The sequence below is a fragment of the Sphingobacterium sp. FBM7-1 genome, assembly GCF_020687765.1.
Taxonomy (GTDB): Bacteria; Bacteroidota; Bacteroidia; order Sphingobacteriales; family Sphingobacteriaceae; genus Sphingobacterium.
On sequence record NZ_JAJEWJ010000002.1, the window covers coordinates 1 to 57,671 of the forward strand.

At 47.3% G+C, this 57,671-nt stretch carries 45 protein-coding genes and 1 pseudogene (1 of these 46 running past the window's edge); 29 read left to right on the forward strand and 17 right to left on the reverse strand.

Annotated elements, in window-relative coordinates:
* The 6 genes from LKO28_RS04690 to LKO28_RS04715 form a co-directional block, all read left to right on the forward strand.
* Positions 1–189 (forward strand): fibronectin type III domain-containing protein (locus LKO28_RS04690; RefSeq protein WP_227693547.1); only part of this gene is annotated, 189 nt, incomplete at its 5' end.
* Between the two features lie 4 nt (positions 190–193).
* Positions 194–703 (forward strand): DUF5675 family protein, encoded by a 510-nt coding sequence (locus tag LKO28_RS04695; protein WP_227693548.1) that lies wholly within the window; start codon positions 194–196, stop codon positions 701–703.
* Positions 687–890, forward strand: coding sequence for a hypothetical protein (locus LKO28_RS04700; RefSeq protein WP_227693549.1), 204 nt, complete (start codon positions 687–689; stop codon positions 888–890). Before LKO28_RS04695 ends, LKO28_RS04700 begins: the two co-directional genes overlap by 17 nt.
* Positions 874–1,047, forward strand: a complete 174-nt coding sequence (locus LKO28_RS04705; protein ID WP_227693550.1) for a hypothetical protein — start codon at positions 874–876, stop codon at positions 1,045–1,047. Before LKO28_RS04700 ends, LKO28_RS04705 begins: the two co-directional genes overlap by 17 nt.
* A 214-nt stretch (positions 1,048–1,261) precedes the next feature.
* Complete coding sequence (locus tag LKO28_RS04710; protein ID WP_227693551.1) at positions 1,262–1,855, forward strand: thermonuclease family protein; 594 nt, start codon at positions 1,262–1,264, stop codon at positions 1,853–1,855.
* A gap of 56 nt (positions 1,856–1,911) precedes the next feature.
* Positions 1,912–2,817 (forward strand): helix-turn-helix transcriptional regulator, encoded by a 906-nt coding sequence (locus tag LKO28_RS04715; protein ID WP_227693552.1) that lies wholly within the window; start codon positions 1,912–1,914, stop codon positions 2,815–2,817.
* On the opposite strand, the pseudogene LKO28_RS04720 reads toward LKO28_RS04715, so the two are convergent.
* Positions 2,783–3,868, reverse strand: a pseudogene (locus LKO28_RS04720) (PIG-L family deacetylase); the annotation flags it as partial. The gene LKO28_RS04715 and the pseudogene LKO28_RS04720 overlap by 35 nt on opposite strands.
* Before the next feature lie 265 nt (positions 3,869–4,133).
* On the opposite strand from LKO28_RS04720, the gene LKO28_RS04725 reads away from it, so the two are divergent.
* The 6 genes from LKO28_RS04725 (at position 4,134) to LKO28_RS04750 (ending at position 13,231) form a co-directional block, all read left to right on the forward strand.
* Positions 4,134–6,605 carry a TonB-dependent receptor gene (locus LKO28_RS04725; RefSeq protein ID WP_227693553.1) on the forward strand — a complete coding sequence of 824 codons (2,472 nt, stop codon included), beginning with the start codon at positions 4,134–4,136 and terminating at the stop codon, positions 6,603–6,605.
* 5 nt (positions 6,606–6,610) lie between these two features.
* Positions 6,611–7,972, forward strand: a complete 1,362-nt coding sequence (locus LKO28_RS04730) for a hypothetical protein (RefSeq protein WP_227693554.1) — start codon at positions 6,611–6,613, stop codon at positions 7,970–7,972.
* A 113-nt stretch (positions 7,973–8,085) separates the two neighbouring features.
* Entirely contained in the window at positions 8,086–9,588 is a 1,503-nt protein-coding gene (locus LKO28_RS04735) for an ankyrin repeat domain-containing protein (protein WP_227693555.1), read from the forward strand.
* 24 nt (positions 9,589–9,612) lie between these two features.
* Positions 9,613–10,098, forward strand: a complete 486-nt coding sequence (locus tag LKO28_RS04740; protein ID WP_227693556.1) for a DUF2271 domain-containing protein — start codon at positions 9,613–9,615, stop codon at positions 10,096–10,098.
* Positions 10,098–12,287, forward strand: a complete 2,190-nt coding sequence (locus tag LKO28_RS04745; RefSeq protein ID WP_227693557.1) for a PepSY domain-containing protein — start codon at positions 10,098–10,100, stop codon at positions 12,285–12,287. The genes LKO28_RS04740 and LKO28_RS04745 overlap by 1 nt, the downstream gene beginning before the upstream one ends.
* Entirely contained in the window at positions 12,287–13,231 is a 945-nt protein-coding gene (locus tag LKO28_RS04750; protein ID WP_227693558.1) for an FAD:protein FMN transferase, read from the forward strand. Before LKO28_RS04745 ends, LKO28_RS04750 begins: the two co-directional genes overlap by 1 nt.
* Before the next feature lie 24 nt (positions 13,232–13,255).
* Here LKO28_RS04750 and LKO28_RS04755 read toward each other — a convergent pair whose 3' ends face one another.
* The 14 genes from LKO28_RS04755 to nirB are packed head-to-tail and all read right to left on the reverse strand — an operon-like array spanning position 13,256 to position 28,921.
* The gene (locus LKO28_RS04755) at positions 13,256–13,603 is read right to left on the reverse strand and encodes a phage holin family protein (protein WP_227693559.1); all 348 of its coding nucleotides are present in this window, start codon (positions 13,601–13,603) and stop codon (positions 13,256–13,258) included.
* A 19-nt stretch (positions 13,604–13,622) separates the two neighbouring features.
* Positions 13,623–14,354, reverse strand: coding sequence for a molybdenum cofactor guanylyltransferase (locus LKO28_RS04760; protein WP_227693560.1), 732 nt, complete (start codon positions 14,352–14,354; stop codon positions 13,623–13,625).
* Positions 14,270–14,815, reverse strand: a complete 546-nt coding sequence (locus tag LKO28_RS04765) for a molybdenum cofactor biosynthesis protein MoaE (RefSeq protein WP_317206612.1) — start codon at positions 14,813–14,815, stop codon at positions 14,270–14,272. Before LKO28_RS04765 ends, LKO28_RS04760 begins: the two co-directional genes overlap by 85 nt.
* A complete protein-coding gene (locus LKO28_RS04770; RefSeq protein WP_227693562.1) occupies positions 14,719–14,955 on the reverse strand; it encodes a MoaD/ThiS family protein in 237 nt (78 codons plus the stop codon). The genes LKO28_RS04765 and LKO28_RS04770 overlap by 97 nt, the downstream gene beginning before the upstream one ends.
* A 26-nt stretch (positions 14,956–14,981) precedes the next feature.
* Positions 14,982–15,944, reverse strand: coding sequence for a GTP 3',8-cyclase MoaA (locus LKO28_RS04775; protein ID WP_227693563.1), 963 nt, complete (start codon positions 15,942–15,944; stop codon positions 14,982–14,984).
* Positions 15,944–16,672 (reverse strand): sulfite exporter TauE/SafE family protein, encoded by a 729-nt coding sequence (locus LKO28_RS04780; RefSeq protein WP_227693564.1) that lies wholly within the window; start codon positions 16,670–16,672, stop codon positions 15,944–15,946. The genes LKO28_RS04775 and LKO28_RS04780 overlap by 1 nt, the downstream gene beginning before the upstream one ends.
* A 1-nt stretch (position 16,673) precedes the next feature.
* Positions 16,674–18,173 (reverse strand): rubredoxin domain-containing protein, encoded by a 1,500-nt coding sequence (locus LKO28_RS04785; RefSeq protein WP_227693565.1) that lies wholly within the window; start codon positions 18,171–18,173, stop codon positions 16,674–16,676.
* A complete protein-coding gene (locus LKO28_RS04790; protein WP_227693566.1) occupies positions 18,166–21,678 on the reverse strand; it encodes a nitrate reductase in 3,513 nt (1,170 codons plus the stop codon). The genes LKO28_RS04785 and LKO28_RS04790 overlap by 8 nt, the downstream gene beginning before the upstream one ends.
* A gap of 30 nt (positions 21,679–21,708) precedes the next feature.
* Complete coding sequence (locus tag LKO28_RS04795) at positions 21,709–23,031, reverse strand: MFS transporter (protein ID WP_227693567.1); 1,323 nt, start codon at positions 23,029–23,031, stop codon at positions 21,709–21,711.
* An 18-nt stretch (positions 23,032–23,049) separates the two neighbouring features.
* Complete coding sequence (locus tag LKO28_RS04800; RefSeq protein ID WP_227693568.1) at positions 23,050–24,258, reverse strand: molybdopterin molybdotransferase MoeA; 1,209 nt, start codon at positions 24,256–24,258, stop codon at positions 23,050–23,052.
* A gap of 1 nt (position 24,259) precedes the next feature.
* Complete coding sequence (gene moaCB, locus LKO28_RS04805) at positions 24,260–25,207, reverse strand: bifunctional molybdenum cofactor biosynthesis protein MoaC/MoaB (RefSeq protein ID WP_262906010.1); 948 nt, start codon at positions 25,205–25,207, stop codon at positions 24,260–24,262.
* The gene (locus LKO28_RS04810; protein WP_227693570.1) at positions 25,204–25,977 is read right to left on the reverse strand and encodes a HesA/MoeB/ThiF family protein; all 774 of its coding nucleotides are present in this window, start codon (positions 25,975–25,977) and stop codon (positions 25,204–25,206) included. Before LKO28_RS04810 ends, moaCB begins: the two co-directional genes overlap by 4 nt.
* 41 nt (positions 25,978–26,018) lie before the next feature.
* On the reverse strand, positions 26,019–26,366 hold the full coding sequence (gene nirD, locus LKO28_RS04815) for a nitrite reductase small subunit NirD (RefSeq protein WP_227693571.1): 348 nt from the start codon (positions 26,364–26,366) through the stop codon (positions 26,019–26,021).
* Positions 26,367–26,401: 35 nt separating this feature from the next.
* Positions 26,402–28,921 (reverse strand): nitrite reductase large subunit NirB, encoded by a 2,520-nt coding sequence (gene nirB / locus LKO28_RS04820; RefSeq protein WP_227693572.1) that lies wholly within the window; start codon positions 28,919–28,921, stop codon positions 26,402–26,404.
* 147 nt (positions 28,922–29,068) lie between these two features.
* On the opposite strand from nirB, the gene cobA reads away from it, so the two are divergent.
* The 8 genes from cobA to galK all read left to right on the forward strand — a co-directional run bounded on the left by cobA (position 29,069) and on the right by galK (position 39,233).
* The gene (gene cobA, locus LKO28_RS04825; RefSeq protein ID WP_227693573.1) at positions 29,069–29,827 is read left to right on the forward strand and encodes a uroporphyrinogen-III C-methyltransferase; all 759 of its coding nucleotides are present in this window, start codon (positions 29,069–29,071) and stop codon (positions 29,825–29,827) included.
* Between the two features lie 53 nt (positions 29,828–29,880).
* The gene (locus LKO28_RS04830) at positions 29,881–31,128 is read left to right on the forward strand and encodes an ABC transporter permease (protein ID WP_227693574.1); all 1,248 of its coding nucleotides are present in this window, start codon (positions 29,881–29,883) and stop codon (positions 31,126–31,128) included.
* 106 nt (positions 31,129–31,234) lie between these two features.
* Positions 31,235–33,040, forward strand: coding sequence for a translational GTPase TypA (gene typA / locus LKO28_RS04835; protein WP_227693575.1), 1,806 nt, complete (start codon positions 31,235–31,237; stop codon positions 33,038–33,040).
* A 607-nt stretch (positions 33,041–33,647) separates the two neighbouring features.
* A complete protein-coding gene (locus tag LKO28_RS04840) occupies positions 33,648–34,496 on the forward strand; it encodes a 4-hydroxy-3-methylbut-2-enyl diphosphate reductase (RefSeq protein ID WP_227693576.1) in 849 nt (282 codons plus the stop codon).
* A 72-nt stretch (positions 34,497–34,568) separates the two neighbouring features.
* On the forward strand, positions 34,569–35,594 hold the full coding sequence (hemH, locus tag LKO28_RS04845; protein ID WP_227693577.1) for a ferrochelatase: 1,026 nt from the start codon (positions 34,569–34,571) through the stop codon (positions 35,592–35,594).
* 9 nt (positions 35,595–35,603) lie between these two features.
* Entirely contained in the window at positions 35,604–36,878 is a 1,275-nt protein-coding gene (locus LKO28_RS04850; protein ID WP_227693578.1) for a metallophosphoesterase, read from the forward strand.
* 156 nt (positions 36,879–37,034) lie between these two features.
* The gene (locus LKO28_RS04855; RefSeq protein WP_227693579.1) at positions 37,035–38,072 is read left to right on the forward strand and encodes a UDP-glucose--hexose-1-phosphate uridylyltransferase; all 1,038 of its coding nucleotides are present in this window, start codon (positions 37,035–37,037) and stop codon (positions 38,070–38,072) included.
* 6 nt (positions 38,073–38,078) lie between these two features.
* Positions 38,079–39,233, forward strand: coding sequence for a galactokinase (gene galK, locus LKO28_RS04860; protein WP_227693580.1), 1,155 nt, complete (start codon positions 38,079–38,081; stop codon positions 39,231–39,233).
* 41 nt (positions 39,234–39,274) lie between these two features.
* Here the strand turns inward: galK and LKO28_RS04865 are convergent, their stop codons facing one another.
* Complete coding sequence (locus LKO28_RS04865; protein ID WP_227693581.1) at positions 39,275–42,397, reverse strand: two-component regulator propeller domain-containing protein; 3,123 nt, start codon at positions 42,395–42,397, stop codon at positions 39,275–39,277.
* A 294-nt stretch (positions 42,398–42,691) separates the two neighbouring features.
* Here LKO28_RS04865 and LKO28_RS04870 point away from each other — a divergent pair, with 294 nt between their 5' ends.
* A complete protein-coding gene (locus tag LKO28_RS04870) occupies positions 42,692–43,687 on the forward strand; it encodes a family 43 glycosylhydrolase (protein ID WP_227693941.1) in 996 nt (331 codons plus the stop codon).
* Between the two features lie 75 nt (positions 43,688–43,762).
* On the forward strand, positions 43,763–44,809 hold the full coding sequence (locus tag LKO28_RS04875; protein ID WP_227693582.1) for a glycoside hydrolase family 43 protein: 1,047 nt from the start codon (positions 43,763–43,765) through the stop codon (positions 44,807–44,809).
* Here the strand turns inward: LKO28_RS04875 and LKO28_RS04880 are convergent.
* The gene (locus tag LKO28_RS04880) at positions 44,806–45,612 is read right to left on the reverse strand and encodes a response regulator (protein WP_227693583.1); all 807 of its coding nucleotides are present in this window, start codon (positions 45,610–45,612) and stop codon (positions 44,806–44,808) included. The two genes, LKO28_RS04875 and LKO28_RS04880, sit on opposite strands and share 4 nt — an antisense overlap.
* 429 nt (positions 45,613–46,041) lie before the next feature.
* Between LKO28_RS04880 and LKO28_RS04885 the strand changes: the two genes are divergently transcribed.
* The 7 genes from LKO28_RS04885 to LKO28_RS04915 form a co-directional block, all read left to right on the forward strand.
* Positions 46,042–49,500 carry a SusC/RagA family TonB-linked outer membrane protein gene (locus tag LKO28_RS04885; RefSeq protein ID WP_227693584.1) on the forward strand — a complete coding sequence of 1,153 codons (3,459 nt, stop codon included), beginning with the start codon at positions 46,042–46,044 and terminating at the stop codon, positions 49,498–49,500.
* A gap of 10 nt (positions 49,501–49,510) precedes the next feature.
* Positions 49,511–51,538, forward strand: coding sequence for a RagB/SusD family nutrient uptake outer membrane protein (locus LKO28_RS04890; RefSeq protein WP_227693585.1), 2,028 nt, complete (start codon positions 49,511–49,513; stop codon positions 51,536–51,538).
* 24 nt (positions 51,539–51,562) lie between these two features.
* The gene (locus LKO28_RS04895; protein ID WP_227693586.1) at positions 51,563–52,879 is read left to right on the forward strand and encodes a DUF5000 domain-containing lipoprotein; all 1,317 of its coding nucleotides are present in this window, start codon (positions 51,563–51,565) and stop codon (positions 52,877–52,879) included.
* Positions 52,880–52,909: 30 nt separating this feature from the next.
* A complete protein-coding gene (locus tag LKO28_RS04900; protein ID WP_227693587.1) occupies positions 52,910–54,559 on the forward strand; it encodes a family 43 glycosylhydrolase in 1,650 nt (549 codons plus the stop codon).
* 62 nt (positions 54,560–54,621) lie between these two features.
* Positions 54,622–55,725: a glycoside hydrolase family 105 protein gene (locus LKO28_RS04905; protein ID WP_227693588.1), complete on the forward strand. Its 1,104-nt coding sequence runs from the start codon at positions 54,622–54,624 to the stop codon at positions 55,723–55,725.
* A 45-nt stretch (positions 55,726–55,770) separates the two neighbouring features.
* The gene (locus tag LKO28_RS04910; protein ID WP_227693589.1) at positions 55,771–57,255 is read left to right on the forward strand and encodes a BNR-4 repeat-containing protein; all 1,485 of its coding nucleotides are present in this window, start codon (positions 55,771–55,773) and stop codon (positions 57,253–57,255) included.
* A 15-nt stretch (positions 57,256–57,270) separates the two neighbouring features.
* Positions 57,271–57,671 carry the 5' end (the start) of an L-lactate permease gene (locus LKO28_RS04915; protein ID WP_227693590.1) on the forward strand. Its footprint extends 1,246 nt past the window's final position, so only the first 401 of its 1,647 coding nucleotides appear in the window; its start codon is at positions 57,271–57,273; its stop codon lies beyond the right edge, outside the window.

Below are 57,671 nucleotides of genomic sequence, written 5' to 3' on the forward strand. Positions count from 1 at the left end.
TATCAAATTTGCGAAATTGATGCGCACGGTATGCCGGATGAATGGGGCGAGGTTTATATCACGACCTCATCAAAGAATCACACGATCGCGCCGCTTACGCCTTTCCTGCGTTACGGTGTCCGTGTTCGGGCCATAAACGGCTATGGGCGTTCGGATTGGTCGGAGATGGTTTCACATGTAGTGCGTTAACGGGATGGAAGTCCACGTAAAGCGTGTCAGGCAGGGGAAAAATAGTACCCTGTCTGAACTTTATATCGGCGGCGAGCACATTTGCTACGTATTAGAGGATTCGGTCCGCGAGGAAAAGATCCCCACGAAAACAGCCATTCCTGCGGGGCGCTATAAACTAGCCTTCCGGCAGCTAGGCGGTATGCACGGCCGGTACAGCAAGCGTTTTCCACGCTTTCATAAGGGAATGCTGGAGCTCCAAAATGTGCCCAACTACTCTTACATCTACATCCATATCGGCAACAATTTTTCGGATACTTCGGGTTGCCTCTTAGTGGGTTACACCATGGTATACGACAGGGATTTCGATGACTATGAGATCCTGGATTCAGAAAAGGCCTATGTGGCGCTTTACAAGAGAATAATTGCCGCGATGGAAAAGGAGGAGGTGTATGTGGTGCTGCAGGATATGATTCAACCGGAGCCTAAAACAAAGCATAAATCAAAAAAGAACGAAGATGAAAAAGATAGTTAGAAAAATTAGCCAAGTGGTACAGGTGGTATTGCTGGCGCCGATCAAGCTGCCGGTAAAGGCCTTGCAGGTGCTAAAGTATGTGGCGGTGGGTTTGGGTATCATCGAGACGGTGCTCGACCAGGAGAAAGAAGAATCGCGTCCGACTGAAACTACGGGAAAGGAGGGCAGCGATGAAGCCGCTAAGTAATGTGCAGCTCGGCACGCTGGGCGGTACGCTCTGTTCGGTCTGGAACAGCTTCGACTGGGGTAATATGTTGCAGACAGCAGTTCTTGCTGCGGTAGGAGCGACGGTGAGTTACCTCGTCAGTAGATTGTTGGAGGGCCGACGACGGCCACGAAGATAAGTAGCGATTTGCGTTTTTAGGTTTGGTCATTTTTTTAAAAGAGCCCTCGAGAATATTAGTTTCTCGGGGGCTTTTTTATTTAAAAGCAAAAAAATTAAGAGTTTTTGCAGCTGCTCGGAAAATGTCAGTGGCGGTTTGTCGTAGGATTTCTTTGGCATAAGCTATAAGAAAGAAAAGACCCCTTTCCCAAGCTTATGATCGGTATCTTTGCGGCATGAAGAAAAATTTCTTTGCTACGATGTTGTCGATGTTCTTGTTTTTTGTGCTTACCGCCTGTCAAAGCTCGTCAGATTATATAGATAGTGTTAAAGGAGATCTCGCAGAAGCTTTTCGGATCCTCCAGGGAAGTGAACTTTCACCGGTAGAGAAAGCGAAACGTCAGCAAGAGGGATGGGTGTATGTGACGAAAATTATTGATGGCGATACTTTTTGGGTAGACAACGGCACGGAATCTTTTAAAGTGCGCTTGATCGGTGTCGATGCGCCGGAAACCCGGAATTCGGCTCGGAAGAAAAAAGGTTATTATGGAGCGGAGTCCAGGGCATACGTGCGATCGAAAACCGAACAGCAATGGGTACGTCTGGAATTTGATGTGCAAGCGACGGACCGATACAAACGTAAATTGGCTTATGTCTACCTGCAGGACGGAACGTTTCTCAATGCCTCCCTGATAGAACAGGGCTATGCGGTTGTCGACACGCATCCACCTAATGTAAAGTATGTGGAACAGTTTACTGCGCTGCAGAGACAAGCGCGTAAGGCCGAGCGGGGATTGTGGAAGGAGACGTCTTTAGATCAAACACCTTAAGGGTTATTAAAATATATGTATATTTGTTCTACATAGAATTGATCTAAATAATCAACATGGAGAATAGTTGTGCGTGGACAGGTACACAATACGTTTTTCGACAGCAGCATCTGAAAGGGAATGCGGTGTTTTCGTACGAAACGACGGCAGCTTGCTACATCAATATACTTTCCTATAAAGAGTCGCAGACGGTTCGTTACAGCTTGGCGGATAAAGCTTACCTCTTACCGGAAGGGTATCATGTGCTGCATTATTTGGAGGTGGGGAGCAAGATTGTGATATACAGCGAAGATCCCTGCAATCATATAGTCGTGGTGTTGATTACGCCGGAAAGCCTTCCTTTTTTTCATGATAAATACCAGCAGGAGACCGAGCGTTTTGCGAAGGGTTATATGACCGCCAGCGATACACGCTTTCGGCTTTTGCTCGATCAGCTCCTGGAACTTTCCGAAACTGATCTGCTTTACCGAATGCGTGCGGATTTGCTGATTCTGGAGATGCTCTTATACCAGATCCAAACGTTGGCGGAACAAAATGAAACAGTACCGCAGAAAGTAGCGGTGAAGGATCATTACGAGAAAGTGCTCCGCGTGAAAGCGATTATCGAAGAAGACCTGTCGAAGAACCACAGTATTCCCGAACTGGCCAAGCAGGTGGGTACGAATGTACAATACCTGAAAAAATACTTCAAGCAATACTTTGGGAAAACGGTGCTGAATTATGCGATCGAGAAAAAGATGGCTTATGCCAAAGAACTTATCCTCACCGGTAATTACCTGGTATCAGACGTGGCGCGCATGACGGGTTATAAGCATGCGACGCATTTCACGACGGCATTTAAAAAACACTTTGGCTTTATCCCCAACTCCTTACGATACAGCCTGCTACTCCAGCCGGCCGCAGAGGTGTGGGTTACGCTCGAACAGGCTATACAAATTTCCACCTTACAAATGCTTCTATAGCTTCGTAATCAGCTAGTCCCAATTTATGGTAGAGGGCGGCGGTTTCGCGTGTGCGATCTTCTGCCCGGACCCAAAATTCGCGGGGGTCGTCTCCGGGGTATACGGGCACGTCTTTCTGTGATTGGTGCTTGAAGATGGCTAGGCGCTTGCGCTTGACTTCTTCGGGCGATAGGGGGACGGCCATCTCAATCTCGTGGATGGGGTATTCGTGCCAGGCGCCGCGATAGAGCCATACCCAGCAATCTTTCGTCCACTCATCCGTTTGTGTTAACCGTTTTAAAGCTTCTGCGATAATATCAAAACATATGCGGTGGGTTCCGTGTGGATCGGCAAAGTCGCCGGCTGCAAAAACCTGATGGGGTTTTACGGCGCGTAGCAAGGCCATCGTCTGTTGTATATCCTCTTCGTAGGAGGCTTCTTTCGAAAACTTTCGACGGTCATAGAATGGCAGGTCCTGGAAATGGATGTTGCTATCGGGGAGGCCGACAAAGCGAGCGCCAGCGCTGGCTTCACCTTTGCGGATTAGGCTCTTGATAGTCCGGATGATTTCGGGATCGGTCTGGCCGGTTTGTTTGGTTTGGAAGAAATGGATGGCTTCCTGATAGATTTTGTTTGTTATGCGGTTGTCACTATCGACGGCTGCGGAAAAATCTTGTACAAACTCAAGGTATCGCCGTACGTCGTCATCCCATACGGCCGTATTGCCGGAGGTTTGATAGGCGACGTGCACGTTATGGCCTTGATCTACCAGATGGATAAAGGTGCCGCCCATCGAGATCACGTCATCGTCCGGGTGGGGCGAAAAAAGGAGCACGTTTTTGCGAGCGGGTTCGGCACGTTCGGGCCGGTTGCGGTCGTCTACGCCGGGTTTGCCGCCGGGCCAGCCGGTAATGGTATGCTGCAATGCATTAAAGATCTTGGTATTGATGTGATCAGCAGGGCCTTTGTCGGTCAGCAGCGATGCTAAGCCGTTGTCGTTGTAATCATCCTCGGTCAACCGCAAAATGGCTTTATTCAGTTTTAAGGATAGCCATACCACGGCTTGTTTGATCAGCGTGTCGGTCCAGGTTATGTCCTCTCCTGACCAGGCTAGGTCAAGGAGGGTCTTATCCAATAAGTTTAGTCTTGCCATAGCATGCGGGATAATCGATGTTGTTTATAAGCTGTAGAACAAATCTAAGGATAAAACCTTGCTAATTGAAGCAAAAAACGTATCGTCAATTTCCGAATTTGAATGTTTAATTTCCGATTGCGTTATGTTATTATTTAGAATAAATCTATATTTGCACCGCAATATTATTTAGACCAGTTCTAAAATGAAGTTAGAGGAGTTCATACGTTTTATTTTTATCGGCTTATTAAGCTTTTCTGCGACGGTTGTCTTTGGTCAGCAGGCGGTTGTGAAAGGAAAAATCCAACTGGATTCGGGCGAACCGGCCAGCCATGTAACCGTCCGGGTGAAGGGGACAGACATCAGCAATATGTCGGACATAAATGGGCATTACGCGTTAAGTAATGTGCCGTATGGTGATCGGGAAATACAGGTGACGGCAATAGAAATTAAACCGAAAACTGTCCGGTTGAAAGTGAATAAGCCTACCCATGATTTCTCCTTTTCGGTATCGGCTACCGGCGACATCGCGATTGAGGATGTAGAGGTAAGTCGGATGACGGAGAAAAAAGCCATCGAAACGAGTGGTTTTGCCGTAGCGGTGATCGAAACCAAAGAAGCTTCACTTAGAAACTTAACGACCAACGAGCTGTTAGATCGTGCCGTTGGGGTGCGTGTGCGGCAGAATGGGGGAATTGGTGCACCGATAGAATATAACTTAAATGGGATGTCGGGAAGTGCAGTAGGGATATTTTTAGATGGAATAGAGGTCTCAACCTACGGCTCTTCGTTTAACTTGAGTAACATACCGCCGGCGATGATTGAACGCATCGAGGTTTATAAAGGGGTTTTGCCCTCGCACCTGAGTGGTGATTATGTGGGTGGAGCGATCAATGTGGTGATGAAAAAGGATGCGTCTGCCAATAATATTACCGCGGCATTGTCCTATGGCTCGTTTAATACGATGCAGGCGGATTTAAGTGGTTTGTATCGGAACCAGAAAAACGGCTTTACCACGCGGATGTCGGGCTTCTACACGAAGACGGACAACAGCTATAAGATGCGCGGTAAATTCTCGAAATATACCCAGCCGGGCGGTCGGGTAACTCGCTATTACGAAGGTAAGCGTTTTAATGATGCGTACCGGTCAGCAGGCGGGCGTTTTGAAGTAGGATTTACCGACGTGAAATGGGCGGATCAGTTTTTCCTAGGATTTAATGCTTCGGACACCTATAACGAGATTCCGCACGGAACAACGATGGCGAGACCTTATGTGGGACGTCACGCCGAATACCAGGCCAATGCTTTTAGCTTGAATTACAATAAACGAAATCTATTCGTAGAAGGGCTGGCGCTAAATGTAGACGCGGTACATAGTAGACGTTCTACCTATTTAGAGGACACGGTAAGCATGCGTTATAATTGGGACGGGAAGCCGTTATTACTGGCGCCCAACCAGGACGGAGAGTTATTGCCGGAAGGCCACCGCTCGGGTAAGGGGCAGCAGGGTGATGCCGTTATTTCGGATATCCACCGACAGATTACCAACATCCGTTCGAACTTGGCGTATACCATTGCTTCGGGACATCGGGTGGCCGTCAATTATAAATATGAAGTTACGGATCGGAACGATAAGGATCTATTGAATCCGGCGAAAGACCGTTGGGTTACGACAAATCAGGTTTCAAAAGGCATCGTCTCGATGAATTATGAGGCACAAACTTTCGGCGGTAAATTGCGGACTAATATTATGGGTAAATATACCGAGAGTAAGAATACGCAAACGCGACCTGTGGACGAAGTCAATGGCATAATTAACCGCGAGAAAAGGACAACGAAGGATAATAATTTTGGTTACGGAGCGACGGTCTCTTACAATGTGGTGCCTGATCTGTTTATTATAAGTTCGGCCGAAAACTCTTTTGTGGCACCTACCGAAGCGCAGATTTTTGGAGATCCGGAGAACAATCTATTACCGAATACGCAGATTACTTCGGAGCAGAACATCAACTATAACTTAGGACTGCGTTATGGTATGATCGAGTTCGGCAAGCACAAGCTGTCGCTTTACGGTAATGCATTCTGGCGTAATGGTTACGATAAGATTACGCTCAGGACGGTCGTAGACGGTATCATTGAAGGGCGTGAGCAAGACCATGAGGATATTCAGGTAACACAATATGTCAACTTGTCTAAAACGCAGTCACGGGGCTTCGAAGGAGAGATTATTTATATCTATGATAATAAATTGAATATGCTTTTCAATCTGTCCAAATTTAACTCACTCTTTAAACAGGCGTTGGATGATAACGGCAAACCAAATGACTTTTACAATAAGCAAATTCCGAACGAGCCTTTTTTCACCATGAACGGAAGCGTGCAGTATCGCATGAATAATATCATCCAAAAGCGTTCTGCCTTGAACGTTTATTACAATATGGGTTATGTGGCGCCGTTTAGAACGGTATGGCCAGAATCGGAATGGTTTACTACACCTACACAGTTTCATCACGATTTGGGTGCGAGTTATCGTTTCCCAAGTGGGAAAATGGTGGTGAGTGTGGATTTGAAAAATATATTTGACGCAGAGGTTTATGATAATTTCGGCGTTATCAAACCTGGCCGTGGTGCCTACCTTAAATTGAATTACACGATAAATAACTTTAATAAATTTTAATAACCATGAAAATAGATACGCTAAAAAAAGTATTATTCGGGTCGGCACTTGCCCTAAGTACCTTAGCAGCTTGTGATAAAGATAATGATCCAAACCCGCAGGTTGGCGCATCCGGTCCCGATGTCTGGGATCGTCAATGGATTACCTTATTGGCTTCTTATCCAGATGAAACCGGAACAGCGGGCAATGGGGGTACGCTGGTGTACGCGCTTACGCCAGATGAAGCAAAAGACGCTAACAAGGTGATTAATATTTATGCGAATGGTACAGAATTGAGATCGCAGCGTACGGCGCGTGCGCAGGCTTCCAAGAACGGAAATTTTATCTATAACATCCAGTACACAGGTGAGTCTGGCGGTACCTTTAATAAATATAAGGTATCGGAAGGCTCGGTGTTTACAGACACCCGCGAGGAAATTAACACAGAGCCTATCCTAGGGTCTGCTCCGCGTTGGGTAGTGGCTGCGGAAGGAGTTGGCGTAGGGGTGTATGGATCGTCGGAAATATTGTACACCGGTGAAGGGGTAAATGCTGTTTTCCAGTCTACGAAAAGTACCGTAAAGATAGCGACGTTGAATTTGGATAATCCGGAGATTACGAGACAGACTGAATTTGAGTTCCCTTTCACAGAGGAGCAGAAGGAAGCTGGTTATGCAGTAGGGCGTATCGATGTACCGATATTAAATGAAGCGAAGAATAAGATTTTCATCGGATGCAACGTGTCTAGAAAAGACCCGAACCTGCCACCTACTTTGGACGAAGACGGTGATCTAGTTTGGGAAAATGCGGATAGAGAAATCGGTACCGTGACTTTGGTGGTTGACTATCCTTCTTTGCAAAATCCAAAAATTATTACGTCTACACGTTCTAAAGCAAATAACCACGCGTATCGTACCATGTCGCAATATGTGGGTAATGACGGACATATCTATCAAGCTGCTACCGACAGAAGTGGTTATGAGATCTTGCGAATCAGCAAAAACACCAATGACTACGATGCTTCATTCTACTTTAACTTACGCGAAGCTTTAGGCGATAATAGCGCGCGCATTCAAGCTTGGCGTTACATTGAGAACGGAAAAGGGATTGTATTGTACAGTAAAGGCTCCAATAACGGCGGTGGTTATATTGCATTAATTGACTTGAACGCTGGCACGGCGAAAGCGATTGCCAATGATTACGAGACGGCCTTAAATATTTCGCAATGGCAAGGACTAATAGCGGTGGGGGATTATGCGTATGTGCCGCTTACACCGGTGGGTGAAGAAGGTCGTTTATACCTGATCAACTGGAAAACGGGAGAGGAGGTGATTAAAGGAGCTAAATTGACTGGTCAAACTGGTTCGAGCTACATTGGTTCTTACTAGAAAATAATAGCGCATGTACGTCAAAATCAGATAAGGTGTGAAGCGCCTTATCTGATTTGATGTAAAATAGATTTACTTAACTTTATTGTTCATTCAGTAAAAAATTCCATACAATGAAAAAAATATTTCTAGCATCTCTTTTATTTGCCTCTGTATATGCTACCGCCCAACAACGGGAAACGAATACCTTAATGGACGCGGAATTTTGGAAAACACAACCGACCGTAGAACAAGTAAAAGCGGAGATTGCTAAGGGGAATAGCCCTTCGCAACCGAATGCGGCTTCTTGGGATCCTACGGCGAGAGCAATCCTTAATGGCGCACCTTTGGAAACCATCAAATTTATGGTGGAGCAAGAAGGTAACGGTGTAACCAAAAAGACGCACCACAGTGCTTCTTATTTGCACTGGGCAGCCGGGAGAGGGAATGTTGATTTAGTAACTTACTTGATCGAAAAAGGTTCGGATATTCATTTGAACGACAGCCATGGCCGTTCGGTTATTGAGAATGCGGCTACGTCTAGCAGTGATAGCTACGCGGTACTGGATGCGCTTTTCGCAGCGGGCATCGATCCGAAACAGAAATTTACGGATGGCGCGACCTTATTATTGTTGGGCGTTGCGACAGACGATGAGTTGAAAAAGTCGGATTATTTCGTGACGAAGGGTTTATCGTACAGCGATACGGATGAGTATGGAAGTACGGCGGTGGATTACGCCGCAAAACTGGGCAACAAAGCCTTGATGGAAAAATTAATCGCGAAGGGTATAAAGCCGACAAACCGTGCGCTTTTCTTTGCAACGCAGGGTTCTAGAGCGGTTCAAAATGGTCTCGAAACCTACAAATATCTTGTGGAAGACCTGAAATTGGATCCGAAAGCGATCAATCCGAAGGACGGTGCTACGGTATTGCATGCCTTAGTGCGCAGACCGAATGCGGAAGTGATTTCGTATTTCCTAGACAAAGGGGTTGATGTCAATAAAAAAGACCACGAAGGCAATACGGCGTTGATCAATGCAGCAGCGGGCAACGATGTAGCCTTATTAACGGACTTGATTGCAAAAACGGCAGATATCAATGGGGTAAACGTGAAAGGCGAATCGGCCTTGACAAAGGCAGTGGCAACGGGTACGGCAGAGACGGTTGCTTTGTTATTAAAAAATGGTGCGGATATTCAGGTAACGGATAAGGACGGTCATAACCTCGCGTATTACTGGTTCAACTCGTATAGAGAAGGCAGACCGGGTGCGTCAGCTCAACCGCAGACGGACGATTTTTCCGATAAGCTGAGCGTTTTGAAAAGCAATGGCTTGGACGTAACTGCCCCACAAGGTGACGGTAGTTCGCTCTTCCATTTGGCAGTAGCGAAAGAAAATGTAAATCTGGTCAAAAAGGCAGCGGAACTCGGTGCGGATATTAACGCGCAGGACAGCGAGGGAACAACGGCACTGCACAAAGCGGCCTTGATTTCGAAAGATGATAAAATCTTAAAAGAACTGCTGGCTTTGGGGGCAAAAAAAGATTTGATGACCGAATTTGAGGAAACGGCTTTTGATTTGGCCGACCAAAATGACTTTTTGAAAGGGAACAACGTGGCTATTGATTTCTTAAAATAACATAGCAACTATAAATTTATTGGAATGAGAGTACATATCAAGTTTATCGTCGCCATCTGTGGTTTGTTTTTCTGCGCGCACTCAGCTTTCGCGCAAAGCGGAAAATACAAATGTATGATCCAAATGAATAGTTATGAGGGGGAGAAGGCCTATGTCATCATCTCCTTGATTGATCCGAAAGGGGCGTATGAAAAAACGCTTGCGGTGTTGGGCCCGGATAAGCAGTGGTTCAACACCTTGAAGGAATGGTATAAGTTCCAGACGGCAACGAAGGAGAAAATCAGTGCGGTGACGGGTGCATCGATTGGTGGGGGCGACCGTGCGGTACGTACCTTGGAAATCGATAACGCGAAACTGAATAAAGGGTATAAATTGCGCTTTGAATCGGCGGTGGAGGAACAGGATTACCACGTGAAAGATGTGGAGCTTGCAGTAACACCGGAAGGATTGGTAGCGCGTAAAGCAGGGACGGGTTATATCCGTTTTGTAAAATTAAATAAGGTGCAGTAATGACGCTATCCATTTGGCGGTATGCACATTTGGCTTTAGCTCTTGTTTCTTCGCTGTTTCTCCTGATCTTGTCGGTGACGGGCGTCATCTTGGCCATCGGTGCCGTGGAGGAAAAAACGCAAGGGTATAAGGTCGATGATTTTAATAACATAAGCCTCGCGCAGAGCATTCCGGCACTGTGGGAGGCTTATGTCGAAATGACGGAGCTTACGGTAGACCATAACCAGCACGTGTCGCTGGAGGCGTTTGATGAGGAAGGTAACATGACCAAAACCTACATCGATCCGCGGACAGGCGCTGCGCTGGGGGAGGTGAAACCCCAGTCGGATTTTATTCAGTGGAATATTGCGCTGCACCGGTCCCTCTTCTTAAAAGAAACAGGGCGTATCATCGTCGGGGTCGTTTCTTTCCTACTGTTGTTGATCACGATCTCTGGGGTCGTATTGATTGCGAAACGCCAACAGGGTCTGCGGAACTTTTTTGCGAAGATCAACAAGGATTTCTTTTCCCAGTATTTTCATGTGGTTACCGGACGGTTTTTCTTGATTCCGGTGTTGCTGCTTGCCCTCACGGGTACGCATCTTTTTATGGTGCGCATCGGCCTCACGGGGGGAGAAAACGAAACCATCGAACACCTGCAGCGCGAAGACGATGGAGAACAGGAACAGCTTGCTTTAGCAGATTTTCCGGTGTTTCAGGAAACCTTACTGGCGGATGTCGAGAAAATCGAATTTCCGTTTATGCCGGATGATCCGGAAGAGTTTTATGTGCTGAAGTTGAAAGACCGGGAACTCTATGTGAATCAGCTAACCGGGGAGGTGGTGGAAGAAACTCGGTATCCCTACAGCTTATTGCTGGAAAAACTGAGCTTCGACCTGCATACCGGGCGCACGAACGCGATTTGGGCAATCATCCTGGCGTTTGCTTCGCTGAATATCCTGTTTTTCATTTACACGGGCTTTGTCATTACCTTACGACGCAAGGGAACGAAAGTGAAAAATAAATTCACGGTGGCAAATGCGGAATATGTGCTTTTGGTGGGTACGGAAAACGGCAGTACTTTATCTTTTGCCAACAAAATCCACCAACAGCTGCTGGCGCAGGGAAAGCGTTCTTTCTTGACGCAAATGAATGGGTTTTCACCCTTCCCCCAAGCTACGCATATACTGGTTTTTACCTCGACCTATGGTTTGGGTACCGCACCGGCGAATGCGGCTAACTTTGATAAATTGCTAGCGAAGTTTCCGCAGAACCAAGCGGTGCAGTATGCGGTGGTGGGTTTTGGTTCGAAAGCTTACCCGGATTTTTGTGCCTATGCGAAAGAGGTGGACGCGCTATTGGCGGAACAGCATTGGGCGACGCGACTACTGGATGTACATACGGTAAATGATCGCTCGGTAGAGGAGTTCATGACCTGGGTGCAGGCCTGGAACGCGAAGACCGGGGATGAGCTGGGCGTAACCCCGGCGCTATATGCAACCAAGATAACGGGATTAAAGAAATTTGCCGTGCGGGAACGGACGACGATTACGGAAGATAACGCGACGTTTAAGGTCGTGTTGCAACCGCAGGGACGCCAGTCTTTCCGTTCGGGTGATCTCTTGGCGATTTATCCGGCAGACAATGGTCGGGAACGGCTGTATTCGATCGGTAAGGTGGATGGAAAGATCCAGCTGATGGTGAAGTTGTTTCCGGACGGACTGGGTTCGGAATTTCTGTATCGTTTACAGGAAGGGGAAAGTATTTCCGGACGGATTGTGGTGAACCGGGGCTTCCATTTTCCGGCAAAGGCGACGAAGGTGGCCATGATTGCTAACGGAACGGGTATCGCGCCGTTTCTGGGGATGATCGCGGAAAATAAGCAGCGCAGGCCTATACGCCTTTACGCGGGGTTCCGACATAAAAATGTACTTTCGGAGCAATACCGACAGTTTGCGGAAGAGGCGACCGCGGCGGGTCGCCTAACGGATTTCAAGATGGCTTTTTCGCGCGAAGAAGGCCGGCAGTATGTGATGGATCTGATTCGTCATGATGCGGATTTTTTTGCGGATTTGCTGGAAAATAAGGGCGTGATCATGATCTGTGGATCGTTGGCGATGCAGCGGGATGTGGAGAAAATATTGGAGGAGGTGTGCCCGAAACACGATTTGAACCAGTGCCGGGATCGGATTTTAACGGATTGTTACTAATGAAAAAGGGTGTCGTTGTCGTTTGTTTGCTTTTTGGGATGCTTTCGGTCAGCCTTGCTCAGGAAGTTTTTCGGAAACAGACGGTACATATGGGATCGGCCTTCAGCTTTGTGGTCGTGGCGGATAGTGCAGCCGAGGCGGCGGTCTATTTCCAGCGGCTGTCGGCCGAGATGGAGCGGATCGAAAACCTGATTTCGGAATGGCGGCCGCACACGCAGATTGCACAGGTCAACCAAAACGCAGGGATTGCACCGGTCAAAGTGGATCGGGAGGTTTTCGAACTGACGCAGCGGGCGATCCGCTATGCGGAGCTTACGGGAGGGGCTTTTGATATTAGCATCGCTGCCTTGGACCGGATCTGGGTCTTTGATGGCAGCATGACGGAGCTTCCGTCGGAAGATTTGATCCGTCGTTCGATCGAACGCGTGGGCTACCAGCATATCCGCTTGGATAGCCTCAATTCCACTATTTTTCTGGAAAAGGAAGGTATGAAAATCGGCTTCGGCTCGATCGGAAAAGGCTATGCGGCCGATCAGGGACGCGCCTTGTTGCAGTCCTTAGGGGTTAAGGGCGGTATCGTCAATGCCTCGGGGGATCTTTCGACCTGGGGCAGGCAACCGGATGGGGAGCCTTGGAAAATTGGGGTGAGTGATCCGTTTAAAACCTATCGTATGAAAAAGGTGCTCAAACTCTATGAGGCATCGGTAGCGACTTCGGGAAGCAATGAGAAGTTTGCGGAAATCGGAGGGAAGCGCTATGCGCATATCATTAATCCTACTACAGGATGCCCGTCTACTGGTTTGATGAGTGTGACGGTATGGGGGCCTTCGGCGGAATTTGCGAATTTCCTGAGTACCTCCATGATGGTGTTGGGTAAGAAAGCGGGGAAAAAGCTTTTACGGCAATTCCCCGAGTATCGGGCGGATATCGTGAAAGACCGCTGAGCGTATCTGCAAGTGCCGGGTAGATTAACGCCGGCTGGCAAATAAGCGGGCAAATAGCATGTCTATCAGGGCGACCACGATCGCAAATAAAGCGGCTGTCCAGAAACCGTCTACATCGAATTTACTTCCCATCAACTTATCGCTCAACAAAATCATTAAGATGGTAATGATAAAGGAAACCAATCCGAAGGTGAGCCAGTTTAACGGAAAAGTAAACAGTCTTAAGATACCACCAACGATGGCATTGACTAAGCCGATAACCAATCCGGTGACGATCGCCCAGCCAAAACCGGCTACTTGTGCGCCCGGAACGATATAGGCTGCTAATGCTACAACCACTCCGGTAATGAGTAAACTGATAATAAACTTCATCTTGTATGTTTTCTCAAAACTATTCAAAAAAAGTGCCAAAGACAGGGTCTGCGGTATTCTTTTGCCATTTGCGGATGTGTTCGGGCGTATTGTAATTACGGAATTTTTTTTCGTGACCATGGAGCGGAAGTTTGACGGTGCAAAGTCCTTGTATGGCGCGTTTTACGGAAAAGTTGTGGAGGTGCTGATTTTGGTAAGCACGATAGAGTTTCGCGAGCCCGGACGCGGTATAAATGGCACATAAGGGTTCTACCTGTCCGTTTGTCGCGTACAAATAGAGGTCGGCCTGGACAATTTGTCGGCGGATGTCCAGCAGGCGCTCGAGCAAGGGCAGGTCCATATCGATCATGTCGCAGGGTAACACGAAGAGGTCTGCGTCGGGAAGGTGCCGGTGGGCGCTCAGTAAGCCGCCCAGCGGACCGGGTACGTCGACCTGATCGGTAATCAGGCTTTCGGGGGGGAATAGCTGTTGGTAACTTGGCTGCTGTAGCGGATTAATAGAGAGGTAGGTGTCGAGCCCCAAGCTAGCTAAACGATGCTGTAAATGCTCCGCCCAGGCGAGGCCGTCTTTGCGCAGCTGTCCTTTATCGGTGCCCATACGGCGGCTTTGGCCTCCGCATAGCACCAATCCTACTAAATTATCGCGGCGTTTTTTCATCGTTATAATTAGGGTATCTTGTTGGTGAGGGGTGCGTGTTGGCAGGAGCAATGGCCTCCCCAAGCCCGGGTACCGTCCACAAAATGTTCGCATTTCCAGAGGGGTACCTGATGCTTGATCTGATCGATGATATACTGGTTGGCAGTGTAAGCTTCCTGGCGATGGGTCGCTGCGGTAATCACGACTACCGCTGTGTCCATAACGACGACTTCGCCGAGGCGGTGGACGGCGATGGCTACCTGTAATCCCCAACGCTCAGTGGCTTCCGCCAGTAAGGCGGCGATCATCTTCTCGGCCATGGGTTCGGCGGCTTCGTAAAAGAGGTGCGAAACTTCCTGGCCTTGGTGGTTATTCCGTACTTCGCCGCTGAACAGAACCACACCGCCCGCTTCGGGGTGGTGGGCCTGCGCCCAAAGGGCGTGGACATCAATTTTATCGGTGCTGAGATGTTTCATGGTTATCCTCCGCTGCTTGGTGGGATAACCAGCACGACGTCGCCGGGACGTAGGGGGTAATCCTCTTGTACAAATTGATCGGCGACGGCAAACCGGCATTGTTGCAGCAGGGCCTTCGCCAAGGATTGTTCGGACATTAAATAGGTTCGTAGATGATGGATGTCTGCCGGGGCTTCCCGGACCTCCATAAGCGTCGGGAAGTAATCTTTCAATCCCGCAAAAAATTCTAAAGTAATCATATTTTATCCTCCTCGTTTTTTTTTCTTTATCCACCTATTGTTAACATACTTCTTTTGCTACCTGAAAAGCGCATTTGTTTTTGCTGTAGCGCGGCCTGTACACCGTTGGCTAATCCTTGCGGACTGCGGACCTCGCGCAGGGGTATGGGGATGTTGCTGCTGATGCAGCCGTAGATGTTGCCGTAGCCGTCCAATCGCAGGCGGTTGCAGTCGGTGCAAAAAGGGTGGCTTTCGTTGGCAATGATCCCGAAGTGATGGCCGCAGGCGGTGCGCCAGTAGGTGGCGGTGTCACCGCAAGGTTTGGGCTGTTCTTCGATGGTATAGATGCGGCTGATGCGGTCGAGTATGGCTTGCCGGGAGAAGAACTGCTTGTGGGTATCGCCAAATAGATGGCCCATGCCCATCAGTTCTAAAAAGCGTATTTTAAGGCCATGCCGGAAAGCAAAATCCAGTAGCGGTAAAATCTCCTGATCGTTTTCGCCGGCCATAATCACCGTGTTAATTTTCACTTCCAATCCTGTTTCTTGTGCGGCTGTTATCCCGTCGAGTACCTGCTGTAACCCCGCTCGCTTGGTGACGCGGAGGAATGCGCGTTCGGACAGCGCATCCAGCGATACATTGATGGAACGTAGTCCGGCTTCCCGTAGGGCGGCCGCTTTTTTTGCGAGCAAAAAGCCGTTGGTCGTCATCCGGATATCGGAGATGCCTAAGCGACGTATACCTTGGATAAGCTGGGGAAGATCGGGGTATAAAAGGGGCTCGCCACCGGTTAAACGGATGGTGCGTAATTGTAACAGTTGGTGTAGGCGGCTGATGAGGTCTAGCAGTTCGTCGCTGGACAATATCACTTGGCGGGGCATAGACATATGTGGGGCAGCCTGAGGCTCCTCCTCGCATACACAGTAGGTGCAGGCGAAGTTGCAGCGATCGAGCAGGCTCACGCGTAGCACTTTAAAGGATCTTCCGATGGGGTCTGTCAGGGTGTGCATTACATAAAAAATAAGAGTTTACAACAAGCAATCAGCAGCACGAGGCTCAGCAGGCTGCGTACGGTGGGCATAGCAAAACGAGCGCTCCCGAAATAGGCGCCGATAAAGCCGCCGGCCGCTGCTGCGCAAAACCAGAGCGCAAACGAGCTATCTAGGTGTAAGGAGCCGCTATTGCCCAACAAGCCGCTGAAGGAATTTAAGGTGATGAAAATGGTCGAGGTTGCGGCAGCTTCTTTGACATTGGCCCAGCCGAATAGGATCAGTAGGGGGCTTAAGAAGATACCGCCGCCGATATGCAGCATGCCGGATAACAGGCCGATCAGAGCGCCGAAGAATAGGGCGAGGGGCGTGTTTACGGGTTTGCTTTCGGGCTGTTCGGTGGGGCGGATGCCCAGGAGCCGAATGGTAGGCAGGATGAGTGCCAAACCGAGGAGTATGAAATAAACTTTGCCGTCTAGCGCATACCGGGCGCCGAGAAATGCGCAGGGAATGGACGTGATCAGAAAGGGCCAGCAGGTTGCCCAGCGGAAGTGCCCCGCGCGCCGAAACTGCAGAAATCCGGTGCCGGCGACCAGCATATTGAGCATTAAAATAAGCGATTTGTAGTGGGCTACCGGAACGGAAAAGAGGGAGAAGACGGCGATGTAACCGCTGGCGCCGCCGTGCCCCACGGAGGCGTAGAGGAAACCGACAATAAAGAGAACGAGAGCAATTATGTAGAGTTCCATATTAAGGTGTTAAAGGTGTGGGGTTATGGGGGTCAAGGGCGATAAATGCTGCTTTGGGCGCACCGCACAGTCCGCAGCTGTAGCTTGTCGGAAGGTCGTCAAACGCGATTCCGGGTGCGACGTCGGCGAAGGTGTCGCCATAGGTCGGGTCGTAGATACTCAGGCAGTGTGGACAGCGGTATAGGGCTTGGTGCGGGTTGCCGGCCGAAAATTCCGGGGAATCGGCAGACGGGGTTTCGGGCGCAGGCGGGCTGTTTTGCAGCGTCGCATCGTAAAAACAATCGCAGAGTGTCTTGAGGGTGCTGGGCAGTGCTTTTGCTGTAATGCCTTGTTTATAGGGAACCAGTTGGCGCGAATTGGCTTTGAAATCTTGGGTATGAAAAATATCAAAAAGGGGTGCATCCGGCCGCTCTTCGCTGCGCTGTTTGATAATAATGGAGCCCCAGATACCGGTGTTTGGTCCGATCTTAATGCCAAAGCAGAGGCGGTAGGTGCGTATATTCCAGCGGTCAAAATACTGGACAATGCTGCGCTTTAGTTTCAGGGCGGGTTCGCACCAGTCTTCGATTTGCCAGTTGAGCTCGTTGGAAGCGTGGCGCAGGTTAATGCGGTGCCGGTCGAGAATACGATCCCATGCGGGGCGATCCTCGGGGTGGATGTCTTTAATAATGATGGATCGCCAAGGGGTGGTGTAGAGCTGGCCGACGCGCGACGTTTGGCAGACTTTGCAGACATCGAGCAGGAAGGAGACGGTGTAGCACTCGTCTGGTCGGTAGATGCCCAGCCAATATTTATCGGCATAAGGGTTGAAGCCTTCGTAGTAGGGTAGGCGAAAATCGGCCTCGGTGAGGGCTTCGGCACCTTGTTGTAGATGGAAGTTTCCGGAGGCTTTTATGGTGGATTCCAGCTCGGCCAGTAAGGCGGCCGCCTGCGCACTGGAGGTGTAGCTGTTATGAAGCATACAATTTTCCAGTTCTTGACTAATGGCGGCGATGTCCATGGAATAGACCAGCGAGGACCAGTTGCAGACCTGGTTGGTTTTGGGCCATCGGATATAAAGGTGCCAGTAGTTACCGATGCTGGAGGATACGAAATTCACGTGTCCGGTATAATAGGGCACAAAGGATTGCTTGGCGTCTACAATGTTGATTTTTAAGCGAGGTGTAAAGGTAAAGGAGGCCAGTATATCTTTATAAATGCCTTCGCGCAACCAATGCGCTTGATTGAATAGACCATCAGCCACGTAGGAGCTGACGATATTGGGGTGCTGATCTTTGTTCTGCTCGTAGGGCAGTTCTTGATTGAATAGCTGGTATTCGATTTCCTCTATTTGGGCGGGTTCGGCGGCGAAAAGCAGCTGTTGCCGGGCACCGATCTTTACGTGTTGTACGCCAGCTGCCTGTGCGGCTTCCAAAAGTGTTCTGAAATCACCGACGGAGACGAAGCCTCCCGGCAGGTTAATTTTTACCCGCTGTGCGGTGGGTTTGTTCGGTTTAGCCATGGGCGACCTCCGTTTCTGTTGTGCTTGCTAAAAAGTCGGTTAAGAGCGCCGATACTTGTGGCCGGCAGGAGCCGCAGCCGGTTCCGGCACCACTGGTATCGCATAGGGTTTTCAGTTCGGTGCAGCCGGATTGGATAAGCTTGTTTAAATTTCCTTCGCCCACCTGACTGCAGCTGCAGATCAATTTGCCGATAACCGGTTCTTTGGCGCTGCCGCTACGTAAGAGCTGCAAACGTTTCTCACTGAGTTCGGTCTTGTTGGTGATGAGGTCCTTGAATTCGAGAAATTCATTTTTATCTCCGATGAGTATGGCGCCAACGAGTCGGTCTTGGTGAATGATGCATTTTTTGTAATAGCGCTTTGCCTTGTCGATAAACACGATTTCTTCATATTCCGCGTTAGGACAGTCCACCATACCGATGCTACAGAGATCAAACCCCTGTATCTTGATGATGTTCATAAAAACGGAACCGGAATAGTTACTGCCGATGTCGCCGTTATGGTAGCGGGCGACGACGGCGCCTTGCTGTTCGGCCGCTGCCGAAATACCGTAAAGCACGCCTTCGTACTCGGCGATTTCACCAATGGCATAGATGGACGGGTCGCTGGTTTGTAAGCGGGCATTGACAACCACGCCCCGTTGGCATTGCAGGCCGGCTGCTTTGGCCAGCTCGATGTTGGGCGTGGTGCCAATGGCTACAATGACGGCGTCGCATTTTATTTGCCGGCCGCTCTTGAGTTCGACTTTATTGACTTTGTTCCGGCCGTAATAGAGCTGTACCTCGTCGTTGTAGTAGACGTCGCAGCCTTGGTCGACCATCTCTTCGTGGAGGAGTTGGCTGCCGAGGACGTCTAACTGACGGTTCAAAAAGCGGGAAACGCGTTGGACGACGGTGATGTGTACACCCATTTCCCGTAGGCTGGCGGCCATTTCCAATCCGAGTAATCCGCCGCCGATAATAACGACGGAAGCGTCTTTGCGCAGGAATTTCCGGAGGTTGTCGGCGTCCGAACGGCGGCGGATGCTGAAGATGCCGGGTAAAGAAGGGATATCTTTGGGTAAGGCGGGCCGGCTACCGGTGCCTAGTATGAGCGTGTCGTAGGTGGTTTTTATGCCTCGGGAATCTTCGACGTATTTATTTTCGCGATCGATGCGAGTCACCGTGACGCCTCGGATATGTTGGATGGCATATACGCTTTTCTCTTCCTCATCCCGCATTTTGACGAGTTCTTCCCATTGTTGGTCACCGCTGACGTAATGCGGCAGCATGACGCGGTTATAGAAGGGTAGGTCTTCATTGCTGATGACCGTAATTTGATCGGTCGTGTTGATTTCGCGGAAGGCTTTTACAAATCCGAAGGCGCCGGCACCGGCCCCGACGATGACAATGTGCTCCACCGGTTTTTTGTAAGGTGCTACTTGTACCGCACAGTATTTAAAATCGGGTTCTTTGGAGATGGGATCGACCAAGGGGTTGGTGAGGTTGTTTGCCCGATGTAGGTCGGTGTCGCTGAATTTTCCCCAATGCATGGGCAGAAAAACACAGCCGGGTTTGATGCTGTTGCTGAGGCTGGCTTTGACGCGTACCTGACCGCGCCGGGAGCTGATTTCGACCAATTGTCCTTCCTGGATACCCAGACGCTGGGCATCGGTGTGATGTATTTCAAGCAGTGATTCAGGGATATGTTGTTTCAGCTTACTGACTTTGCCGGTCTTGGACATGGTGTGCCATTGGTCGCGGATGCGGCCGGTGGTCAGAATGAAGGGGTAGGCCTGATCGGGCATTTCGCTGTGGAGCTCGGTCTCCGGACTGTGGATGATGGCTTTGCCCGAGGGGGTATGAAACCGGTGGTCGGTAAATAACCGTTGGGTGCCGCTTTTTCGCCGCTTATTATAGGGCCATTGCAGGGTCTTGTGTTGGTCGATCTGCGCATAATCCAGTCCTTCGATCGCGAGGCTCGTGCCGGCGGTAAGCTGGGTGTGTTCTTTGTAGATAGCTTCGGGGCTGGGATAATCAAAACCGCTGAAGCCCATTTTTTGGGCGAAACGGCAGATGATTTCGGCATCGGGCAAAGCTTCGCCGGGCGGGTCGATGATTTTGTGCAAGTGACTGATCCGGCGTTCGGAATTGGTCATGGTGCCTTCTTTTTCTGCCCAGGCGGCTGCCGGCAAAATGACATCGGCATAGGCTAAGGTCTGGGGCTTGTTGCTGATTTCCTGTACGACGACAAACTTCGCTTTTTCCAAAGCTTGTTCGATTTTTCGGGCATTGGGCAGGCTGGTTAAGGGATTGGTGCAGAGTATCCAGATGGCTTTCAGTTTTCCTTCGGCCAGTGCATCAAACATTTCGGTAGCGGTAAGTCCGGGTTTGTCAGAAATGGAGGCCCCTCCCCAAAAAGCAGCCACCTCTTGCCGGTGGGCTTCCTTATTCAGGTCGCGGTGGGCCGGTAATAGGTTGGCCAACCCACCGACTTCCCGCCCGCCCATGGCGTTGGGTTGGCCGGTTAGGGAGAAGGGGCCGGAGCCGGGTTTGCCGATTCTTCCGGTAATCAGGTTGAGGTTGATCAACGAGAGGTTTTTCGCGACGCCTTGTACACTTTGATTGAGTCCCATGGTCCACATGGTCAGCAAGCTGCTGGATTCGCGGATATAACGCGCGGCTTGATGGATGTCGGCTTCGGGGATGCGACAGAGGGCGGCAGCAGCGCTGATGGAGCGCTCGCAGACGCGGGTTTTATAGGCGTCAAATCCCTCGGTATGCTGCGCGATAAAATCGGTATCGATAGCTCCGTTTTCGATCAACAGCCGGCCGATGGCATCATTCAAGACGATGTCGGTACCGGGCTGGATTTGCAGGTGCAGGTCGGCAATCGCTGCGGAATCGGTTTTCCGGGGATCGACGACAATGATTTTGGTCTGGGGCTGGGCGGCTTTGTGGGCTTCGACCCGACGCCACAGAATGGGGTGGCACCAAGCGGGGTTGGCGCCTTCTACGAACAGGCAGTCGGCTTGTTCGATGTCGTCGTAACAAATGGGTACGGAGTCTTCGCCGAGGGCGATTTTATAGGCGGCCACGGCACTGCTCATGCAAAGGCGAGAGTTGGTGTCGATATTGTTGCTGCCGATAAAGCCTTTGATAAGTTTGTTGAGGACGTAGTATTCTTCCGTGAGGCATTGGCCGGAGGCGTAAAAAGCGACGGCATCTGGCCCGTATTGGTTGATCATGGTCTGGAATACCGCTGCGGTGCGGTTCAAGGCCTCGTCCCAGCTGACGCGCTGCAAGGGCATATTGCGGTGATAGCGCATCTGCGGATGGAGCAAGCGATCGGACTTATCGTTGACGGTGTATTGCAGATTCATGCCCTTGCTGCACAGTTTTCCCCGGTTAACGGGGTGTGTTTCGTCGCCAGTTACCGATACGGATCCGTGTTTATCTAGCTGTATGTTGACACCGCACCCGACACCGCAATAGCAACAGGTGCTGGTGACTGCTGTTTTCTTCATGTGTGACAAAACGCTCATCATTTTTTGTTTTTACGGTTGAAAGTCTAGCTTTCGGGTCGCGGCATACTTCGTGGTGACGGGTTTGGGCTGGAAGCGGGTCAGGGAGACTAATAAGCCGATGAGGACGACGCCGATACCGATATAGTGAAAGGCGTCGGCATAGGTGAGCGACTCGGATTTGAACAGGAAGCCGACCAACATGGCGCCCATATTTCCGCCGGCACCGACGATCCCGCTCACGGCGCCCATATTATCTTTGTTGATGAAGGGTACGATGCCGTAGGTGCACCCGTTGGCCATTTTGAGGAATAGGGCGAAAATCAGCATGGATACCACGGCGAAGACCAAGGTGCCGGAGGCGGCAAAAAACGCGATGCCTATGCCTTCTAAAACCAGTAGTAGTCCCAGCAGGGTGCCTTTTCCTTTTAGGCCGAACCGGCTGCCGATTTTGTCGCTGACGATGCCGCCTAGGGCGCGGGCAAAAAGGTTCATGCCCCCGAATATGCCGGCCATGGCACCGGCCAGAATGAGGCTGGTGTCGAACCGGTCTATAAAAAATAGGGCGGCTACGTTATCGACGGTGAGCTCAATACCGAAACACGCGGCATAGGCGAGGGTCAATACCCACACGCGATAGTCTTTCAAGGCCGCCAGTAGGGATCCTTTGTTTTTTTGGGGGGCACTGGCTGCGGCCGTTTGGGGCAAGTCGCTGAAATTGCCTGCCGGGGTATCGCTGGTGTAGCGGTAGTAGATAAAAGCGAGGATCAGCAAGATGATGCCGGGCACCACCATGGCGAGCCGCCAGGAATCCGCTTCGCTTACCCAGCCCATCGCGGCAAATCCTGCGGCGAGTAGGGGCATAACGAGGTTAGTGACCCCGCCACCGAGGTTCCCCCAGCCGCCGGTTAGGGCATTGGCGGTGCCGATGATATTGGGAGCAAACATCATGGAGGTATGGAATTGCGTGATCACGAACGAAGCGCCTACGATGCCGATACAGAACCGGAAGAGGAGGAAAGAGGTGTAGCTGTTGCTAAACCCGATGAGCATGATGGGGATGGCGCCGATGATTAATAACAGGGTATAGGTGCGGCGCGGCCCGAGGGTGTCGCAGAGTTTCCCGATCAGTAGACGGGCAAGGATGGTGGCGGAGACGGAGGCGATAAGGATATTACCGACTTCGCTCTTGGTTAAATGTAGTTGCTCGCGAATGAGGGGCATGAGGGGCGCGACACCAAACCATCCAAAGAAACAGAAGAAGAACGTGATCCACGTGATGTGGAAGGTACGCATCTGGATGCCTTTGAAGGAGAAGAGCTGGAGCTTGGAAAGAGGGGCTGGGTTGTGTTGCATCGTTATGTCGTTTTATGTTTAAATGATGGGAAGAAAGGGGTGTAAAGGGAGTATGGGTATGTGGTCGTTTCCGGGAAGCAGCTGTTGGTCGTGACGATGCCAACCTATGCCCGCGCAGCCGACCGTGGCGGTGATATCGCCGGAACCGTGGTGTGGTTTCCAGCTGTAGCCCGTGGTGCCGGGTTGCCGAAATACGGGAAAAAATTCATCGAGGGTCGTTTTTTTACTTCGGCTGTGCTGTAATTTTCCCATTTGGAAGCGCTCGTGGGTGAAGCCCAGGGCGCGGTGCAGGTACTCTTCTACAAACAGTTTGAAAGTCGTGAAACAGGATAAGGGGTTGCCCGGTAGGGCAAAGATCAGTTTGCCTTCGGGAAGGGTGCCTACTAAGAGGGGTTTGCCCGGTTTGATCGCGACTTTGTGCAGTTGAACGGTAATGTCTAGTTCGCGTAAGATCTGAGGGACGTAATCGGCCTCGCCGGCGGAAACGCCGCCATTGATCAGGATGAGCTGCTGTTGCAGGGCCTGTTGTAGGGCTGCTTTTAGGGCTTCGGGTTCGTCTGCGGCGTGTTGGCAGGAGCGAAGGGGCAACTGGCAGGTGGCGCAAAGGGCGCGTAAAAGGTGCTGGTTGCTGTTGCGAATTTGAAAGCGTGCGGGCTGTTGATCGACGGGGACTACTTCGTTGCCGGTGGTGACGATCGCGACTGATGGCATTTGATAAACCGGAACCTGTTGTATGCCTAATGCGGCTAAGGTGCCGATTAAGGCGCTGTCGCATACCCGCGGCGCGCTGATTGCCAGCGCGTTTTGTTGGAGGTCCTCGGCTTGTTTAGCGATGTGCTGCCCGGCTGTAAGTGTGGTCAGCTGGATGAGGGCGGTTCCGTGTGCGGTATAGTGGATATCTTCTTTTCGGATGACCGTGTCGGCATCGGGCGGGCAGGCGGCTCCGGTCATGATCTTATAGCATGCGCCAGCGGCCAGGCGGGTAGCGGTTTCCGTGCCCGCAAAAAGGGTATCTTGAATCTGGAATTCCCGGAAGCCTTGCTGCCAGTCGGCGACGCGGATGGCGATGCCGTCCATGGCGGCCCGATTGAACGGGGGGTAGTCCCGATCGGCAAAGATGGGCTGGGCGAGTATCCGGTTTAAGGCCTGCGTGAGCGGGACATGTTCCAGGGGAAGCGGTTTTGCTAGGCTTCGAATCTGTTCGAGAGCTTCCGGATAGGTCAACATATCAATGGCCTCCTCCCATCATCATCTTGCGTGCATGAAACAGCGCGGGTAAAATCGCTTCTAAACATTCTTTTACACCGTTGGTACTACCGGGTAGGGTAACAATGAGGGAATTGCGCAGGGTACCGGCTACCGAACGGCTCATCATCGCCAGCGGCGTGCGTTGCTGCCCGTGTGTGCGCATGGCTTCGACGATGCCTTCGGCCGTTTTCTCTAATAATTCGGAAACGGCTTCTACGGTAACGTCCCGCGGTCCTAGTCCGGTTCCGCCGGTGGTAAAAATAAAAGGTATATCGCGATTTACCCAGCGCTGTATAGCTTGTTGGATAAGGGGTTTTTCGTCTGCCACGATTTGGTAATCCAGTACCTGTGCACCGGTGGCTTGTAACATTTCTTCGATTTTCCGGCCGCTTTTATCGGGTCGTTGTCCGCTGGAGCTTGCATCGGAACAGACGAGAACGGCACAGTTTGCCAGTGGTGCTAGAAAGCGGTGATGATCGGATTTTCCGCCGGTTTTTTCTGCCAGACGGATGTGGCCGATTTCCAACTGGTCGTCGACGGGTTTCAGCATGTCGTAGAGTTCGAGTGCGGCAACCGATGCGGCGGTCAGCGCCTCCATTTCTATACCGGTGCGACCGATAGACTTCGCGGCTACGGTAATTTGTATACCGGCCTGTGCAGCCATTCCTCTAAATAGTGCACGGTGTGAATGGGGGTAGATGTATTCGAAATCGACCTGCATGCCGTCTATCGTGACGGGGTGGCAGTGGGGAAGTAGCTGTGGCGTGGACTTTGCTCCCAAGAAGGCGGCTGCGCGGGCCACATCCAGCAGATTTCCTTTGGGCAGGCGGTTTTCTTTAATCTGGGTCGCGGTGGATTCCCGGATATAGATCACAGCCTGTGCGGAAGCGGTGCGTAGGGTGCTGATTTTGTGGCTAATATCTCTCATTCTTGCAGGATGGGATGGGTTTCTGAATGGCTTTCCGCAATGCGTTCGCTGGGCTGTGTCGGCAGGCCGGAGAGATGGATCACGCGCTGCTGCAGGGACAATACATCGCATAAAAGCAGGCGGCCGGTCAGTTTACCGGGCAGGTCGAGCAATATTTTGATGACCTCATTGGCCATCAGGGTACCGGCAACCATGCTGCCGATGACGTAGGTGCCGGATACGGCGCAGGGCGTGCTCGCGGTATGAGCGGGCAAGGTGAATAGATCGTCTATGGTGCGGTGCGACATGCCTTTTTCAAAGACGGTGATCTGTATTTCGGATCGAAATATAGCGCCGTATACGACCGGTTTGTCGAGTTCTGCGCTGGCATGACCGATGCATAAGCGCGACGGAAAATTATCGGTGGCATCGACGATGAGGTCGTAGTCTGCAAAAATTGCCGGGGCATTGCTGTCATCTACAAAGAAGGGATACGCCTGGCAAGTGGTGTTGGGGTAGCGGGTCTGTACATGCTCGCAGGCTGCGGCGGTTTTCCATGCGCCGACTTGAGCCGGTGTGTAAAGGTATTGGCGGGCTAAATTTTTGTGCTCCACCTTGTCGCCGTCGAATATGCCGAGCTGTCCGATACCGCTAGCGGCTAATGCCGCAATTACGGGGCAGCCTAGGCCGCCGGCGCCGACGACGAGTACTCGAGCGGCCTGTAAGCGGTCGAGACCCGGCTTGCCGATAAAGGGCAACTGAAGGTGGTCGTTATAAAATCTGCTATCCATCGTTTTTTATGCGGTTTTGCCGTTTGTTATCGTGCCGTGTATTAGTTTTGAAGAGCGATGTAAACGCAGCCATTTTCTACTTTCACCGGATAGGTTTTGATGGCGCATTCATCGCCCGAGAGGCATTCTCCCGTATCCAATGCGAATGTTTTTTTATGGAAGGGGCAGGCGATCTTGGGTTGGTCACCGAGTGAGCCGATCATGCCGCGGCTGAGGATCATTTGTCTTTTATGAGGACATTCATTCTGGGTGGCGTACCACTCGTTGCGGCGTTTGAAATAGAACAGCGCAACCTGCTGATCGGCTAGTTTCAAACAGATACCTCCGTTTTCAATGGTGTCTTCTACGCGACAGGCTAATTTCCATGAAGTGATGCTTAAAGTTTCCATAATGATCTTGTATTAAAGTTTCGTGTGTTATTGTATTAAGGGGTAACGGGTGCATTCCAGTCGGCGGCTTTCTTTTGTCCGCGCATGACCTCGAATTTGACGGTTTCGTCTTTTTCGGCGGGGGCATTTACAAAATGTACAAAGCGCTTGCGTATTTCGGGGTCACTAACGGCAACCTTCCACTCGCATTGATAGGCGGCGACCAAGGCATCCATTTCTTTTTCCCAGGTTGCGGCCATGTCAAGGCTGTCTTCTACGACGACATTCCGCAGGTACTCGATACCACCTTCCATTTTGTTTAGCCAGGTAGCGGTACGGGTCAATGGGTCGGCGGTATGTATATAAAACATCAGAAACCGGTCGAGGTAGCGGAGACAGGTCGCGCTATCGATATCGCTGGCCAGCAGCTGTGCGTGTTGCGGTTTGCTGCCGCCATTACCACATACGTATAGGTTCCAGCCTTTTTCGGTGGCGATGATACCAAAATCTTTGCTCTGTGCTTCCGCACACTCCCGGATACAGCCGCTGACGGCGGATTTCAGTTTGTGTGGTGAACGGATACCGCGGTAGCGTTCTTCGATCTGAATGGCAAAGGATACGCTATCGTGTAGGCCGAAACGGCACCAAGTACTGCCGACGCAGCTTTTTACGGTGCGCAGGGCTTTCCCGTAGGCGTGTCCGCTTTCGAATCCGGCTGCAATCAGTTCTTCCCATATTAGGGGAAGATCGTTGAGGTATGCGCCGAATAAGTCGATCCGCTGCCCGCCTGTGATTTTTGTGTATAGGCCATATTTCTGGGCAACTTCGCCGATAACAATGAGTTTTTCCGGGGTAATTTCGCCGCCGGGAATACGGGGTACGACTGAATAGGTTCCGCCACGTTGTATATTGGCCAGAAAACGGTCGTTGCTATCTTGGGCGACGTCGTTGCCTTTGCTGAGGATCATTTCGTTCCAGAGGCTGGCCAGTAGCGACGATACAAGGGGTTTACAGACTTCACACCCATGGCCGGTTCCTAAATCATCGAGTACACTGTCATAGGTGCGGAGCTCATGTATCTTAATCAGGTCAAATAATTCCTGCCGGCTGAAGTTGAAGTGTTCACAGATCGTGTTGCGAATATATTTACCTTGTTTTTTAAGGGTGTAGGCAACCAGGTCTTTGACCATCGGGACACAGCCTCCACAACCGGAACCGGCTTTCGTACATTTTTTGACGTCGTCGGCGTGCTCGCATCCTTGCTGCGTGACAGCATCACATATCTGTGCTTTGGTAATGCCCTCGCAGCTACAGATCAGCGCGGTATCGGGCAGGGCTTCGAGTCCGGCTCCTGCGGGTTTGCTTTCGCTTTGTTCGCCTAAAAGTAGTGTTTCGGGGTGTTCCGGAAGGGGCATGTTGTTGGTTACGGTCTGTAATAGCATGTTGTAACTTGCTGCTTCGCCTACCAAGATACCGCCTAATAGCCGGGTGCCGTCTGGGCTGATGTTGAGGCGTTTGTAGATGCCTTTGTTTTTATCTTCGAGCAGTATGGTGCGTGCATGGGGCTCGGTGATAAATGGATCACCGAAACTTGCTACATCGACGCCCATTAATTTGAGCTTGGTGCTCATGTCGAAGCCGGTGAAACGTTGTTGTTCGCCGGAGATGGTGGTGGCCGCTACGCTGGCCATTTCGTATCCCGGAGCGACCAAGCCGTATATCATATCGTTGTAGAGTGCGCATTCGCCGATGGCGAAGATGGCGGGATCGGAGGTGCGCATGTGTTCGTCGACGAGGATCCCACCGCGCGGGCCGAGGGTTAATCCGGCTGCTTTGGCCAGTTCGTCGCGCGGTTTGATACCGGCGGATATGATCAGGATATCGCTTTCTAATTGGGTGTCGTCCGCGAAAGCAAGACCGGTGATCTGTTGGTCGCCCAGTATTTGGGTAGTGGATTTTTGCAGGAAGCAGGTTAGTCCCAGGGCTTGCAGCTTATTTTGTAAAATGCTGCTGGCCATGTCGTCAATTTGTCTGGGCATAAGCCGGGGAGCAAATTCTACGACGGCAGTTTCTTGTATGCCGAGATCCACGAGGGCTTTTGCGGCTTCTAGGCCCAAAAGTCCGCCGCCGATAACGGCTCCTTTACGGGCGGTCGCGGCATAGGCTTTTATCCGATCCAGGTCTTCGATGGTGCGGTATAAGAAGACGCCTTCCTTATCTAAACCCGGGATAACAGGAGCGAATGGAGCGGATCCGGTGGCGAATACGAGGTAATCGTAAGGTGTTTGGATGCCGTTTTGAGAGATGACGCATTTTTCAGCGGTATTAATCTGTAAAATAGGATCGTGGAGGTGTAATTCGATGTTGTTTTCTTCGTACCACTTATTTTTTGCTAGAAATAGATCGTCCAAGGTCTTTTTTCCGAGATAATCGGTTAGGTGGACACGGTCGTAAGCTGGAATGGGCTCTTCACCGAATACAACTAACTCGAAATTGGGTTGTTTTTTTGATAATTTTTCGCAAAATCGATGTCCTACCATTCCGTTTCCGATTATCACCACTTTTTTTGCATTCATTTTTCGAGTTTTTGTGTGTAAAAAATGATTTTTGACTTTATTTTCTGCTAATGTATGGATTTTTGTTTTTAAAAATCAAATATTTTCACGTTTTTGTTTAATAAATTTTACTTTTGATAAGTTTATATTGGTTTTTAAGTAATTTTTATGGGTAAAAGTTGTAAAATTCTGAAAATAGTGGGAGCAGGGCCGGGTGATCCGGAGTTATTAACGGTAAAAGCTTATAAAAGCATTGAAAATGCAGAGATAATTCTGTTTGATAACCTAATTAATGAGGAAATGTTGAAAATAGCGCCTGAAAATTGTCAAAAAATATATGTGGGCAAGCATCCTTATGGTGAATATGTCCCGCAGGAGGATATAAATGCGTTAATTGTTTATTATTGTTCGCATTTTTCGAACGTGGTGCGATTAAAAGGTGGGGATCCTTATATTTTTGGTAGGGGATTCGAAGAGTGGTTTGTGGCCAAAGAGCTGGGGGTCAAGGTGGAGTATATTCCGGGTATTAGTAGTATGCAGGGGGTGGGACTGAGTGATATTCCGTTGACGCACCGAGGGGTGAGTGAGGGGGTCTGGGTGTTGACGGGTATGAAAAAAAATGGGGATATGGCGGCCGATCTTTCGTTAGCGGTTCGTTGTCATTCTACGGTGGTGATCTATATGGGGATGCGAAAACTCGCGGAAATTGCGCGGATCTACCTGATGCACGGGGAGGGCGACCGTCCGGCGGCGATTATACAAAGAGCGTCGCGGGCCGACGAAAAGAAAGTGGTCTGCAAGGTAAAGGATCTTGTGAAAGCGAGTCAACAGGCGGGTATGTCGCATCCGGCGATTATTGTGATTGGTGAGGTGGTTAATTTGCAGCATAATCTTTCGGCTTTCGTGCAGCAGGCGCACTGTGTCTGATGGATATAGGTTTTTCCAGATTATTTCGTTTACTTTGGATGAAATAACGTGCCATGTCTGTTACGATGTCTTACCGAGAGAATGTGAAGCTTGCCTTGCAATCCATTGTAAGCAACAGGTTGCGTACTTTTCTGACGGCACTGATTATTGCTATTGGTATTATGGCGCTGATCGGTGTGTTGACTTCTATTGATGCGATGCAGAGTTCGCTGACCAATTCCTTTTCTTCTATGGGGTCCAATTCGTTTAACATCCGTAATCGGGGGGTGAACGTCCGGATCGGTGACTCGGGGAGCCAAGCAAAAGTCTTCCCGGCGATCACGTATCGGGATGCGCTTGCTTTTAAGGAGCGATATGATTATAATGCTGTGGTTTCTATTAGTGTAAATGTGACCTGGGGAGCAACGGTTCGATATTCGGCGGAAAAAACGAATCCGAATATCGGCGTGATCGGCGTAGATGATAATTACTTACAGACTTCGGGGTATACGCTGGCAGATGGTCGTGATTTCACGATGCAGGATGTGGAAAATGCACATAGTGTGGTGATTATTGGCGAGGAGGTGCGTAGTCGGTTGTTTAAGCATAATAAGCAGCCGATCGGGGAATATATCATGATCGGCGACGAAAGGTTTACGGTTGTGGGGCTGTTGGAAAGTAAAGGTTCTAGTGCGGGGTTTAGCTCGGATAAAACCTGTCTTATTCCGTTGTCGCGGGGAAGGGCCATGATGGCACAGGGTGATCCTTCTTATGGGATTACGGTGATGACGGAGGATCCGTATAAAATGGAGCGGGCAGAAGGGGAGGCTATTGCGGCTTTCCGGAAAATACGAGGTTTGACAACGAAGCAGACGAATGATTTTGAGATTGTTAAATCGGACGCGGTTGCGCAGATATTGATGGAAAACTTGTCCTACGTGACGCTAGGGGCGGTGGTTATTGCCTTTATCACCTTGGTGGGGGCATCTATCGGGTTGATGAATATTATGCTGGTTTCGGTGACGGAACGGACGCGCGAAATCGGGATTCGGAAGGCTATTGGTGCGACACCGGCGGTGATCCGGAGGCAGTTTCTCATGGAAGCGGTGGTGATTTGTTTGTTGGGCGGAATTGTGGGGGTGCTGGTGGGGATTGCGATCGGAAATTTATTGGCGCTGGGATTGGGAGCAGATTTTATTATCCCTTGGAAATGGGCATTTTTAGGGATGGGGGTTTGTGTAGGGGTAGGAATGCTCTCGGGGTATTATCCGGCTTCTAAGGCTTCTAAGCTGGATCCGGTAGAGGCTTTACGGTATGAGTAAAGGGTTTATATATACAAATAATAAATTAATATATTGAAAAATAAAAATTTGAGTCGTAAAATGGTTATCTTTGCACCTCGAATTTTTTATAATACATTATCGCTCAATGCAAAACATTAGAAATATTGCGATCATCGCACACGTTGACCACGGCAAAACAACTCTTGTTGATAAAATCCTCCATTTTACAAGCCAATTCAGGGAAAACGAGAATACCGGAGAACTTATTTTGGATAATATTGATCTGGAGCGCGAGCGAGGAATCACCATTGTTTCCAAGAATGTAGCGGTAAGGTATAAAGACACAAAAATCAACATCATTGATACGCCAGGTCACGCCGATTTCGGTGGTGAAGTGGAGCGTGTATTGAAAATGGCTGACGGTGTGGTGCTTTTGGTCGATGCGTTTGAAGGGCCGATGCCGCAAACACGTTTTGTGACGGGTAAGGCACTTGCGCTAGGGATTAAGCCTATCGTCGTTGTGAATAAAGTGGATAAGGAAAACTGTCGTCCGGACGAAGTTTACGAGCAGGTATTTGATTTGTTCTTCAATTTGGGAGCAACCGAAGAGCAGCTGGACTTTCCGGTGTTATATGGTTCTTCGAAGCAAGGTTGGATGTCGCCGGATTGGAAGCAGCCGTCCGAAGATTTTACCGATTTGCTAGAAGCAATCGTGAGCCACATACCGGCACCGAAAATTTCGGAAGGTACGTTGCAAATGCAGGTGACGTCCTTAGATTATTCGACCTTCGTGGGTCGTATTGCGATCGGACGTGTAGCGCGGGGTACGATTAAAGAAGGCCAGCCGGTTTCTTTGGTGAAGCGGGATGGTAAAGTCGTGAAATCACGCGTAAAAGAATTGCAAACATTTGAGGGTTTAGGTAGAGCGAAGGTAGCGGAAGTGAAAGCGGGTGATATCTGTGCGGTGGTTGGGATAGATGGTTTCGAAATTGGTGATACTATTGCGGATTTTGAAAATCCGGAGCAATTGGAGGTTATCCACATTGACGAGCCGACGATGAACATGTTGTTTACGATCAACAACTCGCCATTCTTTGGTAAGGAGGGTAAATTCGTAACGTCTCGTCATATCCACGACCGTTTGCAGAAAGAATTGGAGAAAAACTTGGCTTTGCGCGTGGTACCGACGGAGTCTCCGGATGCGTGGTTAGTGTATGGTCGGGGTATCCTGCATTTGTCGGTTTTGATCGAAACGATGCGCCGCGAAGGATACGAGTTACAAGTGGGCCAACCGCAGGTAATCGTCAAAGAAATTGACGGGGTGAAATGTGAGCCGGTGGAAGAGATGGTGGTGGATGTTCCTGCAGAGGTATCTGGAAAAGTAATCGAATTGGTTACGCAACGGAAGGGTGAGTTGCTGGTAATGGAAACAAAAGGCGAGATGCAACACTTGGAGTTTTCGATTCCATCTAGAGGTATCATCGGGTTGCGGAATAATATTTTGACGGCTACGGCGGGAGAGGCTGTTATGGCGCACCGTCTGAAAGGATTTGAGCCTTGGAAAGGATCTATCCCAGGTCGTTCGGCAGGGGTGTTAATTTCCTTGGATACGGGTACGACAACAGCGTATTCTATTGATAAACTACAAGATCGCGGTCGTTTCTTTGTGGATCCAGGTGTGGACATCTATGAAGGACAGGTTTTGGGTGAGCATATCCGGGATAACGACTTGACGATTAACGTTACGAAAGGTAAGCAGTTGACGAATATGCGTGCTTCGGGATCGGATGATAACGTGCGTATTGCACCAGCGATCAAATTTTCGTTGGAAGAATGTATGGAGTACATCCAAGCGGATGAGTATATTGAGGTAACGCCTCAGTCTATCCGTTTGCGGAAGATTTACTTAACGGAAAACGAGCGGAAAGTTAACGCGAAGAAATTCCAATAGGAAGTGATCGTATGATTTACTGATATTTTAAGAGACGCCCCCGGCGTCTCTTTTTGTTTTCATACCGTTTTAGTCTTTGCAACTTTTTTTAGAAAAAAGTTGTGCCAAAAAAGCGTCGCTTCATATGTTTGAGAGAATGGATACTACGAATGGGGAGTTTCTACATATCTCAAACATCTGGATGCGACAATTATTGGTAATGTGGGGTTCATGCAATGTATGGTAACTTGGATGCTATTGACAGAAATAACGTCGACCTGATATTGTTCTGCGTTCGTTTTTCAGCCGATTATTCCGTTAAAAACAGCATGTTGTCTGAGCGACGGGGGGCATACAATGTATTGTCCCTCCTTAACTTTGTTTGTCGCATCCCGCTATTTGGATGCTATCGACAGAAATAACGCCGACCTGATATTGTTCTGCGTTCGTTTTTCTGCCGATTATTCCGTTAAAAACAGCATGTTGTCTGAACGAAGTGAGTTCCATGCTGTTTAGGAATAGAGAAAGAAAAACAGCAGAATAATATTCAGTCTTGACTTTTTGTCCCCTTTTTTGTCAAGAAAAAAGGGGGAGAAATTATCTAGAAAATAATCTTTACTTTTGTACTATGGCTAAAGATCTTCAAGTAACGATTGATAAGGACTCCGGCTTCTGTTTTGGTGTGGTGTATGCCATTGATATGGCGGAAGAAATTCTGGAAGAGGACGGATATTTGTATTGTTTGGGGGATATCGTGCATAATGACGAAGAGGTGGCTCGCTTAAAGGCGAAAGGTCTGCGTATTATCGGTCATGAAGATTTAGCGCGTTTAGAAAACGAAAAAGTGTTGATCCGCGCGCACGGAGAGGCTCCTGAAACCTACCGTACGGCGCTGGAAAATAATATTACCTTGATTGATGCTTCCTGTCCGGTAGTACTCAAACTACAGAACAGGATCAAGACCTCTTATGATGGACAGGAAAAAATCTTGATTTTCGGTAAACATGGGCACGCGGAGGTGATCGGGCTGCAGGGGCAGACGAATAATGAAGCAATTGTGTTTCAGGATATCGCGGAGCTGGATGGGGTGGAGCTTCCGCAGTCTTTTACCTTGTACAGCCAAACGACAAAGAGTGTTGATAAGTTTTATGAAATCAAGCAGGAGCTGCTGCAGCGGGGGTATGAGGTGAAAGCCAATGATACGATCTGCCGGCAGGTTTCTAACCGCTACGAGGATCTAGGTGAGTTTGCGCGCCAATACGACAAAATCGTGTTTGTATCGGGCAAAAAATCTTCTAACGGGAAGGTGCTTTATGATGTGTGTAAGCAGGCAAATCCCGAGAGCTATTTTATTTCCGATCCGGCCGAATTGGACGCGTCGCTTTTTGAAGCGGGAGATCGGGTAGGGATCTGTGGGGCTACGTCTACCCCGATGTGGCTGATGAAAAAGGTAAAGCAGGATTTGGAGCAGCTTTAGGCTCAGTCATGTTATTCTCATATTATCGGTGCTTTCCGAACTTCCCTGTATTTTATGGTTATTTTTGTCGCAATGAGGAAGAGCGCTACAAAAGGAATTCTTTTGGTGCAATTAGGCACACCGGATAACCCGACTACTGCTGACGTACGCAGGTATTTGACAGAGTTTTTAATGGACCCTCGGGTCATGGATATTCCTTACCTGGGGCGTACGCTGTTGGTAAAAGGGGCTATTGTCCCGAAGCGGGCACCGCGTTCGGCAGCTACTTATAGAACGATATGGGACGAGAAAACGGGTTCGCCACTAATGTATTATAGTGAGTTGCAACGGGATTTGTTACAACAGGAACTCGGAGAGGATTACCACGTGGAGCTGGCGATGCGCTATCAAAACCCATCGATTGCTTCGGCACTCCAGAAAATGGAAGGTATGATGCTGGAGTCAATCCGTGTGATTCCGCTTTTCCCACAATATGCTTCGGCAACTTCAGGTTCGGTCATCGATAAGGTCATGGAAATTATGCGTCATTGGCAGTACTTTCCAGCGGTTTCTTTTGTGAGTAGTTATTGTGATGATGAGGAAATGTGTGAGACTTTTGCGGAGCACGCGAAGCAACATCCTATTGAAGATTATGACCATGTATTGTTCAGTTACCACGGCTTGCCGGTAAGGCAGCTTGGGAAGGTGGATCCGTCCGGCGAATTGCAATGTCCAGATGCGGGCTGTGAATCGTGTAAGGTGACTAAAAATTCTTTCTGTTATCTATCACAGTGTTATGCGACGTCGCGTACGATCGCTGAAAAAATGGGCCTAACGCGTGATCAATATGCCGTTTGTTTTCAGTCCCGCCTAGGGAAAACTCCGTGGATACAGCCGTATACATCGGATACTTTGCACGAGATGGCGCAGCGTGGTTTCAAGAAGCTGTTGGTCTTGAGTCCTGCTTTCGTGGCGGACTGTATAGAGACGCTTGATGAAATCCAGGTGGAGTATGCGGACGAGTTCAAAGCGTTGGGAGGGGAAAAGGTTACGATGGTGGAAAGTTTGAACGATGATCCAAAATGGATTAATGTGCTGAAGCGATTGGCACAAGGATAAAAAGAGGTTATGTTAATATTTAACGCTATATTATTAATTGTTTTCGACTTTTACATTTTCTTTGCTTTACGGGCAACGAAAATTAAGGTGGCGAAAACAAAGTGGTTTGCTTTTGTGTGGTGGGGTTATGCGATTTCCCTTTTGCTTGGGCTGTATATCTCGGCAAAATTTAATATTCCGCTGGCTTATCGATCGGTGATTTTGGTGGCCTTTTTTATGACGGCAGTCAGTAAGTTTATCTTTATCATTATTTTGCTGCTGGATGATATCCGTCGGGGTGGAATCTGGATAGCAAAGCTTTTTTCGCCACGAAAAAGTAAGAGTTTGGCCGGACGTGTGGAGGAGCTTTCGGAGCCTTTACCCGAAGAACCGGTGCATGGTATTTCTCGTTCGGAATTTTTAACAAAATCGGGTATATTGGTTGCTTCTCTCCCTATTTTTCCCTTGTCTTGGGGGATGATCTCGGGCGGATACGATTATAAAATCATTCGGCAAAAATTATATTTACCCAACTTGCCGGCTTCTTTTCATGGTATGCGCATTGCGCAGCTATCGGACGTGCATTCGGGGTCTTTCTACAACAAAAAGGCCGTACTCGGCGGTATAGAAATGCTGATGGGAGAAAAGCCGGATGCAGTGTTCTTTACGGGTGATTTGGTGAATAATGTGGCGTCGGAAATGCGCGACTACCAGGATATTTTCGCGAAGTTGAAAGCAGACTTGGGGGTGTATTCGGTATTGGGTAATCACGATTATGGCGATTACTACTTTGGTCGGGAAGATTCGGCCGCGAAGCGCAAAAACTTGCAAGATTTGAAGGAAACGCATCGGGTGATGGGATGGGATTTGTTGTTGGATGAGCACCGCGATATCGTGGTGAATAACGAGCAGATTGCGATTGTGGGGGTGGAAAACTGGGGCACGGGCCGTTTCCCGAAAAAAGGCGATTTGACGAAAGCGTTGTCGGGTACGGAAGAGTCGCCGGTTAAGTTATTGCTGTCGCATGACCCTTCGCATTGGCGTGCGCAGGTATTGGATACGGATGTGGATGTGATGTTTGCGGGGCATACGCACGGGATGCAATTTGGTGTGCGCGGTGAGCACTTCCAATGGAGTCCGGCGAAATATGTTTACAAAGAGTGGGCGGGTCTTTACGAAGAGCAGCAGCAGCAACTTTATGTGAATGTGGGTTTTGGGTTTTTAGGTTACCCGGGACGGGTAGGCATGTTGCCGGAGATCACCGTTTTTGAACTGATTAAGGGCGAAAAGCCAATTCTTTCCTAATCTTTCTTTTTTTTTTGGGGCAGCTGTCAGTATGGTTAAGGTGCTGGCATTCAATTTGTCTGCTTCCGATAAAGTGTATTATGGACACTTTTTGTTTCCTTCCTTTTTTGTTTTTGCTAAAAAAACGTGATATTTATAAAAATATAACCTTAAACCATGTTGGATTTTGCAGAACAACCGCACAAACGTAAAAATCTTTTAACGGGAGAATATATCCTGGTTTCGCCCCATCGTAGTAAGCGCCCGTGGCAGGGACAAGTGGAGGATCTGGCACCGGACAACCGGCCCGAGTATGATCCGAAATGCTACTTGTGTCCTGGAAATTCGCGTGCCGATGGTACGCAGAATCCGCCGTATAAGGACAGCTTTGTGTTTGTCAATGATTTTTCGGCCTTATTGGAAGATACGCCGACCGGACAGTTCAACGAGGAGAATCTCCTTGTCGCTGAATCGGAAAGAGGGATATGTAAAGTGATATCCTTTTCGCCGCGTCACGATTTGACGCTACCGGAGATGGAGGTGGATGCAATAAAAGCGGTCGTAGACCTTTGGCAGCAGGAATTTGAAACGTTGGCGGCAAACGAGTGGATAAAATATATTCAGATATTTGAGAATAAGGGTAGTATCATGGGATGCAGTAACCCGCATCCGCATGGACAGATCTGGGCAGAAAGTTCGCTACCGGTAGAGATCGAAAAAGAGAGCGCGCAGCAAAAAACGTATTTTGAGCAGCATGGGCGTACCTTGTTGCAAGATTACGTCGCGCTGGAATTGAAAAAGAACGAGCGTATCATCGTCGATAATGCTCATTTCGTGGCGCTTGTCCCTTTTTGGGCGGCGTGGCCCTATGAGACCATGATCGTGAGTAAACGTCCGGTATCGACTATACAGGGATTTACGGAAGAAGAAAAGGCTGATCTCGCCCGTACTTTGAAGGAGTTAACTACACGTTACGATAATATTTTCAAGACTTCTTTCCCTTATTCAGCCGGGATGCATCAGGCACCGGTCAATACAGGGGAGCATCCGGAGTGGCATTGGCACATGCATTTTTATCCGCCTTTGTTGCGGTCGGCCACGGTCAAGAAATTTATGGTGGGCTATGAAATGCTGGCTACACCACAACGGGATATTACGCCGGAGCAGGCGGCGAATACATTAAAACAACAATCTACGATTCATTACAAAGGATAATACACCATGATTTTTAAAGAGCAGATAGCAGAAAGATATTCAAGCGTTTTTGGAGATGCGCCTACGCACATCGTCCGATCGCCGGGAAGGATTAATATCATCGGTGAGCATACGGACTATAATGAGGGTTTTGTGTTGCCTACGGCAATTGATAAGGCTATTTATGTAGGGGTTGGAAAGCGAAACGATGCGGTTATCCGTTTGTATGCGGAGGATTTCGAAGAATACTTTGAAGTGGCTTTGGCGGATATTCGTCCCGTCGATAAGGGCTGGCCGAACTACGTACTCGGCGTGGTAAATCAATTGGTACTGCGGGGTGAAGCCGTGGGCGGATTTGATATGTATATTGATGGGGATGTGCCTTTAGGGGCTGGACTGTCCTCTTCGGCTGCCTTGGAATGTGCTGCAGGTTTTGCGCTGAACGTCCTGTTTGACTTGGAAATAGACCGGGTGGATATTGCGAAAATTGGACAGTTGGCGGAGCATACTTATGCGGGTGTGAAATGTGGAATCATGGATCAGTTTGCCTCGGTGATGAGCAAGGCGGGCCATGTGGTGAAATTGGATTGCCGGGATCTCTCTTTCTCGTATAAGCCTTTGGAATTAGGGGATTATGCGATTTTATTATTGAATACGAATGTGAAGCATTCTTTGGCTTCTACGGCTTATAATGATCGGCGGGCGTCCTGCGAAGAGGGGGTGCGTTTGGTTCAGCAGCATTTTCCGGAGGTAAATAGTTTACGGGATGTGACGCTGGACATGCTGGAGGCGCATGTTAAGCCGGTAGATCTGGATATGTATACGAAGTGTCGTTTTGTGGTGGAGGAGAATGAACGGCTGAACCGGGCGTGTGATGCGCTCGAGCAGGGGGATTTAGACCGCTTGGGCGAGCAGTTATTTCGGGCACACGAGGGCTTGAGTAAGGAATATGAAGTGAGTTGTCCGGAGTTGGACTTTTTGGTAGACTATGTGAAGGCATTCCCGGAGGTGATCGGTGCGCGGATGATGGGGGGTGGTTTTGGGGGCTGTACCATTAACTTGGTAAAGAACTCTTTTCAAGATCTGCTTGTGGAACGCCTGACGCCGATATACAAGGAGCGGTTTAATCTTGACTTGACCGCGATTAAGGTGGTTCCTTCGAACGGAACGGAGTTGTTGTAGGGGATAGATATGATCATATAAAAGTATGATATATGTTGTTTCTATTGATTCAATAGGGGCAATGTTAACTTAAAAATATTGGCATTTCCCTCTACAGACACCTGGAGAGAGCCTCCGTGTAGTTCAGCTAATGATTTAGCAAGCGATAATCCAAGGCCTGTACCTTCTGCTTTGCCAATATGTGCTTTTGCCCGATAGAACGGTTTGAAAACATTTTCCATTTCTTCTTTTGGAATAAGATCTCCGTCATTCTTAAAGGTAATCGTTAACTGCTGCGGGGTCGCAATTTCGGTTGTTATATGGATGTATTGATGCGTGTATTTGATGGCATTACTAAGGAGGTTATTGATAATTTTGGAAACGGTGTCTTTATCCAGCGTTAACGGTTCGGGGGCGTTTAATTGCCAAGATATCTTGATCTTTTTGTAATGGATAAGCGTATTATTGTCCTGGATGATTTCTCTTAGGAGTTGGTTAATATGTACCGGTATAAAGTATAATTTAAAACCGTCTGATTCTATTTTCCGAAAATCGAGCAATTGATTCGTCATCATGACTAGTTTATTGGTGTTTCTTTCTATGGTATGGAGCCATTTCGACAATGGAGATTGTTCGTCCACTTTCGACATAATTTTCTCGAGGGGAGCCTTTATCAGTGTTAGTGGTGTTTTTATGTCATGTGCTATATCGGTAAAGAAGTCTATCTTGGCCTTGTATAATGCTCTTTCGCGATGGATTTTAAGTGCTTCTAGACGCTTTCTGTTTTTTTCTTTGATACGTTGATCATAGATCCAGATGATATAACTAATGATAGATAGCAGGAGCAATCCATAGAGGGTGTAGGCGAGTGGAGACAGCCAAATAGGGGGGTGAATGGTAATCGGTAGTCTTTTTTCAAAAGAAATAGGCGTGCCGTCGATTTCTGTCAGTTGTATGCGAAGCGTATATTTTCCGGCAGGTACCTGTGTAAAATAAGCCGTATTACTATTTTTAAGCGTAACCCACTGTTTATCGTATCCTTCCAGTTTATAACGGTATACTTTTGACTGAGGCGAGAGAAATGTCATAGCGGCGAACTCAATACTGAACGTCGATTCATCATGTTCTAACTGAAGCGCGTGTGTATAGGCAATGGCTGTATCTAAAATAGCGTTTGGTGTAGAAGCCAATACTTCTTTATGTTGTACCTCGAGGCGGGTGAGATAAATTGGAATACGTTGTGAGCGCGTATGTCTGTTGACTAAAGCAGGATTAAACCGTATCATTCCGCCTAATGCACCAAAATAGATGAATTTATTGTGATCTTGTAACACGGCATTATAATTGAATTGTAGCCCGATTATTCCGCGTTCTTTATTGTAGACCTGTATACTTCCGGTGTGTATATGATAACTGACAAGGCCGTGCGAGGTTGATATCCACAGCGTATTAAAAGCATCTTCCGTAAAGGTAAGGATTTGGTTGCTGGGGAGACCATCTGCAGTGGTGATCCGCATAAAATCTTCTTGGTTGTCGTTCAGAACAGCAATTCCGTTTTCAGTTGCCGCCCATATCTTTCCCTTAGTTGTTTCATAAATACGGTTGACTCGATCACTGTTCAGGGAGCGCGGATGTTGCATATTGTGGGTGTACCATTTTGTTTGGTCACTTGTGGGATCATATTTAAGTAAGCCATCTCGCCATGTTCCTAGCCAGATATTTCCCTGCGTATCCTCAAAAATAGTCGTGTAGAAAATATAATTAGGGACTTTTCGAAACAAGGTAAATGTTTCACTTTCGGGATTAAAAATATAGAGCCCCCGTCTTGTAGCGAGATAAATTGTGCCTGTTCTTGTCTTATAAATATGATATATGAAATTATTTCCCAGCGCCTCCTGTGTATTATGGCTATCGTAATGTCCTATGATTTTTCGTCGACGGGTATCAAATAAATCGAGCCCCTTATCAAATGTCCCGATCAATAACGTATCGCCTATCAACAATAAACCATGGATATTGTCATGCGACAGTCCATCAGACGTTCCATAATGTTCGAATGTTCCCATATCAGGATTCCAGCAGCTGAGACCTTTGTCTTCCGTACCGATCCAAATATTTCCCTGCTGGTCTTCTACCATTTCACGCGCAGCATAGCCTAAAATCGACGGCTTTTTGCTTCTGGGAAATATTTTTTCAAATAAATCGAGCTGTGGGTGATAATAATTTATACCACCGAAATAGGTGCCAGCCCATAATCCTCCCTCGTGGTCCTGGCATAATGTATATACAGCGTTGTCCGAAAGACTCCAGGGGTTGTCATGCTCATAATGTAGCTTTTTGGTGTGGCGCGTTTTTGTATTGTATATAAATATACCGGACTCCGTGGCTACCCAGTATTCGTCGTTTAAATGGAGGATATCGCGAACAAAAAGAGTAGTACTTTCTGAACTTGTCTCAAGAATACGTTCGACAGATAGATCCCGTGGTGAAATCCGTAATAGTCCATTGTTTCTAGTCCCAGCCAAAATATACCCATCGTGGTCGGTATAGAGCTTTTCCACCCAGATATCTTTTGTGTCGATGGCTTTGTTTAGGTTGATCGATTGTTGACTTTGGACACAGGTCAATATACCCCGGTGGGTGGCGTACCATACGTTACCCCGTGCATCTAAGGTGAGCGCAGAAACAAAAAAGTCTTTTGGTTTGGTTACCTGTCGTAGTTGGTCGGAGGAAGGGATGTAATGATGTAAAGTGAGATTGGCGACAAACCATATTTCTTGATTTTTGTCTGCTTGTATAGTGAGGACTTCACCTTTTATATCTTCTCGAAAGGCGCTAAATTGTTCTTTTTCTTTATCAAAAATATAAATTCCTTGATCTGTACCTACCCAAATAGTGTGGTCTTTGTAGACCAGAAGGTGCCGGATAAAGTTACTTCCTAAACCATTGCTGGCTGCCGGATCGCTTTGATAAATTTTGAATTGATTGCCATCAAACCTGTTTAATCCGTTTTTGCTTCCAAACCACAAAAACCTGTCCCCATCCTGTACGGCACATAAAATAGAATTGTTAGACAATCCTTGATCTACTTTATAATGATTGAAGTAATACTTCTGACTATACACACCAAAGAACTGTAATAGACTGATCAGGAGTATAACGATATGTTTTTGGATAGCAGACATGGGTTGGCTTATTCAGTTGTTTTCGATTTTCTATGAAGATGCACACAATTTATCCCTTCAAAAATAGCGGAATTAGGAGTACTATATAAATAAAAAAAACCGATGAGACAATTTAGGTATTTATTGACACAAAATGTAAATAATGTTTGGAGATGTTTCAAGATTTTTGGTCAGTGTATTATTTAAAACGATACGATTAAATATAACGATACTATTTTGATACAAAAGATGACTTTTACCTACCTTCATATTTGTTTGGTTTTGATATTAAGTTCAAGTTGCTCTTTGTCTGGAGTGACAAAAGACTCCGCAGGTTCGACGGAGGAACAACGTTTTGCAAACCCGGTATTTGAGCCGGTATTGGCAGATCCTTCTGTGGTATTTGACGGAAATGAAAATAAATTCTACGCTTACGGTACCGAAGATAATTGGGGGGACGGACAAGACGCTCGTTTCGTGCCGATCTTAGAATCGACGAATTTGACGGATTGGCGGTATGTCGCTGAGGCTTTCGAGCAGAAGCCGGCGTGGAAGAAAGAAGGGTGGATATGGGCCCCGGATATTAATAATATATACGGCCAGTATTATCTTTATTATTCCATATCCACTTGGGGAGATAGCGATCCGGGAATTGGACTTGCTATTGCCGATAGTCCGACTGGTCCGTTTGTCGATCAAGGGAAGTTGTTTACGAGTAAAGAGATGGATGTGCCCAATTCGATAGACCCGTTCTATATAGCGGAAAATGGCGAAGAATATCTTTTTTGGGGCAGTTTCGATCGCGGTCCAAAGCAGGGGACCTACGCTGTTAAATTGAAAGACAATGGCAGAAGAGTGAAGAGCTTTTTAGACACGACGAAGATTGCTGCCGGAGATTTTGAAGCTGTCATGATACACAAAAAAGACGGCTATTATTATTTCTTTGGTTCCAAAGGAAGTTGCTGTGAGGGAGCTAAAAGCGGATACCATGTATTAGTGGGCAGGTCGCAGCACTTACTCGGCCCCTATCTTGATAAAGAAGGAAATGATATACGGGTAAGAGGGCGCGGTACGGTGGTGATGAAAGGCAACGATACCTATGCCGGGCCTGGGCATAACTCACGCATTTTTACGGATAAAGACGGAAAGGATTGGATATTGTACCATGCCATAAAAAAAGAGGACGCTAAGTTAATAAACGGCACTTCTAGGAGAGTTTTGATGTTGGACGAGGTGCGTTGGGAAGAGGGCTGGCCTATCATCCATGACGGAGAGCCATCTCATGCACGGAACGTAGTGCCATCTTTTTAAAAATGATCGATATTGTAAATAACTGAACGGATGATACTAAAAAGATTACACCTATTTATATTTTTTGTTAGCTGTTTGATAACAGCTAAAGCGCAGTTAGCCACTGTCAACCCATTGGAAGTGCCTTTTGGGGATCCTTATATTCTGTTAGATGAACGGACCGGGATATATTACATGTATGGAACGGGAGGGACCGAAAATGGTTTTGTGGCCTATTCTTCAAATGATTTAAAAAAATGGAAAAAGGAGGGCGTGGTATACACGGCTGCCCAAGAAAAGTCTTGGGGGGTCAAGGATTTTTGGGCGCCAGAAGTATATCAGTGGGGGGATAAGTTTTATATGTTTTATAGCGCGCATTGGAAAGTAAATCCCGACAATGAGTTGGAGAACTATAAAATCGGTATCGCGGTTTCATCGGCCCCTACCGGGCCCTTTGAGGATGTCACCGGAAAGCCGCTGTTCGACCCGGGCTACCCCGTGATTGATGGCAACGTGTATATCGCCGATGACGGACGAAAATACCTGTACTATTCAAGATGTTGCTATAAACATCCTGTGGAGTCGGAAATTGCGGATTGGGCGAGAAAACAAGGTCTGTATGATGAAATTGAAGAAAGTTGGGTCTACGGAGTGGAGCTTAAACCCGATTTGACCGGAATTATAGGTGAGCCGGTTCTATTGCTTCGTCCGCCACTTAAAATGAATGATAAACAAGCAGAATGGGAAAGTCGATCCGTTACGAGTAAGGAAATCAACCGTCGCTGGACAGAGGGTTCATATACGTTTAAGTGGGGGGGACAGTACTATATGATGTACTCTGCAAATCATTTTGCAGGAGAAAACTATGCAGTGGGTTATGCCACCGCGGATCATCCTTTAGGGCCATACAGCAAAGCAACGAATAATCCAATTCTGGAAAAAAATACACATAAGGGAGGGAAAGTTTCGGGAACAGGGCATAACAGTGTGTTAAAAACGCCGGACGGGAAAATGTGGTGTGTGTATCACGGCCGAACAGCCGAGACCGGGCAACAACGTATGGTATTTATTGATGAAATGACAATCCGGGACGATGGAACATTAGTGGTATTAGGACCAACACACAAAGATGATAACCTTTAAGATTGGATGATGTTTTTTCTGCTGTTTATTTGTTGAATATATTCGCTCGGTGACATACCATAATATTTCTGGAAATTACGCCCGAAGTGTGTTTGGGAGCTAAAACCGACGAGATAGGATACTTCAAATATCTTGTAGTTATGTTGGATCAATAACTCTGTTGCTTTTTTCAATCGCGCCATATTGATGAGTTCATTGGGGGAGACAGCCGATATGCACTTGATTCTTCTATACAAGGTGGGTCTGCTCATATTCATCAAATCGGCTAATTTTTCGACATCCAAATTCGGATCTGCTAGATGTTGTTGGATAACCTCGTATATTCTTTCTAAAAAAGCTTCATCACTTTTGTGAATATTTGTGGTGTTGACATGCACAAAAGGAGAGGAAATGAAAAACTCTTTTACCTTATTCCTATTCAGTAACAAACTGTGAATTTGTGCACGAAGATATTCTGGCGAAAAAGGCTTTTCGATGTAGGCATCGGCACCGATTTCCAGTCCTTCAATTTTTGCATTCAACGAATTTTTTGCCGTGAGGAGGATGACAGGGATATGCGAATTTTTAAGGTTTGACTTGATCGTTTTACATACCTCGAAACCATCCATTTCCGGCATCATCACGTCACACACGATGAGATCAATCAAGACACGGTTTAATATATCCAGCGCCTCTGCCCCGTTGGTCGCCCTCACGATCTCAAACTGATCGCTTAAATCATCTTCCAGAAAGTCTAAAATCTCCATATTGTCGTCTACAATAAGAATTTCAGGTTTATAGTTACGGTCCATCATCTCTTCCATATTCTTTTCGTTGTTTACTTCTCGGGCTCTTATTCTTTTTTAAAAATACACATAAGTTTTCTTTTGGAAAGCGTGATTGGAGTAGATTAATCAGAGAAAGACAAAATAAAGAGTTTTTGATACAAAACGTGGAATTTATAATATACTTATTTGCTTACTTGCGTTTGTTATTAATGCCATTATTATATTAACCGTATAAGACATAATTATAAACAAATTAGAACAGATGAAAAATCTAAACAAGAAATATTGCAAAGAGGGGCTACTTTACCAATCTGATTGTAAAGAAGACAAACTAACTATGTTTTGAAACAAAATGTTGAATAGACTTGCGAATTTTTGATGTACTTAGCATATGTTAAATTCAGAAAGTCTTGATACAACTTTTTGATGTCTGTTAATTAGCTAGTCAATAAACTTAAATATATCATGAACAAATTGTTACATATTCCTTTTAAGCTTATATTCCTATTTGTCGGCGCCTTGTCTTTCTCTGAAGCATTGGGCTCGGAGAAAGTTGTGGAGCGAGATGAGCATTCTATCTCTTTTGCCGATTTGGATATACAAACAAAAGAAGTGCGAGGGACTGTCGCAGATGCCACGGGGCCTTTAGCTGATGTTGCGGTTTTTATCAAAGAATCTCAACGTTCGAGGGTCACGACCGATCAAAATGGAGAGTTCGTTGTTGCTGTTGCCGACGACGATATCTTAGTTTTTTCAAAAGAAGGATTTGAACCTTTGGAAATTCCTGTAAGAGGCATTAACCAACTCGATGTTACATTACAAAGCTTAACGGCTACCGATGTAAAAAAAGACCCGGAGGTGGGGAATATCGAAATACGAGGAACGGTTACAGATTCTACAGCACAAAAAATTAGTGGCGTTTCCGTTGCCGTAAAAGGTAGCTCTTCTATTTCTACCGCTACGGACGGCAATGGCATGTATATTCTTTCCGTGCCCAAGGGTTCTACGTTGCGTTTTTCAGCAGTTGGTTTCCAAGATACAGAAGCGACTGTGCAAAGCAACCCTGTCATTAACATTGTGTTGTATCAGTCTACGTCGATGGTAGAAGATGTCGTGGTTACGGCATTTGGTGGTCAAACCAGAAGAGCAGAACTCGTCGGAGCGGTGACAACCGTTACGCCGAAAGATCTGAAGATACCGTCGAGTAATTTGACGACGGCTTTGGCTGGCCGCGTGGCCGGAATGATTGCTTTCCAACGTTCGGGTGAGCCTGGGGCTGACAATGCTTCTTTCTTTGTCCGCGGTATTTCTACCTTTGGGTCAAATACCAACCCACTGATATTGATTGACAATATTGAATTAACTGCTACCGATTTATCCTATTTGCAACCGGATGATATTGAGAGCTTCTCCGTAATGAAAGATGCCGCAGCTACAGCATTGTATGGTGCAAGAGGGGCTAATGGTGTTATTCTCGTAACGACCAAGCAAGGGCAAGTCGGTAAAATAAATACGAACGTCCGTTTCGAGCAATCCATATCGGCGCCGACACGAAACTTGGAATTTGCTGATCCAATTACGTATATGCGGTTGCACAATGAGGCTATTGTAACGCGCGAGCCGCTCGCCGATTTGCTTTATTCGCCCGAGAAAATCGACAATACGGTGCTGGGATCAGGATCATTTATGTTTCCGTCTACGGATTGGCACAAGGAGTTGTTGCAAGATTATGCGCTAACGCGACGGGCAAATATGAGTGTGAGTGGGGGAAGCCAGCTAGCGACATATTATATTACCGGAGCATACACACACGACAGTGGTATTTTGAAAACGGACCGCCGTAATAATTTCAATAACGGAATCAGCAATAACGTCTTTACTTTACGGTCGAATGTCATCATCAGACCGATCAATACCATGGAAATTACGACAAGATTCAGTGGAACGTTTAGTAATTATACTGGGCCAACGTACACAGGTACGCAGATGTATGATTTGATTAAACGGAGTAATCCTGTGCTATTTCCCGCATATTATCCGGTAGATGAGCAGCATCGATTAACAGAACACATTTTGTTTGGAAATGAATTGGCGTCGAACGGATCCTATTATATCAATCCTTACGCCGAGCTTGTTAAAGGTTATCAGGAACGAGGCCGATCAAACCTTTCTGCTCAGTTTCAGGTTAGCCAGAGGTTGAATTTTTTGACGGAAGGATTACGTGCAAGGGCATTGGTCAACGTATTACGCATTGGCTCGCACTCTATTTCACGGTATTATAACCCGTTTTGGTATGGACTCAGTTCTTATAATCGACTAGACGACACGTATTCCATATATAATCTTAACCCTAATGATGGTACGGATTATCTGGGATATGAGAGCTCTATTGGTGTGCCTACAGCAAACTTTTATTTTGAAGGACATTTAAATTATAATCGCACGTTTAATGACAAGCACAGTGTAGGCGGTTTGTTAGTTTATATGTTGCGTAACAATGTTTCATTAGGGGCCTCTGATGTCCAAGGATCATTGCCCTACAGAAACGTGGGTTTATCAGGGCGGGCTACTTATGGCTATGACGACCGTTATATCGCGGAATTTAACTTTGGTTACAATGGTTCGGAACGATTCCATCCCGACCACCAGTTTGGTTTTTTCCCTTCCGCCGGTGTGGCATGGAATATTTCTAATGAACCTTGGTTTGCCGGTTCAAAACTGAATAATACCATCTCCATGCTTAAATTAAGGGCCACGTATGGTGTCGTAGGAAATGACAATATCGGGTCTGGTCGATTTTTATACTTGTCGAATATCAACATGGATAATACGAACTTGACACAGCGCTTTGGAATTCAACGTGGGTATAGCAATTCCGGAATTTCTGTCGGGCGGTATGCTGATCCGAATATACTTTGGGAAAAAGCTAAAAAAGCAAATTTCGGTGCAGAGCTGGAGTTTAGTAACGGACTCAAATTGATTGGGGAGTATTTTTTCGAGGATCGAACCGATATTTTAATGACCCGATCGAATATTCCGAGAACTATGGGATTATGGGTAACACCGAGTTCTAACGTGGGAGAGGCAAGAGCATGGGGAATAGATGGGCAATTAGCTTACAATAGATCATTCACAAATTCCTGGTTACAACTGATGGGAAACTTTACATTTGCCCGAAACCGTTATAAAACCTTCGATGAACTGCATTTTCCAAACGAGCCGTGGCAATCCCGGGTGGGTTATTCCTTTCAGCAACGATGGGGCTATATCGCAGAGCGTCTCTTTATTGATGAGAATGAGGTTGCTAACTCTCCGACACAGTTTGGTACCTACGCAGCAGGTGATATAAAATACCGGGATGTAAATCGTGATGGGGTTATTACAGAGTTGGACCAGGTGCCCATTGGTTACCCTACCGTACCAGAAATTATCTACGGGTTCGGAGCATCCTACGGTTATAAAAACTTTGATGTGTCGGTCTTTTTTCAAGGACTGGGCAACGAATCCCTCTGGATAAGTTATAACGATAACTCTCCGTTTTTTTCAAACAACACCAATAGCGGCCTTATTGGTCATAACCAATTGACGCAGTTTATTGCCGATAGTTATTGGAATGAAGATTCGAGAGATATCTATGCGCTTTGGCCGAGGCTTTCTACATCGAGTGTGGAGAATAATCGGCAGGTCAGTACTTGGTTTATGCGAGACGGCTCTTTTCTCCGGTTAAAATCGGCAGAGATCGGATATAAGCTGCCCGAACGTATATCATCCAAGGCTGGTTTGAAATCAGCACGGTTGTACTTTAATGGGCTGAACTTATTTACGTGGAGCAAATTTAAGTTATGGGATGTAGAGCAGGGAGGAAATGCACTGAATTATCCTATACAGCGGGTCATAAACGTAGGGATCAATGTTTCACTATAAAGCTTTGAAAATGAAAAAAAATCTTATTTATACCAATAGAATTACCATGCGTGGGTTTATCTTTTTGTTATACCGTGCCGGTAAGCTCCTACTTGTGATATCAATCATCGCTTTCACGGGGGCTTGTAAAAAATATTTAGATATCGTTCCTGATGGTATTGCAACGATCGATAATGCATTTACGACCAGAATTTCCGCAGAGAAATACCTGTTCACGTGTTATTCCTATATGCCACAGCAAGGGAGTGTTTCTTCCAATCCGTCGTTTACAGCGGGAGAAGAGTACTTTACGGCTACGAACGAAGTCAGTACCAATGGCGCATTAGGCGGTGTAGGCGCTAATATCCAATACGGAAACCAGAATGCCAACGCGCCCCATGCCGATGCTTGGATAGGATATGATAACTTAAATGCTCCGGGTCGTTCGCTCTACCAAGGGATTAGTGACTGTAATATTTTTCTAGAAAACATCGACCGCGTACCCGACATGACAGAGGATGAAAAGGAAAAATGGAAGGGGGAAGTGACCTTTTTGAAAGCTTATTACCACTTTTGGTTAGTCCGGAATTACGGCCCCATCTATATCATGGATCAAAATCTACCGGTCGGTGCAAGTATTGAGGAGACCAAAGTCTATCGGAATACGCTGGATGAATGTTTTGAATATATAGAAAGGTTATTCGATGAAGCTTTGGCGAATGAATACCTGCCGGAGTACACGGCAAATGAAGCCGAGGAATTGGGACGTATTAACAAGGGAATCGTGTTGGCCTTCAAAGCATATGTACAGGTAACAGCAGCTAGTCCTTTATTCAATGGTAATACAGACTATGCAAGCATTGTCGATAACCGTGGTATCGCCATATTCAGCCCAAATAAAACAGATGAAGAGAAAAGGGCACGTTGGGTAAAGGCCGCGGCAACGAGTAAGGAGGCTATCGATATGTTGGAAATACAGGGACGTTCATTGTATGCCTTTGAAGGTGGGTTAACTTTGCCCATATCGGATATCACGAAGACGAAACTGAGTATCAGTGGTGCGGTAAACGAAAATTGGAACCGTGAAGTGATATGGCCGAACACAAATTGCTGGGTAGGGGGAACATCATCTTCTAATGGGCAGTCAGCCATTGCAGGACATAATTGGCCAAGAGGATTGGTGTCTACTTCAACCAACACGAATTTCACGGCGCGCCTGAATGTCCCTTTGAAGTTTGTTCAGAAATTCTATACCAAAAATGGTGTGCCGATTGAAGAAGATATTACCTACGATCGGAATGGAATGTATGACTTGCGGACTGCAGGAGCAGACCATCGATTGAATATTAGGGAGGGATATACCACAGCCGGACTGAATTTCGACCGTGAGCCAAGGTTTTATGCAGATTTAGTTTTTGATGGAGGGATATGGTTTGGTTCCGGGTTTTTGGACGAAAGTAATCCTCTTGTAGCAGAGATGCGCTATTCGGGCAGTGCTGGCAGCTTCCGTGCCAACAGCCACAATCTGACAGGATATTCCGGAAAAAAGCTAAATAACTATCAGACGACTGTATCGACAGGCTCTAACGCAACAGCTGTTTACTACGCCTGGCCGGTTATGCGGCTGGCAGACCTCTATTTGCTCTATGCGGAAGCTCTGAATGAGGCAGGAGGAGGTAAAGAAGAGGTGCTGGAATATGTGGATCGCGTACGAGAAAGAGCTGGGCTCGAAGGTGTAGATCAGTCATGGAGCTTGTATTCGAGTCGGCCGGATAAACCTAATACATTGGAAGGAAGACGAGAAATCATACAACGGGAGCGTACTATTGAACTGGCATTTGAAGGGAAAGGCTATTGGGATCTGCGCCGCTGGAAGACGGCTTATGAAGAACTCAATAAACCGATTACCGGATGGTACGTATATGGCTCTACAGAAGAAGAGTATTATGTTCCGGTAAACTTGTACCAGCCATTGTTTACTATGAAAGATTATTTTTGGCCGATAGCGGTTAACGAGTTACAGAAAAATGAAAATCTCGTTCAGAATTTCGGGTATTGATTATAGAATCTAAGATATATGTATATGAAAATTTATTATGAAATCAAAAGCAAGCATAAAAACGGATATGCTTTATTGATGCAGCATATCATACTTTTGCTTTCCGTCGTGATTTTGTTTTCTTGTGGTGATGAAGATATGAACCGTCCTTGGGGGAAGGGCGATGGTGTTCCGCAGCCAGTAACGGTAACTGGAATAGAGAATGTTAGTGGTGGCGCCATTGTTAAATACGCCCTGCCCAATGATGATAATGTCAATTATATAGAAGCCGTGTACTATATAAAAGGTGTTAAAACAACAAAAAAAGGATCTTTCTACACGAATGAACTGGAGCTTGATGGCTTCCCGGAAGTGGGGGAGTACAAAGTTTCGCTCTACTCTGTGAGTTTTTCGGAGGTGCGATCTGAACCAGTGGACGTTACAGTTTATCCAACGACACCTCCTTTTTTAACCGTAGCGGAAACATTAGATGTAGAGCCGGTTTTCGGCGGTGTGAAATCGATATATAGAAATCCGACAGGGGCTAATTTGCAACTTATTTTTTATAAATTAAACGATGGCGGTATATGGGAAGAATTAGAAACTTTATACACTAGTTTAAAAGAGGGAGAATTTTACGTCAGGGGATTGGAAAGTGTAGAAACGACATTTGGCGTGGTGTGTAGGGACCGCTGGCAAAATGTGTCGGATACGTTGGAGATTGAGGCAACACCTATTTATGAAGAGATGGCAGATCGAGGGCTATTTGCAAACCTTCCGCTACCGGGAGATATTACGTATGATATGCCGAACAGAACCCCTCCTGCACAACCTTGGCATACGGGTGCTGGTGCTGGAGTAGGAAATATTCATGCGCTTTGGAGTGGAAATACGACTCAGCCTTTTTCTGGCACTAACCCATACTTCTTCTTTTCCAATACCACTGCGGGGCTGCCAAGCAGTATAACCATTGATATGGGGCGGGAATATGAGTTGAGCCGGTTTGTTTATTTCCCCCGACAAGTACGTAACAGCAGTAATCCTTCTGCGCATACGTTCGCTGCTACGCATGTGAAGCGGTTCGAGTTATGGGGCAGTAATGATCCAAATCCGGATGGCTCCTGGGCATCCTGGACCTTGATCGGTTCTTTTAACTCTGTAAGACCGTCGGGCAATCCAATCCCGGGAGATGAAAATAGTACGCCGGAAGATCGGATCGTCACGACGAACGGTGAAAATTTTGATATGCCGGAGGGCATTGAGCCTTATCGCTATATTCGTTATCGTGTATTTTCCACTTGGGGAAATCAACCCTATTGGGCTTCTATACAGTTTCAGTTTTTTGGGAATCCAGTCGAGTAATGCATGTTATGTTATTAAACTTTTAATATTATGAAAAGATATTTTGCTGTTATAATAATCTTATTGGCGTTGATTGAATCAAGCTGTAACAAGATGGACAGCACCTACAGAGATTTTCTGACAGATGGACCGATTACCTATACAGAAAAGGTAGATTCCGTCAAGGCATATGCCGGAAGGGAAAGGATACTGCTAACCTGGGAACCTATTGTGGATCCACGCGTAACTAAAGTGGTAATTTCCTGGTCGTCCGGAAGTGGTAGTATGGAGGTGCCGATTACGTCTGAAAAGGATACACTTACGTTGATAGAAGGACTGGAAGAAGGTAATTACGTGTTTGATCTTTATACTTATGATGCCGCAGACAACCGCTCGGTGAAGGCAGAAGTTGTTGGACGGGCCCATGGCGATGTTTATGAAAGCGGATTGATCCTACGAAGCGTCAGCCAGATGGCGCTGACGGGAAATAGGCTACGGATCCGGTTTCGGCCGATGGAAGGAATGGAGGAATATGACCGTGAAGAAGTTACTTATATATCGTCTGTGGACGGCCAAGAAAAGATGGTTGTACTGGAAGCTGGGGTTGATCCGGAACTGATTATTGAAGATTTTTCGGGAGAAGAATTTACCCATAGGAGTATTTATAAGCCACAGGTGCTTTCTCCTGATTTGTTTTATTCGATGAGTGCAACCGTCAATATATTTGCTGACCCAGCTGAAGTGGAATATACGAACCCGGTCTTTACACCGATCCTGGCAGACCCTTCCGTAATCAGAGATCCATTGACGGGATACTTTTACGCATATGGCACGGAAGATCGCTGGCCTAATGGAACAAACCAAATTGTTCCGATTGTGCGCTCGCAGGATTTAGTCAATTGGTCTTATGTTGGAAATGCCTTCGCGACCAAACCCGCATGGAAACCCTCCGGCGGTGTATGGGCACCGGATATTGCTTATGTTAATGGTAAGTACCACCTGTACTACTCGATGTCAACGTGGGGTGATCCAGATCCGGGTATTGGATTAGCAATCGCGGATTATCCGGTGGGACCTTTCTCTGATTACGGAAAGCTGTTTCTTTCGTCCGAAATCGATGTGCCAAACTCCATCGATCCGTTTTATTATGAAGACGGCGGCCAAAAATATCTGTTTTGGGGAAGTTTTGACAATACGCCCAAACAGGGGACCTATGTGGTGGAGCTAATGGAAAACGGAAGAAGCGTTCGAGATATGTCCCAGAAATTCAAAATTGCTGCAGGAGACTGGGAAGCAGTCAACATTTTTAAGAAAAACGGATATTATTACTTTTTCGGCTCTAAAGGAGGCTGTTGCGATGGGGCGAACAGTACATATCGTGTCTTGGTAGCGCGGTCTACTAACTTGCTTGGGCCGTATCTCGATAGAAATGGGAATGATATTGCTAACAGAGGTAATGGTACTTTAGTATTGCAGCGGAATGCCCAATACGCAGGACCGGGGCATAATGCACCGATTATGACGGATAATAATGGTGATGACTGGATGTTATACCATGCGATTGACGTCAACAATGCCATGGTTGGCGGTGTCAATCAGCGTGTGCTCATGTTGGATAAAATCCACTGGGATGCTCAAGGTTGGCCGTTGATCAATAATGGATATCCTTCGTTTGAGAGTATGTTGAAACCGGTGTATTAATTTACATTCTATTATATTAATAATGTGTTGTTCAATTTAAGTTTATTGTGAAGAAACAAGCTATGACAAAGAGAATTTTAATGGTATTGATGCTGTTCGTTGCTACAGGGACTACGTTCGCTCAAGTTACAAACAAGAAAGTTTTTGGTAAGAAGTATATTAAGAACGTAATGCTGAAAGCAACTGACTGGCAGCTTAGGCATCCCAAACATGATCCCAAGGATTGGACGAATGGTGCTTTATATGCCGGCGTGGTGGCGACATGGCAAACCACCGGCTCAAAGAAAGTGTATAACGCCATGCGGGATATCTCCAGCGCACAGGATTGGCGACCATTCCGCCGTTGGTACCATGCGGACGATATCGTCGTTAATCAAACTTATCTGGACTTATACAGAGAGGAACAAAAGCCTGAAAGGATTCAACCTACCATTGATGTGGTGGATAAGTTATTAGCCAACCCTTACCCCACAAAAGGGGAGATAGACATCATCAAATGGTGGTGGTGTGACGCACTGTTTATGGGACCACCGACTTTGGTGAAATTAGGGATGATCACAGGGGAGAAAAAATACCTGGATGCGAATGACGAATATTTCAAAGAATGTTATGACCTGCTATACAATAAAGAAGAAAAGCTCTTTGCCAGAGATCTCAATTTTGTTATCAAACCAGATGGATCAGGTCGACGGGAAGCCAATGGTGAAAAGATATTCTGGTCGCGTGGAAATGGTTGGGTAATGGGCGGATTGGTTCGCATTTTGGAGGAGCTGCCCCAAGATTATAGCGAGCGCCCTTTTTACGAGGAACTGTTTGTGGAAATGGCAAACCGTGTAGCCGAGTTACAACAAGCTGACGGTTTATGGCGGGCCAGTCTATTAGATCCGGCATCCTATCCGGGAGGAGAAGTCAGTGGCTCTGGATTTTTCTGTTATGCATTGGCTTGGGGCATCAATAATAACCTATTAGATGCTAAGACATTCTTACCAGTTGTCGAAAAAACCTGGGTAGCACTTACGGAATGTGTAAATGAAGAAGGACGTGTGGGTTGGGTACAGCCTATCGGCGCAACGCCTGAAAAGAACTTTAGTAAAGATAGTTGGGAAGTATATGGAACCGGTGCGTTTTTACTGGCCGGCAGCGAGGTGATCAAGTTGAAACGATAGATCAGTATTGATATAAATGACAGAAAGCGTAATAAGTAAAACTGTATGAAGAAAAAATATTGTATCCATATTGGATTAGCTATAGCCCTTCTCTTTTGCTCAATAATTGGTGTTGCGCAAGATAATGCTAAGAACGATAAAGTCTACGGCCAAGCAAAACTTCTTAACAAGCCTGCGAGCGGATTTAATGGTATCTGGTATATGATTGCAGGAGCAGGTTCGGCGGGCCAGGTGACCAGTGAGTATAAATACAAATACAGCGGAGGTCTGGGCACTTACCCGTCCAATCACTATCCTTTCTCTGTTTACGCTCCAGAAGCAGACAAAACATTTTTTTGCTATGGCGGAACCGACGAGAGCGGAAAGACACTTGTTCACACAGTGTCTTATTTCGATCACAAAACCGGCGAGGTAGCGCGACCTATAATGGTCGTGGACAAAGCAACAAACGATGCACATGATAATCCGGTTATACAAGTGGACAAAGAGGGATATATCTGGCTTTTTTCAACGTCACACGGTAAAGCTAGACCTTCTTTTATACATAAAAGTTTGAAGCCGTATGATATCAGTGTGTTTGAACGGGTAACGACGACTAAGATCGTTGAGGGAAAGAAAGTGCCTATGAATAATTTCTCTTACTTGCAGGTGTATTATACGAAAGAAGATGGTTTTCTAGGATTGTTTACAGAATATGAAAAAGGTAGTGGACGAGTTATTAAGTATATGAGCAGTCCAGACGGTGTAGAATGGTCTGAATGGAAAAATCTGTCAGAACTCGGTGTGGGGCAGTATCAAACTAGCGGGAATCGGGATAAATTAGTAGGGACTGCGTTTAATTACCATCCGAAACGTAAGGTGCGGGGTGGACTAGACTTCCGTACCAATTTATACTATCTACAAACGAATGATTTTGGTAAGACCTGGCAGAGTGTAGATGGTAAGCCCATGGAGTTGCCACTCAGTGTAGTCGACAATGCCGCGTTGGTACACGATTACGATACCGAAAAACGTAATGTATATATATCGGACGTCAATTTCGATGAAAAAGGGAATCCGGTTATCCTTTATTTAACGAGCACAGGGCCGCAACCCGGTCCAGAGGATGGTCCCAGAGAATGGCATACGGCGCATTGGACAGGAAAAAAATGGAACATCCGCGGCTTTTCTTCTGCCAACAATAACTATGACATGGGTTCTATCTATATCGAAAAGGGCAAATGGTTTATCATTGCTCCGACGACGGTCGGCCCGCAGGATTTCAATACTGGGGGAGAGATGGTGTTGTGGCGATCTACAAACAAAGGGAAAAAATGGAAAAAGGTTAAACAATTGACAGCTAATAGCAAATACAACCATACCTATGCGCGTAGACCGGTGCAAGTACACCCGGATTTTTATGCCTTTTGGGCAGATGGTCACGGAAGGCAACCTTCGGAATCTAGGTTCTATTTTTCTGATAAAGAGGGGAATGTGTATAGGTTGCCGCAAGAGATGAATACGCCTTTTGCGAAACCGGAGAAGCTTTAATTAAGAGAATACGCAATGAGTTTAACCCTTCAAGCTGTATTAGCTTTCGCTCCGATTTTTTTAGCGCTAGTTCTTTTGGTCGGTTTTAGATTGCCGGCTAAATATACGATGCCTTCCGTTTTCCTGTTGACAGTCTTTATAGCCTTTCAATTTTGGGAAATGGATGCACAATATATTGTTGCCTCAACGATAGAGGGGCTGTTTGTTACGTTTGATGTGTTATATATCATATTTGGGGCATTGCTGTTACTGACGGTACTTAAATATTCAGGAGCCCTGTCCAGCATTCGATATTTTTTTACAAAAATAAGTGCCGACAGAAGAGTTCAGATCATTGTTATTGCTTGGTTATTTGGATCGTTTATCGAGGGAGCGTCTGGATTTGGTACGCCGGCGGCTATTGTTGCCCCCCTTTT

Excerpts from the sequence above, each read along its gene's own strand:
- LKO28_RS04715 (WP_227693552.1), top strand. The coding sequence starts at position 1,912 with ATGGAGAATAGTTGTGCGTGGACAGGTACACAATACGTTTTTCGACAG.
- LKO28_RS04910 (WP_227693589.1), top strand. The coding sequence starts at position 55,771 with ATGAAGAAAAAATATTGTATCCATATTGGATTAGCTATAGCCCTTCTC.
- typA (WP_227693575.1), top strand. The coding sequence starts at position 31,235 with ATGCAAAACATTAGAAATATTGCGATCATCGCACACGTTGACCACGGC.
- LKO28_RS04730 (WP_227693554.1), top strand. The coding sequence starts at position 6,611 with ATGAAAATAGATACGCTAAAAAAAGTATTATTCGGGTCGGCACTTGCC.
- LKO28_RS04790 (WP_227693566.1), bottom strand. The coding sequence starts at position 21,678 with ATGAAGAAAACAGCAGTCACCAGCACCTGTTGCTATTGCGGTGTCGGG.
- LKO28_RS04830 (WP_227693574.1), top strand. The coding sequence starts at position 29,881 with ATGTCTGTTACGATGTCTTACCGAGAGAATGTGAAGCTTGCCTTGCAA.
- LKO28_RS04775 (WP_227693563.1), bottom strand. The coding sequence starts at position 15,944 with ATGCACACCCTGACAGACCCCATCGGAAGATCCTTTAAAGTGCTACGC.
- cobA (WP_227693573.1), top strand. The coding sequence starts at position 29,069 with ATGGGTAAAAGTTGTAAAATTCTGAAAATAGTGGGAGCAGGGCCGGGT.
- LKO28_RS04850 (WP_227693578.1), top strand. The coding sequence starts at position 35,604 with ATGTTAATATTTAACGCTATATTATTAATTGTTTTCGACTTTTACATT.
- LKO28_RS04725 (WP_227693553.1), top strand. The coding sequence starts at position 4,134 with ATGAAGTTAGAGGAGTTCATACGTTTTATTTTTATCGGCTTATTAAGC.
- LKO28_RS04760 (WP_227693560.1), bottom strand. The coding sequence starts at position 14,354 with ATGCGAACATTTTGTGGACGGTACCCGGGCTTGGGGAGGCCATTGCTC.
- LKO28_RS04745 (WP_227693557.1), top strand. The coding sequence starts at position 10,098 with ATGACGCTATCCATTTGGCGGTATGCACATTTGGCTTTAGCTCTTGTT.
- LKO28_RS04895 (WP_227693586.1), top strand. The coding sequence starts at position 51,563 with ATGAAAATTTATTATGAAATCAAAAGCAAGCATAAAAACGGATATGCT.
- nirD (WP_227693571.1), bottom strand. The coding sequence starts at position 26,366 with ATGGAAACTTTAAGCATCACTTCATGGAAATTAGCCTGTCGCGTAGAA.
- LKO28_RS04855 (WP_227693579.1), top strand. The coding sequence starts at position 37,035 with ATGTTGGATTTTGCAGAACAACCGCACAAACGTAAAAATCTTTTAACG.
- LKO28_RS04705 (WP_227693550.1), top strand. The coding sequence starts at position 874 with ATGAAGCCGCTAAGTAATGTGCAGCTCGGCACGCTGGGCGGTACGCTC.
- LKO28_RS04840 (WP_227693576.1), top strand. The coding sequence starts at position 33,648 with ATGGCTAAAGATCTTCAAGTAACGATTGATAAGGACTCCGGCTTCTGT.
- hemH (WP_227693577.1), top strand. The coding sequence starts at position 34,569 with ATGAGGAAGAGCGCTACAAAAGGAATTCTTTTGGTGCAATTAGGCACA.
- LKO28_RS04880 (WP_227693583.1), bottom strand. The coding sequence starts at position 45,612 with ATGGAAGAGATGATGGACCGTAACTATAAACCTGAAATTCTTATTGTA.
- LKO28_RS04905 (WP_227693588.1), top strand. The coding sequence starts at position 54,622 with ATGACAAAGAGAATTTTAATGGTATTGATGCTGTTCGTTGCTACAGGG.
- moaCB (WP_262906010.1), bottom strand. The coding sequence starts at position 25,207 with ATGAGAGATATTAGCCACAAAATCAGCACCCTACGCACCGCTTCCGCA.
- LKO28_RS04900 (WP_227693587.1), top strand. The coding sequence starts at position 52,910 with ATGAAAAGATATTTTGCTGTTATAATAATCTTATTGGCGTTGATTGAA.
- LKO28_RS04885 (WP_227693584.1), top strand. The coding sequence starts at position 46,042 with ATGAACAAATTGTTACATATTCCTTTTAAGCTTATATTCCTATTTGTC.
- LKO28_RS04765 (WP_317206612.1), bottom strand. The coding sequence starts at position 14,815 with ATGCCGGTTTGCCGTCGCCGATCAATTTGTACAAGAGGATTACCCCCT.
- LKO28_RS04795 (WP_227693567.1), bottom strand. The coding sequence starts at position 23,031 with ATGCAACACAACCCAGCCCCTCTTTCCAAGCTCCAGCTCTTCTCCTTC.
- nirB (WP_227693572.1), bottom strand. The coding sequence starts at position 28,921 with ATGAATGCAAAAAAAGTGGTGATAATCGGAAACGGAATGGTAGGACAT.
- LKO28_RS04700 (WP_227693549.1), top strand. The coding sequence starts at position 687 with ATGAAAAAGATAGTTAGAAAAATTAGCCAAGTGGTACAGGTGGTATTG.
- LKO28_RS04780 (WP_227693564.1), bottom strand. The coding sequence starts at position 16,672 with ATGGAACTCTACATAATTGCTCTCGTTCTCTTTATTGTCGGTTTCCTC.
- LKO28_RS04800 (WP_227693568.1), bottom strand. The coding sequence starts at position 24,258 with ATGTTGACCTATCCGGAAGCTCTCGAACAGATTCGAAGCCTAGCAAAA.
- galK (WP_227693580.1), top strand. The coding sequence starts at position 38,079 with ATGATTTTTAAAGAGCAGATAGCAGAAAGATATTCAAGCGTTTTTGGA.
- LKO28_RS04755 (WP_227693559.1), bottom strand. The coding sequence starts at position 13,603 with ATGAAGTTTATTATCAGTTTACTCATTACCGGAGTGGTTGTAGCATTA.
- LKO28_RS04785 (WP_227693565.1), bottom strand. The coding sequence starts at position 18,173 with ATGGCTAAACCGAACAAACCCACCGCACAGCGGGTAAAAATTAACCTG.
- LKO28_RS04695 (WP_227693548.1), top strand. The coding sequence starts at position 194 with ATGGAAGTCCACGTAAAGCGTGTCAGGCAGGGGAAAAATAGTACCCTG.
- LKO28_RS04865 (WP_227693581.1), bottom strand. The coding sequence starts at position 42,397 with ATGTCTGCTATCCAAAAACATATCGTTATACTCCTGATCAGTCTATTA.
- LKO28_RS04890 (WP_227693585.1), top strand. The coding sequence starts at position 49,511 with ATGAAAAAAAATCTTATTTATACCAATAGAATTACCATGCGTGGGTTT.
- LKO28_RS04735 (WP_227693555.1), top strand. The coding sequence starts at position 8,086 with ATGAAAAAAATATTTCTAGCATCTCTTTTATTTGCCTCTGTATATGCT.
- LKO28_RS04810 (WP_227693570.1), bottom strand. The coding sequence starts at position 25,977 with ATGGATAGCAGATTTTATAACGACCACCTTCAGTTGCCCTTTATCGGC.
- LKO28_RS04770 (WP_227693562.1), bottom strand. The coding sequence starts at position 14,955 with ATGATTACTTTAGAATTTTTTGCGGGATTGAAAGATTACTTCCCGACG.
- LKO28_RS04740 (WP_227693556.1), top strand. The coding sequence starts at position 9,613 with ATGAGAGTACATATCAAGTTTATCGTCGCCATCTGTGGTTTGTTTTTC.
- LKO28_RS04750 (WP_227693558.1), top strand. The coding sequence starts at position 12,287 with ATGAAAAAGGGTGTCGTTGTCGTTTGTTTGCTTTTTGGGATGCTTTCG.
- LKO28_RS04710 (WP_227693551.1), top strand. The coding sequence starts at position 1,262 with ATGAAGAAAAATTTCTTTGCTACGATGTTGTCGATGTTCTTGTTTTTT.